Genomic DNA, 57671 nt, shown 5'->3' on the forward strand with positions numbered 1-57671 from the left:
GCCCAATATAATATTTAAAAGTAATTTCACTCTGAATTATGTATACAATGTACATATTTATAAAATAAAAAAAGCCGAACACACTTGTTCGGCTTTTGTCGGGGTGGCAGGATTCGAACCTGCGGCCTCCTGCTCCCAAAGCAGGCGCGATAACCGAGCTACGCTACACCCCGTAAGCGGGTGCAAAGATAGCATTATTTTTTGCTTTAGCAAAACTATTACTGAAATTAAGAACTAAAATTATTTAGTTGGAAAATCAATATAAAAATCTAAATAAAAATATTTTTTCAAAGCAGAATGAATGCACAACTTCCCCTAGCCCACATTGCAACTCAAGTCCCGAACAATCGGGATTGTAGTGCACTGCTGAAATAGCTCCCATAAAATGAAATTCGTTTTCAAAACAGGAATGGTCAAATAGCGACTAATCAAGCATTAACAAATGTTAACAAAATAGATTTTTAGAAACCATAAATAATTGTATTTTTACGGTTCAAAATTTAGAAAAATAAATGGGCAAAATCATCGCGATTGCTAATCAAAAAGGAGGGGTTGGCAAAACTACTACGTCAGTTAATCTTGCTGCTTCATTGGGTGTTTTAGAAAAAAAAGTGCTACTTATTGATGCTGATCCTCAGGCTAATGCGTCCTCAGGATTGGGTATTGACGTGGAATCCGTAGAAATAGGTACGTATCAAATTTTAGAACACAGTCACACACCAAAAGAGGCCATCATAAAATGTTCTGCTATAAACGTGGATGTGATTCCATCGCATATTGATCTTGTTGCTATTGAAATTGAATTAGTCGATAAGGAGAATAGAGAATATATGCTTAAACTAGCATTAGAAAGTATCAAAGACGATTACGACTATATTATCATAGATTGTGCGCCATCATTGGGATTACTTACCTTAAATGCGTTGACGGCCGCTGACTCCGTAATTATTCCTATTCAGTGTGAATATTTTGCATTAGAAGGACTAGGGAAATTACTGAATACCATAAAAAGTATCCAAAAAATTCACAATCCGGATTTAGATATCGAAGGATTATTATTGACCATGTTTGACTCCCGTTTGCGTTTGTCAAACCAAGTGGTTGAAGAGGTTCAGAAACATTTTAACGACATGGTTTTTGACACTATTATTCAAAGAAATGTCAAATTGAGTGAAGCACCCAGTTTTGGCGAAAGCATTATAAACTACGATGCAACAAGCAAAGGAGCTACCAATTACCTGCATCTAGCTCAAGAAGTTATAAAGAAAAACAGCAAATAGTTTTATGGCAAAAGCACTAAAAAAACAAGCCCTGGGAAGAGGATTATCTGCGTTATTGAAAGATCCGGAAAACGATATAAAATCCGTAAATGATAAAAATGCCGATAAAGTTGTAGGAAACATTATTGAGCTTGATATTGAAGCTATTGAAATAAATCCGTTCCAGCCCAGAAGCAATTTCAATGAGGAATCATTGCGGGAATTAGCAACTTCTATCAAGGAATTAGGTGTTATTCAACCAATCACTGTTAGAAAACTAGATTTCAATAAATACCAATTGATTTCAGGAGAACGCCGTCTTCGTGCCTCTACCCTTGTGGGATTGACTACTGTTCCTGCGTACATTCGGATTGCAAATGACAACGAATCGCTGGTGATGGCCTTAGTCGAAAATATTCAGCGCCACGATTTAGATCCTATTGAGATTGCCTTATCCTACCAACGTTTGATCGATGAGATTCAACTGACTCAGGAACAAATGAGTGAGCGAGTAGGGAAAAAACGCTCTACTATTGCTAATTATTTGAGGCTTTTGAAACTGGATCCGATAATCCAAACCGGAATTCGAGATGGTTTTATCAGTATGGGTCACGGTCGTGCGATAATCAATATTGAAGACCAGGATATTCAAACTGATATTTATCAAAAAATTGTCAGTCAAAATCTATCGGTTCGTGATACGGAAGCTTTGGTAAAAAACTATCAGGAAAGTTTAAAACCTAAAGTCGCCGGAAAACCAAAAACTGCCTCCTTTGAAATTGCAGATACTCAAAAGAGCGCTTTTACAAATTATTTTGGAACTAAAGTCGATGTGAAAGTAGCCGGAAATGGTAAAGGAAAAATCACAATTCCATTTCACTCTGAAGAAGACTTCAAAAGAATCATTAAACTAATAAACGAATAGTGCATAAAATCATTTTCATAAGTCTGCTTCTTTTCACTTTAGGAAATCACACTGTTTTTTCCCAAACGGGAACTGAGGCGGTTTTGGTGGCAAAAGACACTTTGAAATCAAATGACATTGATCCGTTGACCCCAGCAAAAGCTGCTTTTTTCTCTGCAATTTTACCGGGATTAGGCCAGGCTTACAATAAAAAATACTGGAAAATACCGCTGGTTTATGGCGCCATAGGAACCAGTCTTTACTTTTACATCGACAGTAATAAAAAATACCACCAATACAGAGACGCCTATAAAAGTCGCCTAGAAGGCTACACCACTGACGATTTAGCATTCTTAGACAACAATCGATTAATTGCTGGCCAAAAATTTTACCAGCGAAATCGTGATTTGTCCGCTTTGATAACAATTGCCTTTTACGCCCTGAATATTCTTGATGCGAATGTAGATGCAGCTTTATTACAATTTAATGTTGATGAAAACTTATCCGTAAGACCCGTTCTTTATCCAGATAATGTAACATTTAAGACGAATGTAGGACTAACATTTAATTATCAGTTTTAGACACAAAACCGGAAAGCTTAAATACAAAAAAAAGAACCGCTGCTTATGTTATTAGGTACTAAAATAGGAAAGAAATATTTTTTTATCCTCACTACCGTTTTACTGCTGCTCACCTTAGTGAATTATTCAGAAATTAAAGCGTTTGATTCGATCCGAATGAATGATTTCTTTTCTGGTTTTATCGCCGGTCTTTTAATAGGATTACTACTAATAGGAATTGTACACTATTCAAAAAATAATAAAAAATGAAAATTGCGCTTTTAGGATACGGAAAAATGGGTCAGGTAATTGAACGGATTGCACTGGAAAGAGGGCATGAAATCGTTTTGAAAAAAGAAGAAAAGAACACTTTTGATGGACTTTCAGCAGCTGATGTGGCTATTGATTTCAGTGTTCCAACTGCTGCAGTGAGCAATATTTCCAGTTGTTTCCAGGCCAATGTGCCCGTTATTTCAGGAACCACAGGATGGCTGGAACAGTATGAGGAGATGGTGGCACTTTGCAATCAAAAAAAAGGCGCTTTTATTTCCAGTTCTAACTTTAGTTTAGGAGTAAATATTTTCTTTGAACTCAATGAATATCTGGCTAAAATCATGTCGAAATTTGACACGTACAAAGTAGCGATTGAAGAAATTCATCATACCCAAAAACTGGATGCACCTAGCGGAACTGCTATTTCATTGGCCAACGGAATACTTGCAAATAGTTCTTACACCAACTGGACCTTAGAAAAACCGGAAGCAAATCACTTGAGCCCAAACGAACTGGAAAAACAAATTCCTATAAAAGCCAAAAGAATTGGTACAATACCTGGCACGCATACCGTTAATTACAATTCTGCTGTGGATGCAATCGAAATGAAGCACACCGCGCACAATCGTGAAGGATTTGCGCTTGGGGCAGTCATTGCCGCTGAATGGATTGTAGGAAAGCAAGGCGTTTTCACAATGAAAGATGTATTAGAATTAAAATAAAATTATTCACCTGTTTGAGTACATTTCTAGCGAAACAATCTTAAATCTCAAACTTAAAACAAAAAACTATGTCAGTATATCAATGGTTTGTATTTTTTCTGCTAGTCCAGATTGTTCACTTTTTAGGAACTTGGAAACTATATGAGAGCGCCGGCAGAAAACGTTGGGAAGCCGCTATTCCCGTTTACAATGCAATTGTTTTAATGAAAATAATAGGACGTCCCACTTGGTGGACTGTATTGCTATTTATTCCAATCATCAATCTCATTGTATTTCCGGTAATCTGGGTAGAAACGCTACGCAGTTTTGGAAAACGATCCGGATTAGACACTTTTCTGGGAATAATTACTTTTGGATTATATATATACTACATTAATTATACCCAAAAATTAAACTATAATGCTGACAGAAGCCTTAGTCCTGAAAACAAAACGGCAGACACTATTAGCTCCTTACTTTTTGCTGTAATTGTAGCCACAGTTGTTCATACCTATTTCATTCAACCGTATACCATCCCTACCTCCTCCTTAGAAAAATCCTTATTAGTCGGTGATTTTCTATTTGTAAGTAAAATGAATTATGGTGCGAGAGTTCCCATGACCACAGTAGCATTCCCAATGGTACACGACTCTATTCCTTTGACAAAAAGTAAATCATACCTCATCTGGCCACAATTGCCGTACATGAGACTGCCCGGCATTCAGAATATTGATCGTACGGATATTGTTGTGTTCAACTGGCCGGTAGATACTGTTTATAGATTTTTTGATACTTCAAAAAGACGTGCCTACAAGCCCGTTGATAAGAAATCGAATTATGTAAAAAGATGTCTGGGAATCCCTGGAGACAGCTTGTCCATAAAGGATGGCATGATTTATATTGATGGCAAACTCTTGCAAATGCCCGAAAGAGCTAAACCACAGTTCTCTTATAAAGTAGCTCTGGACGGAAAAACACCTATCGATTTTGAATCAATATTTAAGGATTTAGATGTGACGGATCCTGCTGGATTTATAGATCAAACAAAAAGAGACACCCTTTTTCTGAGTGCCTTGACTGAAGCAGGTGCAGAACGATTAAAAAACACACCAGGTATCACGGCTGTAATCAGACAGATAGCAAAGGATGCGGACAACACAATCTTCCCGCATATCAATAAATGGAATCGTGATAATTTTGGCCCGATTTACATTCCGGAAAAAGGAAAAACGGTTGCGTTAACCACTGAAACGCTGCCTTTCTACAAAGCAATCATTACTGATTATGAAATGAATGAGGATGGTAAAAAAAATGATCTAAAGGTTACAGGAAACGAAATCAGATTAAACGGTGCCGTTGTAAAAACATACACCTTCAAACAAAATTATTACTGGATGATGGGAGATAACCGTCATAACTCTGAAGACAGTCGTTATTGGGGATTTGTACCCGAAAATCACATTGTAGGGAAACCTATATTTATATGGCTCAGTATCGATCCTAATGGCAAAGGATTAGAAAAAGTACGCTGGGACAGGGTTTTTACAACGGTTAGCGGTGAAGGACAACCGCAGTCGTATTTTAAATTATTCCTGTTAGGACTCGTTATTTTCTTCGTAGGAGAATATTTTTGGAAAAAAAGAAAAGAGGCGAAAAATTAGTCCAAAGTTCAAACGTCCAAAGTCATCAAGTTAGGATCTAATCTAACTTTATGACTTTGGACTTTATAACTTTAAAAACTTTAGACAAATATGAATATTCTCATACACCCAACTTACTTCCCCTCGATTAGCAATTTTGCTGCCATGGTACAATCGGAGAGCATCACCTTTGAGGTTGCCGATAATTTTCAGAAACAAACCAATCGCAACCGCGCTTATATTTATAGTCCCAATGGGATTCAGCTGTTGAATATTCCCGTGAAGCATTCAAAAGAAAGTCATCAAAAAACTAAAGACATCAAAATCGAAACCGACTTTGACTGGCAAAAACAGCATTTCAAATCATTGGAAGCCGCCTACAGAAGTTCTCCTTTTTTTGAATATTTTGAAGATGACATTCGTCCCATTTTTGAAAAAAAACAACTATTTTTATTGGATTTAAATTTTGAAATTGTAGTCCTTCTATCCAAATGTTTCCGAATAAAACTGGATTATACTACAACCACGGAGTACTTTCACGAGGTTGATACCGAGATAATTACCGACTTAAGAGCTTTGGTCAACGGAAAAAAAGACGTTTCGATATTTGAAAACTACACACAGGTTTTTGATGATAAACATGGTTTTATCAACAATTTGAGTGTTCTGGATTTGCTGTTTAATGAAGGAAAATACGCGATGGACTATTTAAAAAAACAAGAATTGATTATCAAATAAAGCATTTCTCTACTTGCTACTCATAAGACAATCGTGCCATAATAGGAAAATGATCCGAGTTTATAAATCGAGGAAAGTTTTCAAATTTCTTTACTGACATTTTCTCATCGGCAAAAATATAATCAATTCTGGCCGGGTAATACCTGAATTTATACGTCTCTCCAAAACCGGTTCCGGCTTCTTCAAAACTGTCTTTCATGTTGCCCTTTATGTTACGGTACACGTAAGAAAACGCACTATTATTCATATCTCCGCAAATAATTGTAGGGTAAATACATTTCATTTTGTGTTCCTTAAAAATCTCTGCTTGCTGTTGCTGTTGTTTGAACGCTTTGCTGATTCTGATAAAAAGCATTTGCGATTTTTGTTGATTAATGACCTCAATATTTTCATCAATTTCATCTACATCGGGAGAAATTTTGATAGATTGTAAATGCATGTTATAGACTCTGATAATGTCCTTTCCTTTTTTTATATCAGCAAAAATCACATTATTACTGGAGTTAGGAAACGTTATTTTCCCTTGATTAAGGATTGGAAATTTTGAAAATATTGCTTGTCCTGTTTTAATTTTATCACCATTCATAAAAATATAACGATGTGGATATACCTTTAAATCAATATTACCCGAAGATGAAAATTCCTGAATACACACTATATCTGGATTCTTATCATTTATAAAGTTTAAAATATCTGAGGGCACATCATCTCTATCGATCCACTTAAAAACATTTAGCAAGCGCACATTGTAGCTCATTATAGTAAAATCTTTTTCTTCTTTAATTACTTCCGGTGCTGAAAACTTATAGAATTTATTTATAAAAGTAATGCCAATCAATAATACTAAACCCGATACAATCAACTGTTTTTTGAATTGTATGGCCCAATACATAAAAAACAAGCCGTTTAATATAAAAAAAAGAGGCATAAAAAGTGTCAAAACTGACAAAAAAGGAAACGATTTAGGGGCTAGAAAAGGCAAAACATAGGCAGTAAAAGTCACAAGGGTAAGGACTATGTTCAAAAAAAACATTCCTTTATTAAACCATGAAAGATTTTTCATTTTTTTCTATATTTTATATTTAAACAAAAATGTTAACCACTTTAAAAAGCTTATTTACCTACTTTAAACAAGAACTCTTTCTCTTCTTTAGTCAAACTATCGTAACCGGACTGGCTGATTTTATCTAAAATCTCATCAATCTGTTGCTGTGCTTTATCTTTTTCAATTATTTTTGAAGCCGTTTTTTCAACAGGTTTACGGTAATTTTTGTGTACTTTTTTGAACGGTGTAGTAGGTTTTTTACGAAACAAATTTGTAAAAAAATCTAAACTACGAGATACAATTGTACTTAAATCCGTTCCATTTTGAAGCAATTTAATAAAAATAAAACCAAAAAGAGCTCCGGAAAGGTGAGAAATATGTCCACCCATATTTTCGGAACGCAGCTGCATCAAATCAATAATAATAATTACAGCGGTTATATGCCATAATTTGACATTTCCAATAATCAAAAGCTGTACGCTCATCAACGGATAATAAGTTGTAACAGCTACTAAAATACCCATGATAGCAGCTGAAGCCCCTACCATTGGTGCATTGATATTTAAAACATAAAACACCAGAATATAACAAATCCCCGCAAAAATGGCACTCAGAAGATACAAGCCCAACAACTGTTTGGAGGTAAAAAACGTCATAAACAATCTGCCTGAAAAATTCAAAACAATCATATTAAAAACAATATGCATGATGCCGCTGTGAAAAAAAGCATACGAAAGCAACGACCATGGTTTCCAGAGCAAATCCAACGGATTAGACGACAAACTCACATATTGAACATGATCAATATGGACACTCAACACGGATAAAAGTGCAAAAAACAACCACGGAAGCACAAACAAAGCGACATTCCAAAAGAGTAGCTGAGTCACTATTCCTCCCATTTTGTATTGTAATTTCAGGTCGTCGATAATATTCATAAGTTAATTGGGATTTAAGAGCTGCTGTTTAGGTTATATACTACTTTAAAAGCTGTTAGACTTTTAATTCCAACGGTTCTTATTGAACTGATTTTTCTTCCAGTACCACGTAATAATAAAACCAAATAAGGCGCCACCAACGTGGGCAAAATGGGCAATTCCGCCACCACCAAAAATTGATTTTCCTGAAATACCCAGGTACAAATCGATTAACACTAAACCCGGAACAAAATACTTTGCTTTTATGGGTACAGGAATAAACATCAAAGACAACTCAGCATTAGGAAACATAAAGGCAAAGGCTACTATCGTTCCATAAATAGCGCCAGAGGCTCCCACTGCAGTACCTACATAGGCACTTGTGAAATTCTGAAAATCAGAAACCGCTAAGATCTCCTGCCATCTGGTATCAATCTTACCTTCGTTCAAAATTTGCAAAATTTCTTGTTTAGAAAAACCATTAGCCATTAGCGTATTCAATCCGTCTTGAAAATAGTAATAATTGACTCCGGTATGCAACAACGCTGCACCTAATCCGCAGGAAACATAGAAAAATAAGAATTTCTTACTTCCCCACATTTGCTCTAAAGCAGATCCAAAAGAATATAACGCAAACATATTGAAAAAAATATGCATAAAACCGCCATGCATAAACATGTGCGTCACCGGTTGCCACAATTGAAAACTTGGGTTTTCCGGAAAATACAATGCTAATATTTTATAGGCGGGCTCTTTTATAATCAGTGTCCCTACAAAAAACAATACATTGATAATAATTAATTGTTTTACGGTTTCAGTAACGTTTCTCATAATGCAAATTTTTTATCTAAATCTTCCACACGCATGGTGATGAAAGTGGGTTTATAGAATGGGGAAACATTTGGGTCTTTACAGGCAAAAAGTCCGTTGACCAAATTTTCCTGTTCTTTTTCTGTCAGGTGTGTTCCTGTTTTCACGGCTAAACTTTTGGCCATCGATTTGGCAATCGTATCGTTCTGGCTGAAACTGCTTTCTGGTATTCCGTCCTGCAAATCACTTAATAATTGTTCTAAAACCAGTGAAACTTCACTCTCCGTTACATTTACCGGTATTCCTGAAATAACAATATGATCGGTATTATTTTCTTCAAAAACAAATCCGGTATTCATTAATGATAATTGTAATTCCCCGATAAGCTCCATTTCGCTTGACGAATAAAATAGGTTCAAAGGAAATAATAACTGCTGACTTGAGGCTTGATTAACCGTCATATTGACCAAAAACTGTTCATACAAAACACGTTGGTGCGCCCGCTGCTGATCGACAATTACCATTCCGGATTTGATGGAGGAAACAATATATTTTTTATGTATTTGATACGTTTTATGAACAGAATGCTCCACTTCTTCGTCATTAAATAAAGACGAGGTAACTTCTTCATTTTCGAAAGTCAAATGCCCTATTTCATCCGTATCCTGTTTTAAGCCTACGTATAAACTTTCCCAATTAGCGGTTGGTTCTGGTTTTCTATAACTGGAAAATTGCTTACTGGGTTTTTCTTCAGAAAACGGATTGAAGTTGCCATCTACCTGAATCGTCGGTGTAGCACCTTCTAAATCTTTGTAATGATACGGCGTATCTAAATTTGAATCGCGATCAAAATCTAATACTGGAGCCACATTAAACTGGCCCAAACTATGCTTTATTGAAGATCGTAAAATAGCATATAAAGCATGTTCGTCATCAAACTTAATTTCCGTTTTAGTGGGATGAATATTGATATCAATAGTGTTGGGTGGCACTGACAAATATAAAAAATAACTGGGCTGCGCACCGTCTTTCAAGATTCCGTCATAGGCAGCCATAACCGCATGATGCAAATAACCGCTTTTTATAAAACGGTCATTGACAAAGAAAAATTGTTCTCCACGATTTTTTTTGGCAAATTCTGGTTTGCTTACAAATCCTTGAATTGTTACAATTTCAGTTTCTTCCTGAACCGGAACTAATTTTTCATTGGTTTTACCTGAAAAAATATTCACAATTCGTTGTCGTAAAGTTGATGGAGGCAAGTTGAACATTTCACTGCCGTTGTGATAAAATGTAAAATGTATTTTTGGATGAGCCAAAGCCACACGCTGAAACTCATCCACTACATGGCGGTATTCTACGGTGTCCGACTTTAAGAAATTCCGTCGTGCTGGAATATTAAAAAACAAGTTTTTCACGGCAAATGAAGTTCCTTTAGGCAAAACAGCTACCTCTTGAGATACGAATTTACTGCCTTCAACAATAATATGGGTTCCAAGTTCTTCCTGATCTTGTTTGGTTTTCATTTCCACATGGGCAATTGCCGCAATAGATGCTAATGCTTCGCCACGAAACCCTTTGGTATGCAGTGAAAATAAATCTTCGGCATGACGGATTTTGGAGGTAGCATGGCGCTCAAAACACAAACGCGCATCAGTAACACTCATCCCTAAACCATTGTCAATGACTTGAACCAATGCTTTTCCGGCATCTTTAATAATTAGTTTGATATCCGTTGCTCTGGCATCTACCGCGTTTTCGAGCAATTCTTTGACTACCGAAGCGGGTCTTTGAACGACTTCGCCAGCAGCAATTTGATTGGCAACATGATCCGGAAGTAATTGAATTATACTCGACATTAAAAAAATTAGGTTTAAAGTTTATCCCTTTGACTGTACTTCGACTTCGCTCAGTATAGACTTCTCCGGGCGACAATAGTTTATTATAAAACCAAGAAGCACAAATTTAATGAATTTCTACGGGGAATGGTAGCGTATTTAATCATAAATAAAACAAAAAACCTATACTATATATGCAATAGTATAGGTTAAAGAATTATAAATTTTTATTCTTATTCTTTTAATTCCAATGGCAAATTTTCAATTTGCAAAGCACCGGAAGACAGTAACTGTTGGTTATCGAACTGATGATTCAAAGAAGCCTGCTGGCGGATATAAGCCATTTTTATAGCAGCAATAGCTGCTTCAGTCCCTTTATTTCCATGAATTCCTCCGCTTCTATCAATTGATTGTTGCATGGTATTATCTGTCAAAACACAAAAGATAACAGGAACATCCGTTTGAACATTCAAATCTTTTATTCCCTGCGTAACGCCTTCACACACAAAATCAAAATGTTTGGTTTGTCCTTGGATGACGCACCCTATAACAATAACAGCATCCACATTTTGAGTTTGCAACATTTTTTTGGCTCCATAGACAAGTTCAAAACTCCCTGGAACATTCCACCGTATGATTTGTCCGGAAGGAACTTCATTTTCTAATAATGTCTTGAATGCCCCATCAAAAAGCCCTTCGGTGATGGTGTCATTCCATTCTGCAACTACAATTCCGAAACGAAATTTTTTCGCGTCTGGAACCATATTTTTGTCATACTCGGATAAATTTTTATTTTCGGTAGCCATCTTATTTAGTTTTCAGTCACAGTCGCAGTATGCAGTTTCTGGAAACTAAAAACTGTGACTATTAACTTTTATATTATTGTGCCAATCCTATTAAAACGTCAACAGAAGCAGCTTCTGGAGCTCCCTCATAATTTTCTTTGATGTCAGTAAAATATTTCAATGCCTCTTCTTTATTTCCTAGAGCCAAAGCTGTTTTTCCGGCCTTCAATAAGAAACGTGGTGTTGTAAAATCATTTTTATTAGATCCTGCCGCTTTTACATAATTCTCTAACGCTTCTTTTGGTTGATTTTTTTGAGAATAAGCATCTCCAATTGCTCCTTTTGCCAACGCACTTAAAACAATATCATCCGATTTAAATTTACCTAAATAATCAATCGCTTCAGTATATTTTCCGGTATTCAAATAGGCAATTCCCGCATAATAATTAGCTAAATTTCCAGCATCAGTTCCAGAATATTCATCTGCAATTTTCAAGAATCCAAATTTACCTTCTGAACCATTCAAAGACAGCTTATATAAGGAGTCACTTGCTACTCCATCAGTTGCTTTTTGAAAATTTTGTTGTGCCACGAACATTTCATTAGCGGCTTCCTCTTGTTGTGGCGCAGCAATAAATCTTTGGTAGGCTAAATATCCAATAGTAAATAGGGTAGCAGCGGCAACTAATCCAATAATAATTTTTTGGTTTTTAGCTACCCAATCCTCCGTTATTGTAGCGGTTTGATCTAATTTAGAAAATACTTCTGCTGTTGTACTGTCCTTATCATCAATTACTACTGCTTCAACGCCGTCTTTTGTTTCTTTTTCTTTTGGTGCTTTATATCCTCTTTTATTGTAAGTAGCCATTTAAATTTAATTTAGTGAGTCGCAAAAATAAAATTTTTATTCAAACCCACACAAAAAATATGCTTTTATATTTAAAAAAAATATCTTATCAGATTCTTTGTTTCCAAAGACAAAATAATTCTCATAGAAAAAACAGAAAAGACGGTTTTATCGATATTTTTCAATAATTTGCACCCACTTTGAAAAGTCTGTTCAAAAACAGCAAAGTTCTCAATACCAGCAAGCCTTACCCATGTATTTAAAAAAAATTTCACTGTTCAATTATAAGAATTTTTCTGAAGCTAATTTTGATTTTGACTCTAAAATAAATTGCTTTGTAGGTAAAAACGGTATTGGCAAAACAAATGTGCTCGATGCAATCTACCATTTATCGTACGGAAAAAGCTATTTTAATCCATTGGCGGTACAAAACATCAAACATGGAGCCGAATTTTTCGTTATAGATGCTGCATTTGAAAAAAACGAAAGAACGGAACAAATTGTCTGCAGCCTTAAAAAAGGACAGAAAAAAATATTGAAACGCAACGGCAAAGCCTACGACAAATTCTCAGATCATATTGGGTTTATTCCTTTAGTGATTATTTCTCCGGCCGATAGAGATTTGATTGTGGAAGGCAGCGAAACCCGACGGAAATTCATGGACAGTGTGATTTCGCAACTGGACTCCCACTATTTACAGCAACTTATTCAATACCAGAAAGTAATGAGTCAGCGCAATGCTTTGTTGAAATATTTTGCATTAAATCATGTTTTCGATACTGACACGCTCTCCATATATAATGAACAACTCAATGGTTTTGGAAACTATATTTTCGAAAAAAGAAAAGCATTTATAGAACAATTCATTCCTATTTTCAATACCCATCATCAAGCTATAACGGGTTCACAGGAAACCGTGCAACTCGTTTACGAAAGCCATTTATTCGAAAAAGACTTGTTGACCCTTTTACAGGAAAATATCAATAAAGACCGAGCGTTACATTATACGAGTATAGGAATCCATAAAGACGATTTAGCCTTTGAAATTGACCAACATCCAATAAAGAAATTTGGCTCGCAAGGCCAACAAAAATCGTATTTGATCGCTTTAAAATTAGCGCAATTTGAGTTTTTAAAAAAACAAAGCGGTGTAAAACCAATTCTGTTATTTGATGATATTTTTGACAAATTAGACGAAAGTCGCGTGGCCAAAATAATCGAAATGGTCAACAGCAATACTTTTGGTCAACTTTTCATTTCAGATACCCATCCGGAACGTACGGAAGTTATTCTAAAATTGACCCATCAGAGCTATAAAATTTTCAACTTATAACTTTTATTTAGTACTTTATAAGGCCTGAAAATTGAAAAAACACCTAATTTAGCGTATTCAATTATAAATCAAATTACAATGAAATTCAGTTCAATATTCGTATTAATCATATCTTTTGCTTTTTTATCTTGTAATGGACAAGCATCAAAAGAAAGTCAAACTATCGATGCAAAAGTTTTTAGCGAAAAAATTGCAGCAACACCAAATCCACAAATTCTGGATGTACGAACGCCTGCGGAATTTTCGTCAGATCATATCGACAAAGCCGTAAATGTAGATTGGCTCGGAGACAGCTTTGTTGCAGGCACCGAAAAACTAGACAAAACAAAACCTGTTTTCGTGTACTGCAAAAGCGGCGGAAGAAGTCAAAGTGCCGTTGAAAAACTGGAAGAACTTGGCTTTACAAATGTTTACCAATTACAAGGCGGAATATTAAAATGGGACGCTGCAGGACCGTCTAAACCAAGCAACAAAATCACTGGAATGACTTTGCAGGACTACAATAAATCAGTAGACTCTGATAAAAAAATATTGGTTAGTTTTTATGCAGAATGGTGTGCGCCATGCAAAAAAATGACGCCCTACATCACAAAAATGCAAACTGAACTAGCAGATAGCGTAACCATCATACGATTGGATGCCGACAAAAACAAAACCTTAATGACCGAAATGAAAATCAGTGAACTTCCTACTCTATTATTGTATGAAAAAGCAGCAGTAAAATGGAGAAAATCCGGTTTCATTAGCGAAGAAGAATTAAGAAAACAAATACAATAGTACAAGATGCTTTCAAAAGAAACACTACAATTTCTTGATGATTTAAAAGCCAATAATAATCGGGATTGGTTTCTGGAAAACAAAAAACGCTACGAAAGGTTCAAGAAAGACTACCAACAACTAGTTGGGGATTTACTGGACGCGATGAAACCTTTGGATCCATCGCTGGAAATGCTAGAAGTTAAAAATTGTACGTTCAGAATCAATCGCGACATTCGGTTTTCTAAGGACAAAACGCCTTACAAATCGCATTTGGGAATCTGGCTTTCGTCTGGTGCGAAAGGGCTGAATCGTTCCGGCTATTACATTCATCTGGAAAAAGGCGCGAGTTTTATTGCCGGCGGATTGTACTGCCCGGAATCCCATGACTTAAAAAAAATGCGCAAAGAAATAGCATTTTTTCATGAGGATCTGGAAGCTATTCTTGAGAAGAAAGATTTCAAAAAAGAATTTAACAACTTTGATCGTAATGAAAAAAACACCCTGAAAAACCCGCCACGAGGGTACGAAAAAGAACATCCGGCTATTGAATTATTAAAACTAAAAAGTTTTGAGTCTTCACAGAAAATTGATTTTTCGGCAGCTGCCAAAAAAGATTTTGTTGCCGTAATGAGTCAAAAACTGATTGTGCTAAAACCATTGAACGATTTCATCAATCGAGCCTTAACTTCCGAGTAATTCAAATGATATCGACAAAAAAGAGAAGGATACTTTTTTTGGGGGAATCCTACAGAGCCGATGCCATCACCTGGATGAATGGACTCAAGGAATTTGGTGATTTCGAAATTATAACATGGGAATTAAAAACGCCTAGCGATAGTTTTAAGAACCGAATACTACGGATTTTCGAATTTAAATTTGCTGTTTTAAAAATCAGAAAAATAATCCAACTGCAAAAACCGGATATGGTAATTGCGGAACGAACCACCAGTTATGGTTTTCTTGCTGCATTGTCCGGAGTAAAACCAGTTGCAATCGCACAACAAGGCGGAACAGATTTGTGGCCGGAAAAATCTATTTCACTTCCATTAAAAAAAATAATTCAGCATTACGCTTTCAAAAAAGCCGATTTAATTCACGCTTGGGGACCCGTGATGATTTCATCTATGCTGGAGGCTAAAGTTGACATGAGTAAAGTTTTGGTATTACCAAAGGGAATTGATTTGGTGCAATTTGGCAATCAAAAAACTGCCAATCCTGAAAAAATTTGCGCTATCGTCACCCGCTCTTTGATGCCTGAATACTGCCATGCTATTGTTTTAAAAGCGTTTGCTGTTTTAAATCAAAAAGGGATAGATTTCGTCCTTACCATTGTAGGAGACGGAACACAACTTTTTAAATTAAAAGAGTTAGCTAAAAAGTTAAACATTGAAAATAAAGTCAATTTTACCGGAAGAATTCTGAATACGGAATTGCCAAAGCTATTGCAAGAATCAAACATTTACATCAGTATGCCCGTAACGGAAGGCGTTTCGGCATCCTTATTTGAAGCAATGGCAACTAATTGTTATCCAATTGTAAGTGCTATTTCCGGAAATAAAAGCTGGATTAAACACCGCAAAAACGGGCAATTAGTCCCCGTAGATGATTACAATAAACTTGCCGAAGAATTAATTTGGGCATTTGAAAACGATAAATACCGAAACGAAGCTGTTTTTATGAATAGAAAAATTGTTGAAAAAAATGCTGATTATAGTATTAACATGAAGATTATTGCCCATAAATACCACGAATTAATCAACCAAAATCAATCCAATTAATTATGTGTGGAATTAATGGAATCTTGCATTTACAATCTCAGAAAAAAGTAAACGAACGCGTTCTTACTAATATGCGGGATTCTCTGAAACATCGCGGTCCGGATGACAAAGGATTATTTATAGCAAACAATATTGGTTTTGGACACCGAAGACTTTCAATCTTGGATGTTTCAGTAGCCGGACACCAGCCTTTCCTATCCGAAGACGGAAGATATGTGCTCATTTATAATGGCGAAATTTATAACTACAAAGAATTTTATCCAGAGTTAAAAAGTAATGGATTTGATATCAGAACGACCTCAGACACGGAGGTTTTGATGAAATTATTTCAATTGTACGGTTTAAAAATGCTCCACCGCCTAAATGGTATGTTTGCTTTTGCTGTTTGGGATACATTAGAAAAAAAGCTGACTCTTGTTCGAGACAGAATGGGCGTTAAACCGCTATATTATTCTTTTTACAACGAGAGCTTTTATTTTGCATCGGAACAAAAAGCACTTTTCACGGCTGGAGTTCCGCTTAAAATGGCGCAAGACGGACTGGAAGAATATGTTTTTAACCGATTTGTAGCTGGAGAAAACACGCTGTACCTACACGTAAAAAAGGTACTGCCTGGCAATAGCCTAATTATTGAAGAAGGCGGAAAAACCATTATGGAAAACTGGTGGAATCTAAAAAAGGAAATTCAAAACCAACCTGAAATAAAAAATCCAGTCGAATGGTTTCGGGAAACCTTTGATGATTCTGTTAAAATGCGCATGGTAAGCGACGTGCCTGTAGGTGTTTTATTGAGTGGTGGACTGGATTCCTCCTCTATTTTAGCCTCGTTACACCACCAGAAATACAACGGCATCCAGACCTTTAATATGGGTTTCAAAGAGAAAGAACACAATGAAGCACATCTGGCAAAAATGATGGCCGAGAAATTCGATTATGGATTTCAAACTATGCAATTAGAGGATGAAAATCTTTATAACCAGTTACTACGTTCCACTTATTTTCAGGATGAACCCATCATGCATTTAAGTGAACCGCACCTTTTAGCGGTATCTCAAATGGCAAAACCTTCCGTAAAAGTATTGCTTTCCGGCGAAGGTGCTGATGAGTTAATGGGTGGTTATGTACGCTACAAAACCCTACAATATCCCTCATTATTGAATTCTATTGCAGCCATTGGCAATCTAGATTTTTTTACAAAAAAACCACGCTACGAGAAGTTAATGCGTTATGCTCAAATTAGTAAAAAATCTGATTTGGTTATTTATAATGGCTCTACTATTTATCCAAATGATATTGCGGAAACTTTTGGAATCAATACCCCTCCTGAAAACGAATACCGAAAACAAATTTATAAAGAAGCAAAATCTTTGTATCCAGATAACTTACGGAGACAAGCCCTTTATTTTGACCAACACACCTATTTATGCTCACTTCTGGACAGGAACGATCGCTGTACAATGGGCGCATCCATTGAATGCAGGGAACCATTTTTGGACCCAAGATTAGTTGTCGGTCTCGGATCATTGGATGACAAGTGGCTCTTCTCAGGAAAAAAATGGAAATTCATTCTAAAAAAAGCAATGGAAGAACGTTTACCAAATGAAATTCAGAAATTCAGAAAAGTAGGTTTGAGTGCGCCTTGGGGCGATTATATCACAAAGAGTCCCGCCTTTAAAGACGAACTAGAGTCTTTCGCAAAAAGTGATCTGTTTCAAATCCCTTATTTTGAACATATTCACATCCAGAAACTGATAATGAATTTACAAAAAGGAGACACCAGAATGACGCCGTACATAATGCCGTTGTTTATGATGCATATCTGGATGAAAACGTATGCAACTAAATTTTAATCCTTACTTTTGGTGCAGGATTCAACAACACAAAACGCCCTTTCTTTTATGGAAATAGTACCTAATTTCTCTTTAAAAAAATACAACACATTTGGTATTGAAGCCAAAGCAAAACAGTTTGTCGCCATTCATTCTATACAGGATTTGATAACTATTTTACAAGAAAATAAAACGCAGCAAAAATTTATTTTGGGCGGAGGTAGCAACATGCTTTTGACAAAAGACATTGATGCCCTTGTGATTCATATCGATTTGAAAGGCAAAAAAATCCTTGAAGAAAACGAAGACTTTGTGTGGGTCAGAAGTCAGGCGGGCGAAAACTGGCATGAATTTGTGCTTTGGACCATCGATCAAAATTTTGGAGGATTAGAAAACATGTCGCTAATTCCCGGAAATGTAGGGACTACGCCGGTCCAAAACATTGGTGCTTACGGAACTGAAATCAAAGATACTTTTGTTTCCTGTGAAGCAATGACGGTAGCAAATCAGGAAATAAAAATTTTCACAAAGGACGAATGTCATTTTGGTTACCGGGAAAGTATTTTCAAAAACGAAATAAAAAACCAATACATCATTACATCAGTTGTTTTTAAATTGACTAAAAAGAACCATAAAATCAATACTTCTTACGGCGATATTTCGGCTGAATTAACCAAAAATAACATCAGCAATCCGACTTTAAAGGACGTCAGCAATGCTGTAATTACCATTCGACAAAGCAAATTACCCGATCCGGCAGCATTGGGAAACAGTGGCAGTTTCTTTAAAAATCCGATTCTGTTAAAATCCGATTTCGAAAAAATTTACAAGAAATTTCCTGAAATGAAATATTTTGATATTTCAGAAACTGAAGTAAAAGTTCCTGCTGGATGGCTGATAGAACAGGCCGGTTTCAAAGGAAAACGTTTTGGCGATGCCGGAATCCATAAAAATCAAGCGCTGGTTTTAGTGAATTATGGTCATGCAACCGGACAGGAAATTTTGAATGTTTCTAAAAATATTCAGGACACTATTTTTAAAATTTTTGGCATCCATATTGAGGCCGAAGTAAATGTGATTTAGGTGCTAGGCATTAGTCCAATAAATTTTAAAATCGTTTTACTAATCCCTATTCCTAATTCCCAAAAACCCAATCCTAAAATGTACACTCCAGAAATCTACAAAAACGAAAATCAGGAAGAAATCAAAAAATTTCTGCAAGAGAATAGTTTTGGTATTTTAATCAATCAAACCAATGGGAAATTGTGTACCACACATATTCCTTTGGAACTGGAAACCAACAAAGAAGGCAAGGAAATTTTATGTGGGCACATTTCTAAAGAAAACCCACAATGGAATGGTTTTATAGACAACGACGAAATTTTAGCTGTATTTTCCGGACCTCACAGTTATATTTCTTCTTCTTGGTACGATCATGAAAATGTTCCAACATGGAACTATATTGCGGTTCATGTGTACGGAAAAATAAAAATTATTGAAGGAGAAGCCATCATTGAATCCTTAAAAAAACTGGTCGATAAGTACGAACAGAATTCTGAAAACCCGATTCGTATAGCAGATTTATCTAAAAAAACCATGATGCAAACTCGCGGTATTGTCGCCTTTGAAATTGAAATAACTGAAATTCAAGCCACAAAAAAATTATCTCAAAACAGAGACGAAAAAAACCATCAAAACATCATTTCTGAGTTAGAAAAAACAAAAGATTTTCAGTCAATAGCAGTTGCAAATGAGATGAAGAAATGCCCACTATAAATTCTTTTAAAAATCATAATTTATAATTTACAATTCATAATTCTATTCATACCTTTGCACTCTGCCGTCCCGAAGCTTCGGGATCGGGGATTTAAACACTCATTAAACTCAGATGCTTATACTAATTCTTTACTTTTTTATTTTTATTATTGCGGTTCAAATTTTATATTATCTAGGTGTTTTTGGGAAATTTGCTTTCGCCAAAATCCAAAAAATAACACCAAAAAGAATCCCCATTTCAGTTATTGTTTGTGCCAAAAACGAAGAAGAAAATGCAGCAAATTTCATCCCTTTACTGGCGGAACAAAACTATCCTGATTTTGAAATTGTCTTGATTGACGATGCCTCAAGTGATGCTACTCTGGCTATTTTTGAAGGTTTTGAAAAACAATATCCAAATATTCGTTTGGTAAAAGTACAAAACAACGAAGCCTTTTGGGGAAACAAAAAATATGCGTTGACATTAGGAATAAAAGCCGCAAAAAAAGAGTATTTACTATTCACTGATGCGGATTGTTATCCCACTTCAAAGGACTGGATAACAGCCATGAGTTCTCAATTTACGATGCAAAAAACTATCGTGTTGGGGTATGGGAAATATGAAAAAATTGCCAATTCTTTCCTGAATAAAATAATTCGTTTTGAAACTTTGTTAACCGCGATTCAATATTTTTCCTGGGCAAAAACAGGACATCCGTACATGGGTGTAGGAAGAAATTTAGCGTATAAAAAAGAAGAGTTTTTCAATGTAAATGGTTTTATTGATCACATGCAAATTCGTTCCGGTGACGATGATTTATTTGTAAACCAGGCGGCAAATGCTAGAAATACCACTATTGCTTTCACGCCGGAAAGCATTACGCTTTCCAGACCAAAAAAAACTTACAAAGACTGGCTGATTCAAAAAAGACGACATGTGGCTACGGCAAATTATTACAAACCTTTTGATAAATTACAATTAGGTCTGTTTTACTGTTCGCAATTGTTATTCATTTTATTGCCCATTGTATTGCTGTCTTTTCAATTCCAATGGATATTAGTGCTTAGTTTAATTGCGCTTCGGTATCTTGTAACATGGATTGTCATCGGATTTTCGGCAGGCAAATTAAAAGAAAAAGATGTTGTATATTGGTATCCAATAATTGAATTGGTATTGCTATTTACTCAAATCAATGTTTTTATAACAAATACATTCTCAAAACCAGTCCATTGGAAATAAACGAACAGATAGAAAAAGCAAAACAAGGCGATCAAGTTGCCTTCACTTTTCTGTTGAATCATTACTGGAATGAAGTATATGGTTTTATGCTGAAACGCACCGAAAACGAAACCAATGCCGAAGATATCACCATTGAGACGTTCTCGAAAGCTTTTGATAAAATAGCCACTTACAATGCGGAATTCCAGTTCAACACCTGGCTTATTGCTATTGCAAAAAACGTTCACATCGATTTATTGCGGAAAAAAAAATCGAGTCTTTTTGTAGAAATTACCGATGAACACGACCAGCAAGCCTACAATATTGCCGACACTACTCCATCTGCGGAAGATGAATTGATAACGGAACAAAATCTTTCCCGATTACTGCAATTCATTAAAGAATTGAAACCCCATTATCAAGAGGTGATACAGTTGCGTTATTTTCAGGAAATGAGTTACCAGGAAATTGCTAACAAGATTGATGAGCCGCTAAGTAATGTCAAAATTAAGTTGCTTCGTGCCAAGAAATTATTGGCAGAAATCATTAAAAGTAGAAGGTAAATTTATCTTAAAGAATATAGCAAATCTATTTTTTGATTTTCAAATTTATTATCTAAACCAAAAGAATATAAAAGCCTCAAAATTATTATTGGAAATATCAAAAAGGGTAACTTACTTAAAAAGTTTATCTTGTTTTTTAAATTCAATATATGTCTATTATCAGACTCGTCACTATTCCAAAAAAAGTAAAATAAACTAACGGTCTTCCTATAATATCTCCTTCTTTATAATTACTTACATATCCTTGAGAATTTTCTACATCTTCACAACCATGAAAAACATATACTTCATTATTCCATAAAACTCTAACAAATTGAATAATTCCAAAAATGAAATAGAAAACAAATAGTAGATATAAAAAAGATTCCATTCATTTTGAAGCTTTTTTATACCTGATTTTTTTTACGAGTGTACCTTAATCTAATTGAGCTCTGATGGTAGTGGTATCCCTTGCCGCCATTTCGAGAAACATAGCAAAAAGCATGGATATACCGAAAATCAGAACGACTACTTCCTAAGAAAAGCGACTCTAGTACTGCCAAAGTATCCGTATCTCTTTATTCAAATAAACAACGAAACGAATCTACAAATAAACTCTATTCCTTATCTTTGTACTTTGAAAATTTAAATATGGAAATAGTTTTAGAAAATACTTTACCAACTGCAAAGCCAAAATGGTTGAAGGTAAAACTCCCAATAGGAAAAAAATACACTGAGCTTCGTGGCTTAGTGGACAAATATAGCTTAAATACAATTTGTGCCTCCGGAAGTTGCCCTAATATGGGTGAATGCTGGGGTGAAGGAACAGCAACTTTTATGATTCTGGGAAACACTTGTACGCGCTCTTGTGGTTTTTGCGGGGTAAAAACAGGAAGACCCGAAACCGTAGATTGGGATGAGCCCGAGAAGGTAGCGCGTTCTATCAAAATCATGAATATCAAACACGCCGTGATTACCAGCGTTGACAGAGATGACTTAAAAGATGGCGGCTCAATCATTTGGATAGAAACCGTAAAAGCCATTCGAAGAATGAACCCCAATATAACACTGGAAACGCTGATTCCTGATTTTCAAGGTATCGAAAGAAATATTGACCGTATCGTAGAAGCCAATCCTGAAGTAGTTTCGCATAACGTAGAAACGGTACGCCGATTAACCCGTGAAGTCCGCATTCAGGCAAAATACGACAGAAGTTTAGCCGTATTATGCTACTTGAAAGAAAAAGGAATTAAGAGAACAAAATCAGGTATTATGCTAGGTCTGGGCGAGCAGGAAGCCGAAGTTTTTCAAACCATGCGGGACTTGCGGGAAGCCAATGTGGATATTGTTACAATAGGTCAGTACTTGCAACCCAGCAAAAAACATTTGCCGGTAAAAGAATTCATAACACCCGATCAATTTGCAGTATACGAGAAATTTGGTTTAGAACTAGGGTTCCGTCATGTAGAAAGCGGACCATTAGTACGTTCCTCATATAAAGCACAAAAACATATTTTATAAATAGTTTATTCGTTTATTTGTTTAATCGGTTAACCAAATAAACGAATAAATGAATAAACGAATCCATTTGAAAACAAGAATTGCCATAAATGGTTTTGGAAGAATCGGCCGAAATTTATTCCGATTACTTTTAAACCATCCCTCAATAGAAGTTGTTGCCATAAATGATATTGCCGACAAGAAAACAATGGCCCATTTAGTGAAATATGATAGTATTCACGGGGTGTTACCCTTTACGGTCAGCGATGATGAAAAAGGAATTCTGGTAGACGGAAATCATTTTTTGTTTTTCCATGAAAAAACCATTTCCAATCTGGACTGGAAAAGTGTAGACATTGATTACGTAATCGAATCCACAGGTAAATACAAGACTTTTGAAGCGCTGAATGCCCATATCTTGGCTGGGGCCAAAAAAGTAATCCTTTCCGCACCATCAGAAGTAGACACTATCAAAACAGTCGTTTTAGGTGTCAATGACTGTATACTTGACGGAACGGAAACCATTATATCAAATGCCAGCTGTACTACCAATAATGCCGCTCCAATGATCAAAGTAATCAATGACCTTTGCGGTATAGAACAAGCCTACATTACTACGATTCACTCGTACACCACAGACCAGAGTCTGCACGACCAACCACATAAAGACTTGCGTCGCGCCAGAGGAGCAAGTCAATCTATTGTACCCACAACAACTGGCGCTGCAAAAGCGTTGACAAAAATATTTCCCGAGTTTGAAGGTAAAATTGGCGGTTGCGGCATCCGGGTACCTGTCCCTGACGGCTCCTTGACTGACATCACATTCAATGTAAAGCGCACAGTAACAATACAGGAAATAAATGCCGCCTTCAAAAATGCTGCACAAACTACTTTAAAAGGTATTTTAGATTATACCGAGGACCCAATTGTTTCAGTTGATGTCATTGGCAATAAAAATTCTTGTATATTCGACGCTCAACTCACTTCGGTTATTGATAAAATGGTAAAAGTAGTTGGATGGTATGATAATGAAATTGGTTATTCATCCAGAATAATTGACCTAATACTATTGACAGAAAATAACCACGAAAAAATTTAATTACAAATGAATTATTTTTTCGTGTTTATTATTGTTTTTTACTCCTCACTGTTTCCTCAATCTACAGAGAAAACGGACAGTATTTTATATTACACTAGTTAAGGAACTCCAGCATTCAAACTAACAATTAAAAGAGGCACTGCTACACCCTCAAAAAGCAATCCTTTATGCGACTCGAAATAAAAACATAGAAGATCAAGCACTTCAGAATTATAATCTGGGTAAAATTTATTTTGATTTAAAAGAGTATGATAACGCCATAGAAACGTTCTCTAAGAGCGCTACTTTATTTTCAAGTTTTAAACCCCTCTGAATGCCATCAACGGAATTACCCATTTGTTATTGGTAGAAAACCCAAATGAAATTTAATCAACAATGCGCTAAAATTTACACAAAACGGAGCCGTACACGTAATTACCAAACTGCACTCTTTGCAGAATGAAAATGCAACTTTATATTATGAAATTACTGATGCCGGAATTGGAATCCCCGAAGATAAACTGGCAAGTGTTTTTGACAATTTTTCCCAAAGTTCCATAGAAGTAAATCAAAAACATGGCGTCACGGGGCTAGGATTAACTATCGTGAAAAATTAATTAAAATACTGGGCGGCCAAATTAAACTAAAAAGTACTGTTAGGAGAAGGATCTACATTTTCATTCCTGCTGGACTTTAAAATAAGCGAACAACCACTACAAGAAGAAACCAAACCAAAAGCAAACTATGATTCAAAATTGTTGAATAAAAAATACTTTGGTAGAGGACAATAAAATCAACCAAATGATCACTAAAAAGATACTCATCTATAAAGGGAATCATTTGTGAATTAGTTGACAATAGAGAAGATGCCATTGATTTAGTTCGAAAAAGCAAATTTGACTTGGTTCTTATGGACGCTCATTTACCGGGTATCAACGGCACAATCGCTACAGAATTGATTAGAATATTTGATAAAACCACCCCCATCATAGCGTTTACGGCGATCACATTGCATGAAAACCGCAAAATGCTCTTGTCTTTTGGAATGAATGAAGTCATTACAAAACCGTTCGCCCCAGAGGAATTTTACATAACAATCGCTGAATACATCTAGTCATTAATAGTTTAAAATCAATTCTTTAATAAGACTCCTCACTTGCGGTTCAGCTTTTTTTGCTGCTTCCAATACTTCATCGTGTGAAATAGTGCCAATACTTTCTTCATTACCCATATCCGTAATTACAGAAATTCCAAAGGTCTCCAGATCCATGTGACGGGCCACAATTACTTCAGGAACGGTTGACATCCCAACACAATCTGCACCAAGAATCTTGACCATTCTATATTCAGCCAAAGTTTCAAAAGTAGGCCCTTGAAGCCCCAGATAAATTCCTTCATGAACCTCGATATGAAGTTGCTTAGCTAATTCAGTCGCTTTTGCAATCATTTTTCTCGAATACGGCTCACTCATATTTACAAAACGAGGTCCAAAACGTTCGTCATTTTTCCCACGTAAAGGGTGCTCCGGCGTCATATTGATGTGATCCGTAAGCATCACAATAGAGCCTACTTTATAAGCCGGATTCACACCGCCTGATGCATTTGAAACCACTAATTTCTCAATCCCTAAAAACTTCATCACTCGCACCGGAAAAGTCACTTCAGTCATCGAATAGCCTTCGTAAAAATGAAACCGTCCCTGCATGGCCACTACTTTCTTACCGCCTATTGTTCCAAAAACCAAGGCCCCTTTATGACCTGGTACCGTCGATACAGGGAAATTTAAAATTTCATTGTAGGGCAGTGTATATTCTACCTTCATTTCATCGGTAAAACTCCCTAATCCTGATCCTAAAATCACACCATATTCTGGCGTAAAATCAATTCTTTGCTTAATGTAACTAACGGTTTCCTGTACTTGTTCCCACATAATCTGTAATTGTTTTATCAAAATTTTCACTCCCGGAAATAAAAGTACTTTTTATAGGCAGATAAAAGAGTTGTCCGCTTGGTAAACTTCCTTTCAATCGCATATAATCTTTTTCGGTAGTGATAATCATGTTGTTTTGAGCTAACTTTTTAATTTCTAAAATGTCTTTATCGGTAAAATTATGATGATCCGGAAAAGACAAACAGACCTCATTAGTATCCTTAAAATAGGCGAAAAATGGTTCCGGTTTTGCAATTCCTGCCACTAGTACCTTAGCAGCATCTTGAATTTCATTCCCCTTTATCTTTAAATTTTCACCATAAATATAACCATCGTATGCTATAAAAGTAAAGTATAATTCTTGATTTTTACCAACTTTTAGCCTCTTTTTAATGTCATCCTGCTCCTCAAATGAAAGGTTATGAGGACATTTAGTCACCATAATCACATTCGCTCTTGCCGCTCCGCTTTTGCTTTCGCGTAAATTCCCGGTTGGCAACATACAATCATCCGAATATAAATCACCATAAGAAGTCAATAAAATATAAAAACCCGCTTTTACTTTTCGATGTTGAAAAGCGTCATCAAGCAAAATCACTTCTGGTTTTATGGATTGCGAAAGCAATTGCTCTATTCCATTTTTTCTGTCGGCATCAACCGCAACTTGAATCGATGGGAATTTTTGATAAAACTGAAAAGGTTCATCTCCCAAGGTTTCTGCATTCGAAGTGGCTTCTGCCAAAATAAAACCTTTCGATTGCCTTTTATAGCCTCTACTTAGTGTAGCAATTTTATATTTATCCGAAAGCAAGCGAATCAAATATTCAATTTGGGGCGTTTTTCCGGTTCCTCCAACACTAAGATTCCCAACAGCAATAATGGGCAATTCAAACGAGTATGATTTTAAAACCCCTTTATCGAAAAGAAAGTTTCGAATACACGTTACTAAACCATACAAAACGGCAAAAGGGAATAGTAATTTTCGAAGTAAATTCATTTTACGAAAGTAGAATAAATTATCTTTGATTTAAAAATCTAACACAGATTTCACAAATTTTCGCAAATTAAAAATAACTTTAAATCTGTGTATAAATATATATCTGTGTAAATCAGAGTCAAAAACATGAAAATCAAAGAAATAATAGACGTACTCGAAGAAATGGCGCCACTCGCATATGCTGAAGATTTTGACAATGTAGGACTATTGGTTGGCGATCAGGAAACGGAGGCTACAGGTATTTTAGTTTGCCATGATGCTTTAGAAAATATAATTGACGAAGCGATTGCAAAAAAATGCAATCTGGTGGTTTGTTTTCATCCCATCTTATTTTCTGGATTGAAAAAAATAACGGGTAAAAACTACGTGGAACGCGCTGTTATCAAAGCCATAAAAAATGACATAGCTATATATGCCGTTCACACTGCGCTAGACAATCATCAAGAAGGTGTAAATAAAATATTTAGTGATGCATTAGGATTAATACATACTAAAATCCTGATTCCAAAGCAAAACTTCATTCGGAAATTAGTAACCTACACGATTCCTAAAAATGCGGAAGAAGTACGAAATGCCCTCTTTGACGCAGGAGCGGGAACGATTGGGAATTATGCTAATTGCAGTTTTAATTCGAAAGGAATTGGAACCTATATGGGAAACGAGCACAGCAATCCGCAAGTTGGAGAACGATTTGAATTTGTACAAGGTGACGAAATCAAAATCGAAGTCACTTTCGAAAAACATTTAGAAAAAAAAATCCTGAAAGCCTTATTCAATAGCCACGCCTATGAGGAAGTGGCCTATGAAATTTATGAATTGCAAAACCAACACCAAAATATTGGCTTAGGCATGATAGGCGAATTAAAAAATCCCATGAATGAAAAAGAGTTTCTGCTTTTTGCAAAAGAAAAAATGGAGTGCGGCGGAATTCGGCATTCCGGTTTTACAGGTGCAACAATTAAAAAAGTAGCTGTGCTTGGCGGAGCGGGAAGTTTTGCCATAAAAAATGCAATTCAGGCCGGAGCAGACGCCTATTTGACTGCCGATTTGAAGTACCATCAATTTTATGAGGCCGAAAACAAGTTGCTTTTGGCCGATATAGGACATTTTGAAAGCGAACGTTATACAAAAAATTATATTGTTGAGTATCTTCGGAAAAAAATCCTTAATTTTGCAGTTATTTTATCAGAAGAAAATTCAAATCCAGTTAAGTACTTATAGAATATGGCGAATACGAAAGAATTAAGTGTTGAGGACAAGTTAAGAGCAATTTATGATTTACAACTTATTGACTCTAGAATTGACGAAATCAGAAACGTAAGAGGAGAACTTCCTTTAGAAGTAGACGATTTAGAAGATGAAGTTGCAGGTTTAAGCACCCGTTCAGAAAAACTGAAAGGAGAACTCGAAGTTGTTGAGGATCTAATCAAAGTAAAAAAGAATGCAATTGATGAGCACAAAGAGTCCATCAAAAAATATACTAAGCAACAAGAAACGGTTCGTAACAACCGAGAATTTAATTCGTTGACTAAAGAAATTGAATTTCAAGAATTAGAAATTCAGTTGTCTGAAAAACAAATTAAAGAAATGAAAGCTTCAATCGAACACAAGAAAGAAGTAATTTCTAGTTCTAAAGAAAGATTAGAAGCGAAGTCAAATCACTTAAAGCATAAAAAATCAGAGTTAGACGCCATTATGGCAGAAACAGCTAAAGAAGAAGCGTTCTTAACTGAGAAATCACAAGAATACCAAGCTTTAATAGAAGAACGATTGCTAAAAGCATACACTAGAATCCGAACAAGTGTTCGCAATGGTTTAGCTGTTGTTTCTATCGAAAGAGGAGCCTCTGCAGGATCTTTCTTCACGATACCCCCACAAACACAGGTAGAAATTGCTTCCAGAAAAAAAATCATTACTGATGAACACTCCGGAAGAATATTAGTCGACAGTGTATTGGCTGACGAAGAAAAAGAGAAAATGGAACAATTGTTTTCTAAATTCTAATTATAGTTAAGTCCCGATACCAATCGGGACTTTTTTTTATGAAAAAAATACTTTATTATCTGTTTACTAAAACTATTGGATTATACGTAAATTTATTAAGCTACGTATTTCTTGACAAGGCAACCCAACTTGCTTATTCTCTTTTTAGCGAACCCCGAGAAGGCAGGCTTACTGCTGCAAAACTTCCTAAAATACTACAAGAAACAGCTGCGGAAACTTTTCAGCATAACGGACACGACATTCAAACCTATACTTGGAAAGGAAATAATACTGTAATACTCCTCGTGCATGGATGGGAAAGCAATGCCTCACGCTGGAAAAAAATGGTACCCTATTTAAAAAAATCCGGTAGTACAATCATAGCAATCGACGCTCCTGCTCATGGCTTATCAAGTGGAAAGGAATTTAATATTCCCCAATATGCGAAATCTATTGATTTTATAGTTCAAAAATTTAAACCGCAATACCTAATTGGCCATTCCTTAGGAGGAAAAACCTGCTTGTATTATCAATCTGTTTATCAAAACAACACTATTGAGAAAATGGTGATTTTAGGATCGCCGAGTGATTTCAAAATTATTCTCGATAATTATATTGCAATGTTGAGTTTAAACTCTAAAATTTCAAAAGGACTTGAAGCACATTATCTACACCATTTTAAACTAAAACTTGAAAAATTCTCAGCCAAGCATTTTGCTACTAAAATAAAAACAAAAGGATTAATCGCTCATGACACTAATGATACAGTTGTTTTATTTGAAGAAGGAAAAAAAATAGCCAGCACCTGGAAAAATTCTATTTTTATTGAAACTAATGGGTTAGGGCATAGCATGCATGACGATGGGTTGTATAAAAAAGTCTCCCGCTTTTTATTTGAAACGGAGTAGAACAAACACCATCAGAATAGTATGATCGTTATGCCATTTCTGCTTTGTCCAAATGACAAAGATTATACAAAACTCCTATAACTATTTCCAAATTCATTACTTTTGTATCATGGAAGAAAATCTAAAACGACTCAATAAATTCATAGGAGAAACCGGGTATTGCTCCCGCCGCGAAGCTGACAAAATCATTGCAGAAGGTCGAGTAACCCTCAATGGAGTCGTACCGGAATTAGGCACTAAAGTTTCACCAAATGATGAAGTGCGTATTGACGGTAAACTAATCCGTGAGAAAAACGAAAAACCTATTTATCTTGCTTTCTACAAACCGGTAGGAATCGAATGCACTACAAATCTGGAGGTTCGCAATAATATTGTAGATTACATCAATTACCCCAAACGTATATTCCCTATAGGACGATTAGACAAAGCCAGTGAAGGATTGATTTTTATGACCAATGACGGCGATATCGTCAATAAAATACTACGTGCAAGAAACAATCACGAAAAAGAATATACCGTAACGGTCAACAAACTCATCACCGATCGTTTTATTGAAAAAATGGGAAATGGCATACCAATTTTAGACACCGTCACCCGAAAATGTAAGGTAGAAAAAATTAGTTCTACCATTTTTAAAATCGTGTTGACACAAGGTTTAAACCGTCAAATTCGTAGAATGTGTGAATACCTGGGGTATGAAGTTACGGCATTAAAACGCATCCGAATTATCAATATTTCGCTGGACATTCCTGTGGGTCGTTTCCGTGATTTGACTGATGCCGAAATCAAAGAATTAAACGAACTCATCGAACCTTCGATCAAAACCGAAGAAGCCAGTTTACCAAAAACAGAAGTGCCAAAAAGAAGAACGGAATTTATCAAAAGAGATGATCCTAGATTTAAAGGACGAGGCGATTATTAAACAAAAAAAATCCCATTCACATCTGAATGGGATTTTGCTTTTACTTACTAGTTACAAATTCATAATACAACGCTTTAGACAAAAAAGAATTGGATTGCATGCGACTAATTTCCTTCTCTCTTGTAAGTTCAATGTATTGACCTTTTAAATTATTTCGTAAAAAATAGGCTCTACGTATTTCATCATTAAAATTTAATCCGGATAAAAACATAGGCTCTACCCCTTTGTTTACTGAAATGTTATAATTTGTAATTAGATTCCCCCAATTCACAAAACTGCATAAAAGAATCGTTCCGTAAAAATACCAAACCATTTGACTGAAAAGATAGGCATTCGTTTTTTGATTTATAATTTTTAAAAAGGTAAAAATTAATCCAATAATTGCCAAAATCAGAAAAGCAAATACACCCACTCTTTTATAGGTAAAACCAAAATTAGAAATATATTCGGAGTTTTTGATGAGCGTACTAATAATTAAAATTCCATTTAGAAGAATCCAAATTTTAGCTAATCGTTTCAAATTATTTGCTTTTACATCAAAATTAAATCCTCCTTTAAAATAAAACAAGACCACACCTACCGCCATAACAATAGAAAAAATGACAGCATTTACTCTTTCGTGAGTAGCTGCGCTTAATGTGGATGTTTGAATTGTTTCAAAAAACTGCTCGTAGTTATAGGTCGCTATAAACACCAAAAGCATAACATTCAAAAGCACTAAGGTAATCTCGCCACTCTTTCTTTCGAAATCCAAATCAAGAAATGAAAATGAATTTAGATTTTGCATTTTGGCTTCATCCTTAAAATCATTGTCCAGTAAATCATTCTTTTTATAACAAACCTCCGGAATCCAATAATTCCATAAAGTGAATGAAATAAAAAAACCTAAAACGGTCAGTACAAATACTTGCCAAGGATCTATATCTAAATAATAATCAGTAAAGAAAGAGGAAAAATGATCGCTTCCAAAAGAATATACAATTAAGAATAACCCAAGAAATAGGACTGGAATAACAAAATAAGCAATCAGTTTTTTAGCAAAACCGTTGTTTATTTTTGGCTTAGGAAGATATTGGCTGAACATAAATATGCGCCCTAACGAAGCGATTCCGTTGACAAACACCAAAGGAAGAGCCTGTAACAATTTAAGTTTTGGCTCCTGAGTTTTGAATTGTAAAAAAATAATCGACAAAGCCATGGCAAAAAATGATGAAAGGTCTCCATACCAGGCAAATGCAAAGCAAGACATAACCGATGTCACTACTAAAAGCAAATGCATCCTGCTGGTGAATTTCTCTTGAAAAAAATAACATATTAAGACGGTTTGCACCATCCCGAAAATGGCCAAATTGAGACCCAAATCCTCGTTGTAAAAAAGCAGTGTAAAAACCAAACTACTGGTTAAAATAAAATATAATTTTTTCATAATAAAAATTTAAAGTACTTTGTAATTCAAAGTAAAAAGTTAAAAAAACGAGTTATTCGGATTTGATTAATTTTTCAAGACTATTCAAGTGCGAAACAAAAGCAACTCTACCCCTATTGGTAACGCGATATGAGGTTTTTGGTTTTTTACCGAAAAATTCTTTTTTTATCTCTATGTATCCTGATTTTTCCAATGCCGAAGAATGACTCGCTAAATTTCCATCTGTGCTATTCAATAACGATTTCATTTCTGTAAAATCAATCCAGTCGTTTACCATCAGAACAGACATAATACCTAATCTGACTCGACTTTCGAAGCTTTTATTTAATGTGTCAATGATTCCCATTTCTATTTATATTTTTTGAACATAACTAATCCGTATAGAACATGCAAAATTCCAAATCCTATTGCCCAAAAAACAAGTCCAAATCCAAGATAAAAAAGGGAAATACATCCTAAAATAATCTCACATATACCCAAGTATCTTATATCCGAAAAAGTATATTTTCCAGCATTAACAAGTGCTAAACCATAAAATAATAAAGTAACAGGAGCAATTAAAGCAAATAATTGATGGTATAAAAGCGCTGTACAAAATACGCCTCCAACTAATAAAGGAATCGCTAGATTTAGTACCATCTTCTTTGTAGTAGCAGTCCAAACCGGCAAATCAAACTTTTTACTTTTTCTCAAAGTAAAAAACATACCGGATCCCAATGCTAAGATCAAAATCACCAAAGCAATGAAAACTAATTCGGTTATTAAATCATAGCTATACATCTTTTGACTACCATCAAAATATTCAATACCATTATTTTTAAACAATTGATACGCATAAAATGATCCCGCTAATGCAAATAACCCGGCAAATACTCCTGACAAGCCACTTAATGAAATAAATCTGGAAGAGCGCTCCATCATGGAACGAATATGCGATAAATCTTCTTGATGTTTTTGGCTCATAAATAAAGTACTTTGGAATACAAAGTTAATTATTATTTTAGATTTTAAAATATAAACCGATTTAATTTTAATACAATTTACAGAATAGATATTTATTAAATGGAAATGTCTTCTATTTAAAGGAAAAGATTAGCGTCAAAAATTTCGTTTTCTACAAATCTATTTTGAGCCCGCATCCCAACCTCTTTTAATCGAACCAATAGTAGAATCCCAGTCGTAGATTGTTTCGGTAATAAAAAAGGTAGCAAATCCTAAGAAAAATATTTTTATATCTCTATTTGTAATTTTCATTTTTATTGTATTTAATAATTTTTCTCAATATATAAACTATTCTATCAAAGACATAGAAGAAATAAGATTATAAATATTAATGACGTTATTTTTTTATAATTTCCATTCAACATCAACTCTTCAAAATACAAAAGGAGGTTATCAAAATTAACTTTTAATAATCTCCTTTTGTATAAGTACATTATCTATTTTACTTTTTTAGAGACTGTTCCGCCTTTGGCACTGGAAACGTTTACCGTTGCTCCTGAAGGATTTCCTTTAACGATCCATCTTACTTTTACATTACCCATCCCTTCAATAATAGGTACTGCAATGGTCTCTGGACTGAATTTTTGTTCTGTAAATAAATTCAAATCTTCGTTTTGAACTGTCATACCCGCTACAACGGTACTACCCGCTAAACTGATATAATTAGGACGCTCTATCTTGTTTTTTACATCATGTCGCGAATGGGTTGGAATGATCCTTGTATTCATAATTGTGGCAGTCACTGCAACTAAATCCCCTGAAAGCTTTTCAGTTTCAATACCTACAATTTCTAATTTTGGAGTCTGATACGCATGGTACAATGAAAACGCCATGTTTCTGTGTGCATCTTCCTGGATCATGAACCCCGGATGATTCCGAATGTAATTCTTTTTTGGACCTCCTATTTCAATATCGCCAAACTGCGGATGATTAAACTCCTTCCATTCTACATAGCCATCACCAAACAACAGGTATTTATCAAATTCATTAAATTCATCATTATCCCATCGTCCAGCGGTATTTTTTTGGTTAAATAACTTATAGGAAGTCATCAATTCATTACTAAAAGTAAATATCCCTCGAGTCAAAGACAAAAAATCAATTTCTCCACCATAAACAGTGTACAAGTCTTTGTGAATTACAAAATAATTATAACCCGGAATCATTTTTTCTCCTAACTTTCCAATATTATCGTACACTTCAATATCTTGTGGAGCAAATAACGCATCGTCTTCTGCAGCGCCAGGACCTCTTAAAAACATTCCGCCGTAATTATGGTAGCTTTGTGCTCCGGCGATATTGGGATGATTGATAATAAAGGCTTTTATAGCACGGGTTTCAGGAAGTGTACCTGGATAAAACAATGCCCCATTTTGAACATAATTAGGTTGCCAATTCCATCCCCAATCTCGGTTTGGATCATACGTCCCAATCAAATCCTCATTTACTAAACCATCTTTATCGTTATCTAAACCTTCATACCCTAACATTTCATAGTCTCCTATTTCATCTCCTTTGACCTGATACATGCGAGTAGGATATTTAGGATCTGTTTTCCATCGTCCTGTTTTTGATTTTCTGCGCATCATCACGATATTCCCGTCGTTATCTAAATCATCAAGCGTATCTTCATTCACCAGACCATCACCATCATTATCAAAAGGACGCATTCCTGAACGAGAGGTATTAGAGTTGTTCGGTTTGTAAATAAAATTTTCCCGCCCGTCAGGACTGATAGTCATTACAATATAAAACACCTTTTCTTTTAATAAAGTATTTATGAATTTAATAGTTTGAAAACTCTCCGCTAAATACCATGCCGTATACATGGCAACCTCAACACCTTGCATTTCATTTGCGTGAATTCCGCCATCGATATAAAAACCAGGCTTGTTTTCAACTTTATCGGAATCGAAATCAGAGATCGTTAATACCCAAAGATCTCTTCCTTCATAGGATTTCCCTACGGATTCCATTTTAACTAAATTTGGATAGGCCTTCACCAAATCTCTTCCTAGCTGAGTCACCTGTGCATAATCATGGTACTGATCCCAAGTCATTTTTACTTTGGGATTAGCAGGGGAACCAATGGCACGGATGCCATTTAAATCTTGTGGAGCAATACCATTTTTTTGAGCATTAGTAACCCAAAAAACAAAACTGAACAAGCTGAATAGTATGTATTTTTTCATTTTTTTACTTTTTATCGGTGAGGATTCAATATCCTTTTTTATTTTTTTGAAGTCAACTTATTATTTCAAATCAGCAATTACCTCTTTAAATCCTGCAGTGGCACAACCTGTAGTGATCGTCACTTTTCCTGTACCTGAAATCAGCCATGAATATTCCTCTGATTCATCCGCTTGCATACTATTACGGATAAAATATTTCCTGCCAGAAACCATGATTTGATTTTTTTGGAGTAGAATTTCTGTTTTCATTTTAGAAACAAATCGGATTTTATCTCCTATTTCAGTATAAGTAGGCAGCAACCCTTTATTGGCCACTTTTATAGTGACGCGGTATAAGTTCTCCTTTATCTTTTCTACTTCGGGAACATTTGTTTCAATTTTTGGCATGGCTGCCAAAAGTTCTTCCACAAAAAGCACATGTTTATTCGCTGTTTCTTCTAAAAATTTCACAGGTGGATTGTTCAGAGCATAAGGGATAAAACCTCCTACTTCTACTTTTTGATTTGGAAAATCAGGATGTTTAATAACTGACCAGTCAACAAAAACATTTTTTATATTTTGGCTATCAGCCCATTTTAAAAAAGAGACTTCTGAATTCAATTCCTCTTTATCTTTTTCTGCTGGCTTTTCTAATTTAGAATACAGCGAATCTTTTTTAGCCTCTACTTTAGGAACCCACCAGCCTGGTGTTGAAAAACTGAATCTCCCTGCATGGAAATAAGCGGTTTGCGCAAAATTTCCTTTGGTCATCGGCATTTTAGGGCCGCCTTTGATTGTCGCTTTTTGGGTATATAATTTAGAAACCTGCTCTGCTGCTTTACTATCTTTTTCTAACCATCCTTTAATAATTCTAGAACTAGCTAACTTACTATCATACTTTGGAGTCTCAGATAAATTATTGTGCATCCCAAAAGTAAGTACACCATAAATATTCTGATTCAAATATAAAAAATCAAGAAGTGCCCTGGTTTCTGGCTCAGAAGCTACATAAACTCCTGCCCCTTTTTCGAAAGCAGGATAGTCAAAAGTAAAATTTTTGTCGATATTGACTCCTTCTGAAAAATCTTCATTAAACATTCCGTCTTTATCGGTATCAATTCCCTCTGAAATTAAAACATACTTGCCAACCTGATTTTTTGTTGGATCTGCTTTTATTAAAACACGGGAATCCTCTGGGCTTTCAATGAAACTTCCTGTTACATCTTCAATCCGAAGTTGCGTAATTAAACCATCTTTATTTAAATCTTCAAAAGGGTCTTCGCCTATTTTACCGTCTCTGTCATCATCTGTTTTGTTATCGTTACCGCGCTTTTCCATTTTTACAGCACCAAAAGCAGCATCTATGGCATCCGGATTTACAGCAGGAACAAAATAAATCGTTTTTTCTTTTAAAATCGCAGCTAACTTCTCGTTTTTCAATACGTTATCAATCATTTTTAAGGTGATCTGTGTACCAGCACGGTATTTTCCGTCAAGCCCGGCTGTGATAAGCAAAGCTGGTTTTGGAGTGGTTGATTCGGAAATTGTTACTACCCATATTTCTCTGCCTCCACTACTTTTACCAATTGATTTTACAGTGCAATATTTACTTTTGGCGTCAAGCTCTTTTAGACTTTTAGTAAGGTTTTCATAGTTCAAGTAGTCCTTTTGAGCGTGAGTGATACCAAAACAAAGTACGAATAAAAACAGTAATTTTTTTCTCATTAGATAGTAATTTATTTGAGAAATAAATGTAGTTTATAAATTTGGCCTATCCTAAATTATGCGAAAAATATTTCATAAAGCCATCATTAACAAGGCGCTTTAACTCTAAAAAAGACCATTATTTGGTGTATACAGCTATTATTTAACCCTAAACATAGTATTATACTTTTATTTCAAAATCATTATTTTGGAAAATTAAAACTTTTTGATACACTATTAAAGTAAATCCATAGTCTCAGGAATAGTGAAATTTAAAGTTGAAATCTATTTCTATCAAAACCATCTTTTTCTTTTGAACAAAAACACACCAAAAGCAGATAATAAAACAGATACAGAAATGACAATCCAGATTCCATAACGATTGTCTTGTAAATCATTAGGCACATTCATTCCGTACAAACTGGCAATCAATGTTGGAATCATCAGAATAATCGAAATCGAAGTCATCTGCTTCATAATCGTATTCATGTTATTAGAAATCACAGAAGCGTACGCATCCATAGTTCCCGTTAAGATGTCGCTATAAATATTAGTGGTTTCCTGTGCCTGACGCAATTCAATTTCAACATCCTCCAGTAAATCTAAATCAAAATATTCTTTTTGGGACTTTATATTCTTGATTCGATGCAATAGGATATCATTCCCTTTCAAGGAAGTCATAAAGAATACCAAACATTTTTCTATTTGAAGCAACGCTTGTAATTCTTCATTTTTAATTGACTTTTCTAAATTGTCCTCGGCTAATCTTATTTTTTGATTGACTTGCTTTAAATATTTCAAAAACCAAACACTGGAAGAAAGCAATAATTTGAGCACTAAATCGAAGTTGTCTTTAATGTTTATATTCTTACGTTTGGTATAGGTTACAAAATCAGTAAGCATTTCCGTTTTATGAAAACTGATGGTAATACAAACTTCTCCTTTAAAAACAACTCCAACAGGAATCGTATGAAAAGGCAACTTCACATCATTACTCTTCACAGGAATTCGCATGATAATCAAAGTCCAACCATTTTCAATTTCTATCCTTGGTCTTTCGTCAATATCTTCAATGTCGTTATAAAATGCTTCAGGAATTTGTAATTCGTCGAGTAAATATTTTTTTTCGGCTTTGGTAGGACATTCAATATTTATCCAGCAGTTTGGAGTCCATTCAGCGGTGGCAATTAATCCGTTATTGTTTTTGTAAAAAGCTCTCATTTCAAAAATTCTATAGGTTTATGTACAGCCTCTTGAAAATCGTTCAAGCGCTATATTAGTTCAACATTTCCGAATAATAATCGTCCATTTTAAAGGTCTTTTTTTAAGTGGTACAAAAGTATTCTTTAAATTCTATTTCCGCATCAATTATCAGAATTTTATACATTTTTAAACTAAAAAAAGCCTTAAACTGGTGTCTAAGGCTTTCAATCAAAACTATTTTCTCTTTATTTATTTCTTTTCATTTCCCGTGCCAAAAGCGTATTTTTCAATAACATTGCAATGGTCATAGGTCCTACTCCACCCGGAACCGGAGTAATAAACGATGCTTTTTTACTTACATTTTCAAAATCAACATCACCGGTAATCACATATCCTTTTGGATGTGAACTATCTTCCACTCTGGTAATACCCACATCAATAACCACAACACCTTCTTTCACCATATCTGCTTTTAGGTAATTAGGAACTCCTAAAGCCGTAATAATGATATCGGCATTTTTAGTGTATTCTTCTATATTTTTGGTTCTGCTGTGCGTAAGAGTTACAGTTGAATCCCCTGGATAACCTTTGCGACTCATCAAAATACTCATTGGTCGACCCACAATATGGCTTCGTCCAATAACAACAGTATGTTTGCCCGCTGTTTCTACTTTGTAACGTTCTAACAATTCCATTATTCCATAAGGCGTTGCAGGCAAAAACGTTTCCATTTCTAAAGCCATTTTTCCAAAATTGGTTGGATGAAATCCATCCACATCTTTATCAGGATCAATAGCCATCAGAATTTTCTGCTCGTCGATGTGTTTGGGCAAAGGCAATTGAACAATGAAACCGTCTAATTCATCATCTTCATTTAGTTCTTTGATTTTTGCCAATAATTCAACTTCCGAGATGTCTTCCGCTAAAGAAACCAATGTAGATTCGAATCCTATTTGTTGACATGATCTTACTTTGCTGCCAACATAAGTCAAACTTGCGCCGTTTGATCCAACAAGAACCGCTGCTAAATGAGGCACTTTCTGCCCGTCAGCTTTCATTTTCTGCACTTGAATAGCAATCTCGCTTTTTATATCTTCCGCAGTTTTTTTTCCGTCTAGTAATTGCATTTTTATTTAGTTTAATGTATTAAAGCCGAAAGTCTTAAAGTCATTACAACTTTAAGACTTTCGGCTTTTGACTCATTTTATCTCATTCCTGGCATTCCACCTTTCATACCACCCATCATTTTCATAAGGTTTTTACCTCCTGGCCCTTGCATCATTTTCATCATCTTGCTCATTTGTTCGAACTGTTTCATCAATTGATTCACCTGTTCGATTTTGGTACCGGAGCCTTTAGCAATTCGGGCTTTTCTTTTCACGTCAATTAGAGCCGGCTTGCTCCTTTCAACTGGAGTCATCGAGTGAATAATAGCTTCAATATGTTTGAAAGCATCGTCTTCTATTTCCACATCTTTCATGGCTTTTGAAGCACCTGGTATCATTCCAACCAAATCTTTCATATTACCCATTTTCTTTACTTGTTGAATTTGAGAAAGGAAATCATCAAAACCGAATTCATTTTTGGCAATTTTCTTTTGGATTTTTCGTGCTTCTTCTTCATCAAATTGCTCTTGGGCTCTTTCGACCAAAGACACAACATCTCCCATTCCCAAAATTCTTTCGGCCATACGAATTGGATAGAACACATCAATGGCATCCATCTTTTCCCCTGTACCTACGAATTTGATTGGTTTATTAACAACTGATTTGATCGAAATTGCTGCTCCACCACGCGTATCTCCATCTAATTTAGTCAAAATAACCCCATCAAAATTTAATCTTTCGTTGAAGGTTTTTGCTGTATTCACAGCATCTTGTCCGGTCATTGCATCCACTACAAACAAGGTTTCTTGTGGCTCGATGGCTTTATGAACACGTTCTATTTCGTTCATCATTTCCTCATCGACAGCTAAACGACCAGCAGTATCGACAATCACGACATTGAATCCATTTGCTTTTGCATGTTTGATTGCGTTTTGAGCAATTTCAACCGGATTTTTATTTTCTGGCTCGGAATATACCTCCACTCCTATCGAATCTCCAACTACATATAATTGTTGAATTGCCGCTGGACGGTAAATATCACAGGCCACCAAAAGTGGTTTTTTGTTCTTTTTTGTAAGAAGATAATTCGCTAATTTCCCCGAGAAAGTAGTTTTCCCCGAACCTTGCAAACCAGCCATCAAAATAACCGTTGGATTCCCGGAAAGATTGATTCCGGCAACATCACCACCCATTAATTCTGTCAATTCATCTTTTACTAACTTTACTAGTAATTGTCCAGGTTGAAGCGTTGTCAATACATCCTGTCCAATTGCTTTTTCTTTTACTTTGGTGGTAAAATCTTTGGCGATTTTAAAGTTGACATCCGCATCAAGCAAGGCTCTTCGAACTTCTTTCAACGTTTCGGCTACATTTACTTCCGTGATTTTTCCGTGACCTTTAAGTATATGAAAGGCTTTATCTAGTTTATCGCTTAAATTATCGAACATACTTTTTTTTCTCTTTAATTAAGGCGCAAATTTAAGCATTTGATTTTGAAGTTTAAATAGTATTATAAATAAAAAGAGGCTATCTTCTTCAGATAGCCTCTTTTATTATACGATCAATTAACTTTAGATTAATCGTTGTCGTCTAAATCTGTTTCATTTTCTAGTAAATTTTTTATGAAGTCGCCAATATCGTTGTGACTATCTTCATTACCAGTACTAATTTCGATAACTCCGTCTCCATCGGTATCTAATAATAGGCCTTGGTCTGCCAAAGTTGTTAATTTATTCATTAAAGCATCAAGATGTATTTTAATGTTTAAAGACAAATCATTACTGTTGATAGTGAAATCTTTGTTTTGGTCTTCAAAATCCAATTCAAGTTCGGCATCCTCATCGCTCCAGATAATAAATGGTTTCCCATTTATGGTTCCTTTAATCAAATAAGTCTTACCATTCATTTCATCAAGTAAAGTAGATTTTTCGAATTTAAATTCGATTTCCTCATATCTCGCATTCGGAACATTTACAGAAGTAATAAATGGACTTAACGTTAGGTTTGGATCAAGCAAGTCTAATAAAAATGGCCCATTAAGTTTAACGTCATCATATTTAGGATCCATACTGTACATCGCATCTTCCATGTCGGTTTCAAATTCGATATTCCCAATATTAATTTTAAAATCAGTAAAAACTACTGTAGAGGCAGCAGTACGAGAATTTAGAGAAGTCTTAGCTGTTGTAGACACCGCGGAGGCTTTCAAGGTTACATTCCCTCCTGAAGCGGGATCATTTGTACAAGAACTTATTACAAGTGCAAGTAAAGCTAAGATTGAAATTTTTTTCATAATCGTATTTTTAAATTATTAAGTAATTATTAACGCAAAAAATATGCCATTATTACATTCTTTCTGGCACACTAATACCCAATAGTTTAAAGGAAGCCGCTATAGTATCTGCTACTTTTTTAGATAATTGAACTCGGAAAATTTTCTTTTCGAAATCTTCTTCGCCAAGAATAGGGACCGCCTGATAGAATGAGTTGTATTCCCGAACTATATCATAGGTGAAATTTGCAAGCAAAGCCGGACTGTGATGCTGTGCTGCATTTTGTATCACTTCAGGAAACAACGCTAACTGTTTCACCAATTCTTTCTCTTTTTCATGAAGTATTGCAACTTTTGATTTATTCGAAAAGTCAAAATTCGCTTTACGAATAATAGATTGAATTCTGGCATACGTATATTGAATAAACGGACCGGTATTTCCGGCAAAATCTACCGATTCTTCGGGATTAAATAGGATTCGCTTTTTAGGATCTACTTTCAAAATATAATATTTCAAAGCACCCAAACCAATCGTGTTGTATAATTTTGCTTTTTCATCAGCAGAATAGGAATCCAATTTTCCTAAATCTTCTGCGATTTTTTGCGCCGTATCTATCATTTCCTGCATTAAATCATCGGCATCAACAACCGTTCCTTCACGGCTTTTCATCTTTCCAGAAGGCAAATCTACCATTCCGTATGATAAATGAAATTGGTTTTTAGACCAATCAAAACCTAATTTTTTCAAGATAAGAAACAACACTTTAAAGTGATAATCCTGCTCATTTCCTACGGTATAAACCATTCCGCCTACATCTGGATAATCTTTCACACGCTGGATTGCCGTACCAATATCTTGCGTCATATAAACTGCAGTACCGTCAGAACGCAATACAATTTTACGGTCTAAACCTTCGTCCGTTAAATCAATCCACACGGAACCATCCGGATCTTTTTCGAAAACGCCTCTGTCTAAACCAATCTGAACAACATCTTTTCCTAATAAATAGGTATTACTTTCGTAATAATATTTATCGAAATCGACTCCAAGGTTTTTATACGAAATAGCAAAACCGTCATAAACCCATTGGTTCATAGTTTTCCAAAGCGTGATTACCTGTTCATCTCCTGCTTCCCATTTTAGTAACATTTCTTGCGCTTCCAAAATAATTGGTGCTTGTTTCTTTGCTTCTTCTTCTGTTTTACCTGCGCTTATTAATTGCGCTATTTCTTCTTTGTACTTTTTATCAAAAGCAACATAATAATTACCAACTAATTTATCTCCTTTTAATCCTGTTGATTCTGGAGTTTCTCCGTTTCCGAATTTTTGCCAAGCCAACATCGATTTACAAATATGGATTCCTCTATCATTAATGATTTGGGTTTTGTACACTTTTTTACCAGAAGCTTTAATAATCTCTGCCACCGAATATCCTAAAAGATTGTTGCGTACGTGACCTAAATGCAATGGCTTATTGGTGTTTGGTGAAGAATATTCCACCATTACGGCTTTGTCTTCAGTCCCGACGCTTCGGGATGGAGTAACGAAACCAAAGCGTAAATCGTCTTTTATTTCATTAAAGAAATCCAAATAATAGTCATCAGAAATAACAATATTTAAAAATCCTGAAACAACATTAAATCGACTCACTTCTACCATGTTTTCGACCAAATAAGTTCCTATTTTATTCCCTAGCTCTACAGGATTACTTTTGACTACTTTCAACAATGGGAAAATAACCACAGTGATATCTCCTTCAAATTCTTTGCGTGTAGTTTGAAATTCTACTTTGTCAATAGCAATGCCAAATATGGCTTGAACCGCTTTTTCGATCGAAGGCGTAAGAATTTGTGATAATGTCATTTTATGTGTTTATTTTAAGGTTACAAATATAGTATTTAATTAGAAAAATCATTTAGAAAATCGATATGGAAACTCATAATAGCATTACTAAAGATTCTATTCTTCAGAGAAGAATTTTTAGTAAATTATAGGATTAAAATTACAAATATGTTTAAAAATACTATTGCATCGTATTAATTTACTTTTTATCGGTTTTTTGTATATTTGAAATATGCAATTAATTAATAATATGAAAAAAATTCAACTCCTGTTTTTATTATTATTTAATGCCGTTTGTTTTTCACAATCGGTAACAATCAATACATCTACTTACACGGCGGATCAATTGATTAATGATATCTTAATCAATTCACCTTGTGTATCCGGAACCAATGTCACTTATAAATCCGGTTCGTTTTATGGCTCAACAAATGGTATTGGTTACTTTGAAAACAGCAATGCAAATTTCCCGTTCGCAAATGGTGTCGTTTTGAGTACCGGAGATGTTAATAAAATTATCAGTCCCAATACTACTATTTTAAGTGATGGTAATTCAGCTTGGCTGGGCGATACTGATTTGGAAAGAAATTTACTTTCTCAATCAGGAATAACTATTAATTCTATAAATGCGAGTTACATTGAATTTGATTTTCAACCAAAAACACCTAATTTTAATTTCTCCTTTGTTTTTGCTTCAGAAGAGTACGGAACCTCCCAATGTAACTTCTCTGATGCATTTGCATTTCTTTTAAAAGATGTAACGGCTGGAAGTTCAAATATAAATTTAGCCGTAATTCCAAATACAACTGTTCCGGTTTCTGTGGAGACAATAAGAGATGATGCCTATAATCAGAATTGTCCTTCTGCCAATCCTAACTATTTTGGAGCTTTTAACGGCAGTGGATTTGGTCCTGCAATAAATTTTAATGGACAAACTGTTTCAATGTTAGCTTCAGCGACCGGTTTAGATATCAACCATATTTATCGCATCAAATTAGTTATTGCCGATGGAGGAAATAATACAGGTTATGATTCTGCCATTTTTTTAGAAGCAAATAGCTTTAACATCGGACAAGATGTATTAGGATTTGATTACACAGTGGCGAACAATACTGCTATTTGTCCTGGAAATACTTTACCAACATTATCTGCAATGGGTTTAAGTCCCGGAACCACTTTTGTATGGAAAAAACAAGGAATAGCATTTTCTCCGGCACAAACAGGAGAAACATTAGACCTCAACACAATTACTCCACTGGTTAGTTCCGGAATTCATACCTACAGTGTCACGTATAAAGAACCTGAATGCATCGCGGTTACCGATGAAATCATTATAGAAATTTATCCTAAGATTGGTGTATTAAATACCGTTCCTAACATTTACGCCTGTGATACCGGAGCTTCATCCTCTGATTTTGATTTAAATAAAAACAGCATAATCATTCTAGCCGGCGTTAACCAATCGTCCGGAACAGCTGGTGTTTTAGATGATTTGCCCGCAGACACTATTATTTCCTATCACCTAACTAATGGAGATGCCATTGGGAATACTGGCACAGTACCAATCCTTCAGACGATTGCGAGTATTGAAAGTGGCAAGCAAATTTTTGTCAGAATTGAAAACCCAAATACATTATGCTATGAAATCAGGTCTTTCCAATTGCTTATTGTTCCGCCACCACAAATTGCAAATACCCCGGCAGCTGCAACATTATGCTCCAGAAATTTATCTGAAAGTCCTTTAAAAGCTAATTTCAATTTGACGTCACAAATTGCATCGATCATAGGTTCTCAAAATACCTCGGACAAGATACTTACTTTTCACTCCTCATTAGTAGGAGCTAATAACAATGCAAACATCATAACTCTAAATTCGAGCAACCAATTGTTATCGCCAAGTGCAACGTTGTGGGTGCGTTTACAAAATATTACAAATCCTAATTGTTATGTTGTTACTAGTTTTCAATTATTAGTATCTCCATTACCTAAAGTCGATGTATTAAACGATGTGTTTGTTTGTACGTCTTATACCTTACCTGTATTGCTAAATGCCGGAGCACAATATTGGACTGGAACTAATGGAACTGGAACACAACTTTTTGCCGGAAACGTGATATCTACAACGACAACTAATTTATATGTTTTCAATCAATCCGGAGTGTGTACCAACCAAGATTCTTTTAATATTACTATTGCAAATTTAAGTACTATCACACCCGCTTCTGAAACCTATTGTACAAAATATAAGCTTCCGCCTTTGTCCTATGGTAAATATTTCACTCAAAGCGGAGGCAGTAGCGCCCCAGGAAACACACAATTAGCTGCTGGATCCACAATAAATACTCCGGGAATAAACAGGATATATGTATGGTTTGAGGACACTACGGTTACCCCGTCTTGTACACAAGAAAACCCTTTTGATATCACAATAATACCCTTTACTGCATTGCCGAATTATGTAAATCAATTTGCATGTACATCCTATATCCTGCCGGCGGATCTCAATGGTGGCGTCTACTATACAGGCAGTAGCAAGAGCGGATCTCTTTTGTCTGCAGGAACAGTAATAAATACAACTACTCAAATCTACGTCTATAAAGAAACAGCTACGTCTCCAAAAAATTGTGCTGATGAAAAAATCTTTAAAGTTTTTATTAATCTATCAAGCATCACGCCTCCAACAGATGTAAATTCCTGTTCTGCCTACAAACTGCCTGCATTAACAGTAGGAGAATATCGAACTGCTCCTGCGGGTGGTGGAACAGTTATTCCTGCCGGAACATTCATTAATGCCACTACAACACTTTGGTTTTATGTCACAGGTCAAACGTGTACCGATAATTTAGATTTTACCATTACGGTAAATATTACTCCTTTACCAGTATTAGCAGATACAGATCCGCATTGCGACGTCTATTATTTACCTGCAGTAGCACATTCAGGAAATTATTTCACGGGAACTTTAGGAACCGGTGCGCTTCGGCCAGTGGGCTATCCTGTAACGACAACGCAAATCATGTATTTTTATGACAAAGCTACTTCCGGACCCTGTTATGTGCAAGAAGAATTCTTAATTACCATTAATAAATCGCCTGCAATTGATGCAAAACCGGTTGAAGTTATTCGATGTGGCCAAAATTATATTTTAGATAATTTGATAAACGGAGAATATTACGAATTTGCAGGCGGACCATCGCCCACAAATCCTGTTTTACCTCCCGGTACCATTTTGAAAACCTCAAAAACAATCTATGTTTATGCTCCTGCTACCGTCACTAACAGCTGTGTATCGGAATACAGCATATATATTTTAGTCACTTTTGTAAATGACATAGCAGATCAATATGCCTGCAATAGTTTTAATTTACCAACCATAGTAGGGATTGGAAGTTATTACACCGCTTCAAATGGTCCCTATGGAACTGGAGTGCAATTACTGCCTCCTTATTCCCCAATAACTACCACAGCAACGCTTTTTGTATATGTAGAAAACAACAATAGAGTTACCTGCATTGATGAAGACCCTTTTATTGTCACCATTTATAACACTCCAATTATAACACCTATTACTCCTGTCACCAGATGTGAATCTTTTGAACTTCCTTCGTATACAGCTCCTGTAACACGATATTTCACTAATCCAGGTGGTCCAGGAAGCAACAACACTGAAAAATTCCCACGGGATTTCATCACTGTTTCAACCACTATTTATGGCTATGCCCAATCAGGAACATCAGGAACAGTGATTTGTCCTGCCGAAAAACCGATGGTAATTACTATCACCAAAAAACCAAAACCAGTCCTTATCGTTCCTACCATTTGTATCGATATTGATACCGGAATCACTACCGATGCCTTGATTGAAAGTGGATTTACTGCACCACAATATTCCTTTGAATGGAAAAGTGAAGATGGAACTTTAGTAGGTACAGCTGAGAATTTGTCAACAAATGAACCTGGAAACTATACGCTCACTGTTACGAACTTATCCATTTTTGGCTGTACTGCTGACAGCGTCCCTTTTACGGTTATTGAATCTTCAAAACCAGCCTCTGTAACTTATACAACCAGCGGGTGGTTCACGGACAACCAAACCATAACTGTTATTGCCGTCCCATTTGTAGGTGATGGAAGCAATTTCTTATATTCATTAGATGGAGGTTCCCCTCAAGAGCGTAATGTATTCACCAATGTGAGTTCCGGAATTCATGAAATAACGGTCAGCGATGCCAATTGCGGAACTTTCACCATTCCAGTAACAGTGAAACTTATCAACAGCCCTAAATTCTTTACTCCAAACGGAGATGGATTTAACGATACCTGGAACATCACCGGAATACCAAATCAAGAAAATTTAAAATTATATATTTTCGATCGTTATGGAAAACTATTGAAAGAACTATTGCCTAACGGTTCCGGTTGGGATGGAACTTTCAATGGATATGCACTCCCAGCGGATGATTACTGGTTTTCAATTTCCTATACTGAGGACTCTGTTTTAAAAGAATATAAATCCCATTTTTCTTTGAAACGATAAAAACTTCTCTATTATTTTATAAGGTTTTTATTAATATAAAACTTTTTTTTTGTCATTTAAATAAAAAAAGCAAAATGCTTGTAACAAACTAGCCTTTCCTTAGTCTACTCTAAATCAAAAGAAACCTCATTTTAATAGTTTGTTACAAAAAGAAAAACCCGGAGTATGCCAACTCCGGGTTTTTTGATTTATAAAGTTTTACAGGGATTCTAAATTTGCTTTTAGGGCTTGGATCTCCAACTGATTTGCTAGTTCCCCTGCATCAATAATTGCGGAAGAATGATAGAAAATAGCTTTTGTTTTTTGTTTTAATGCGGTAATATTAACAGAACGCAAACCGCCGCCCGGCATAATTATAATTCGGTCAGTTGCTTTTCTAACTAAGGCTGCCAAAACATCGATACCGTCAACTACATTTGTTTCTTGTCCAGAGGTCAAAATGGTTTTAAAACCACATCCGATTAGCGATTCAAGTGCTTGAAATTTATTTTCTACACCATCAAAAGCACGATGAAACGTACAAGGCAATGGGTTTGCCAAAGCAACTAAATCCTTATTTTGTTGTTCACTGATACTACCGTCTTCGTTTAAAATTCCAAAAACAAAACCATCAACCTGAAGTTTTTTGAATGCCAAGATTTCTGATTTCATTTGTGCCACTTCAGAATCAGAATAAACGAAATTCCCACCACGAGGCCGAATCATAACATTCAAGTCGATGGTGATTTTATCGCGAACAATTTTAGTAAGTTCTAAATCTGGCGTTGTTCCGCCCGCTGTTCTATTGACACACAATTCAACCCTGTCAGCACCACTATTTTCAGCAATTATAGCCGATTCTAAATTAAAACAGGCAATTTCCAGTTGTGCTTTTTTCATTTATTTCAAAAAATAATCGGCATCAATTAATCGGTTTCCAGATGTATCATGGACAGCATAGTTGAAACCGCCCTGAATGCAATACGAGCCATATTCTCCTTTTTTATTTAAGGCAATGAAACCAACTTGGATATCTTTTACATTTTTATTTCTTTTACGGGTCAAATTTACGATTCGGGCAACCGCTTCCTCACACGCTTTTTGTGGTGATTTTCCTTGGCGCATCAGCTCAACCACTAAGTGACAACCAGAAATCCGAATCACTTCTTCTCCATGTCCTGTGGCCGTGGCCGCACCAATTTCATTGTCTACATACAATCCAGCGCCAATAATCGGGGAATCACCCAAACGTCCGTGCATTTTAAAAGCCATTCCGCTAGTGGTGCATGCGCCAGAAAGATTACCGTCAGCATCCAATGCAATCATCCCAATGGTATCATGATTTTCAATATTGGCAATGGGTTTGTATTGGCTGGTTTTCAACCACTCTTTCCATTCTTTTTCAGATTCTTCCAACAATAAATTTTCTTTTACAAAACCTTGCGACAACGCAAACTGCAAAGCACCATCACCTACCAACATGACATGCGGTGTTTTTTCCATCACAGCGCGAGCCACCGCAATGGGATGTTTTATAAACTCCAAACATCCTACTGAGCCTATATTGGCGTTTTCATCCATGATACATGCATCAAGTGTGACGCGACCGTCTCGATCTGGTCTTCCGCCATAGCCTACGCTCCGTTCCGTAGGATCGGCTTCTGGAATTTTTACTCCGGCTTCGACAGCATCTAAAGCTCGTCCGTTATTTTTTAAAATTTCCCAAGCGGCTGCATTCGCTTGGATTCCAAAATTCCATGTCGAAAGCACAATAGGTTTACTTCCTTTTTTAGATGAAAAATCATTTTCTTCCTCTGGTTTCCCTTTGAATGAATGTAAAGCCATAGCTGCGGAAGCGAAAGCAGCTGTTTTTAAAAAATTTCTACGATTAGTCATTTTGATTGTATTACTATTGGTTGCATCAATTTTGAACTATAAATATAACGGTTCCTCTTTAAATAAAAAAAACCTGCACAATAATTTGCGCAGGCTTAGACTATTTATCAAAGAACAATTGGAATCGACATACGATTTATTGTACTACTATTTACCATTTAATAATGGCGCTTCCCCAAGTAAATCCACTTCCAAAAGCGGCTAATACAACCGTATCTCCTGATTTTATTTTGCCTTTTTCCCATGCTTCAGTCAAAGCGATTGGAATAGAAGCGGCGGTAGTATTACCGTATTTCTGAATATTATTATAGACCTGATCATCGGTCAAGTTGAATTTCTTTTGGATAAACTGTGAAATTCTCAAATTTGCCTGATGCGGAATCAACATATTAATATCCGAAACCTGCAAATTATTCGCTTGTAATCCTTCATTAATTACTTCGCTAAAACGAACCACTGCATTTTTAAATACAAATTGTCCGTTCATGTACGGGAAATAACTCTCATCATCCGGATCATTATCTGCCAAGATATCTGTTATCCAACGGCCTCCCATTCCGGGCGCTTTTACAATTAATTCTTCGGCGTGCTGCCCTTCAGAATGCAAGTGTGTGGATAAAATTCCTTTGGTCAAATCCTCTTCTCTGCTCAAAACAGCCGCTCCTGCACCATCTCCAAAAATTACTGAAACCCCTCTTCCGCGCGAGGTCATATCCAATCCGGTAGAATGAACTTCTGATCCAATTACCAATACGTTTTTATACATGCCAGTCTTGATATATTGATCTGCCACTGATAAAGCATAAACAAATCCAGAACATTGATTTCTTACATCTAATGCGCCTACGGTTCTTAACCCTAAATCCCGTTGCACTAAAACGCCTGGACCAGGGAAATAATAATCAGGGCTTAATGTGGCAAAAACCACAAAATCGATGTCTTCCTTAGCAACACCAGAACGCTCAATAGCAATCTTGGCAGCTTTCACTCCCATAGAAGTCGTCGTGTCTTCTCCTTTTATAATATGTCTTCGCTCCTGAATTCCAGTTCTTTCCTGAATCCATTCATCATTAGTGTCTATAATTTTGGACAAATCGTCATTAGTCACTACGTTTTCGGGAACATAATAACCCAATCCTGCTATTTTTGAATGATACATATATTATTGTTATTTTATTAAAATACGAGTACAAATTTAAAACATACTTGAAAATATGAGCACACAAATTACTACTTTTTTAGCAATTTACAACTTTTATGCTTTTTTGCGCAATTTCTTGTTATACTTACAAATACAATCTGTTGAAGTGCTTAAAAATAATACTATTGTGACCTCATCCGGATCTGACTCAAACGTTAAAAAAAAGTTTTTGTTTCCAAATGTAACAAGATTCATTTATTTTAGACCAATTATTGACACTGCCAATGCTAATTTAAAATCATTCAAATTATGAAGTTAAAAATTCCATTTTTTTTATTTCTTGGACTGAGCTTAACCACTTTTGCACAAGAAAACTTAACCTATCAAAAACCATCTCAGTCCATATTGGATTTAGCGGATTATGAAAGAGCACCTTCAGTATCGATGGATACTAAAAAAGAATACATGTTGCTTACGTACAGAAATACGTATAAATCACTGGACGATTTAAACCAAGAAGAACTGCGTTTGGGTGGATTACGGATTAATCCAATTACAAATATTTCCAGTACTGTTACATACGTGAACAACCTGAAATTACGAAAAATAAAAGACAAAAATGAAGTACAGGTTACAGGTTTGCCAACGAATCCTCGTATCAGTACTATCGGTTGGTCTCCAAATGATACAAAAATCTCGTTTTCGCACACCACAGCTTCCGGAGTAGAACTTTGGGTTATCGATGTTGCTTCGGCGAAAGCCACCAAATTAACGGAAGCAACAGTGAATGCTAATATTGGAAGTCCGTTCAGCTGGATGAATGACAACGAAACTATTTTGGTAAAAATGTTACCAAAAAACAGAGCAGCTCTTTTGGATGCCAAAAAAGATTTGCCAACCGGTCCGATAATTTCAAACGCCGATGGTGTAAAATCGCAGAACAGAACTTATCCGGATATGTTGAAAAACAAGAATGATGAAATCAATTTTGAGAACATCATGACTTCTGAATTGTACAAAGTAAACCTGAACGGAACAGCAACTTTATTCAAAAATGCAGCTATGTATGCGGGAGAAAGTTTTTCCCCTGACGGCAATTATCTAATGCTGACTACGATTCAAAAACCCTTTTCATACATTGTCCCGTTGAGTCGTTTTCCTTCAAAATCAGTAATCTATGACAAAGCTGGAAACGAAGTAAAAGTAGTCAATGAAGTGCCGCTGACGGAGATTATTCCTAAAGGATTTATGGCCGTTCGAAAAGGAAAAAGAAACATGAGCTGGAGAACCGACAAACCCGCAACATTAGCTTATGCTGAAGCTTTAGACGGTGGAGATCCTGCAAACAAAGTGGAATTCAGAGATGAAGTTTTTCTTTGGAACGCACCTTTTAATCTTTCCGCTACTTCATTGGTAAAAACACCACAACGCTACGACCGAATAATTTGGGGAAATGATACCCTGGCTATAATTACAGATGAATGGTATGATACCCGTAATACCAAAACGTATGTAATAAATCCCTCGAATCCAAGTCAGACTCCAAAAGTAATTTTCGACAGAAATTCACAGGATGTATATTCTGATCCTGGAAATTTTGAAACCAGAAAAAACCAATACAACAGGTATGTTTTGGCTATCGAAAATGACAATGCATATCTTATTGGTAATGGATTTACTAAAAACGGGCAATTCCCGTTTATAAGTGAATTTAATCTGAAAACGTTGCAAGCAAAACGGTTGTATACTTCGACTTACACCGATAAAAAAGAAGACGTTTTGGAGATTGAAGACTTCAAAAAAGGAACGGTTTTAGTCCAAATCCAGTCTAAAAATGAATACCCTAATTATTACCTTAGAAATATTAAACAAAAAAACAAACTAACACCAATTACCGCATTCAAAAATCCTTTTGAAAGTATCAAAAACGTGAGTAAAGAAGTGATTAAATACAAGCGTAAAGATGGTGTTGAATTATCCGGAACGTTATATTTACCTGTTGGTTATGACAAAATCAAAAAAGAGAAAATGCCATTGTTGATTTGGGCTTATCCAGCTGAATATAAAGACAAAAATTCAGCAGGACAAAGCACACAAAACCCGAACGAATTTACATTTCCTAGTTATGGATCGTTCGTATATTGGGTAACCAAAGGCTATGTAGTTCTTGATGACGCAGCTTTCCCCATAATTGGCGAAGGAACAACGGAGCCCAATGATAATTTCATGACGCAATTAGTTGACAATGCTGAAGCGGCCATCAATGCCGTGGATGCTTTAGGATACATCAACAGAAAAAAAGTAGCTGTGGGCGGTCATTCCTATGGTGCTTTTATGACCGCTAATTTACTAACGCATTCTAATCTTTTTGCGTGTGGAATCGCTCGAAGTGGTGCTTACAACAGAACGCTAACACCTTTTGGTTTCCAGACCGAACAACGCAACTACTGGGAAACTCCTGAAGTGTATAACACGATGTCCCCATTTATGAATGCGGATAAAATGAAAACGCCCATGCTTTTGGTACACGGTGAAGCAGATAATAATCCGGGTACTTTCACTTTGCAAACCGAACGTTATTTTCAAGCTTTGAAAGGGTTGGGTGCTCCGGCAAGAATGGTAATTCTGCCAAAAGAAGCACACGGCTATGTAGCCAAAGAAAATATTTTGCATTTGCTTTGGGAACAAGACCAGTTTTTAGAAAAGTATTTAAAGAATTAATTCTAAAAAGGGTTCAGTGATCAGTTATTGAGTGATCAGTAAGTTGTACAAAAAAATTAACATAGCACAAAACCCCAAATTCACTTTGATTTTGGGGTTTTTGTTTATTACTACTTTTATAAAAGTTGAAAACGACTTCTACTTTCGATAGTTATCAGAACTGAAAATCACTGAATACTGAGCACTGTTTACTGAATACTAATCATCAGGATAACATCAAATATACTTCCTGATTTAATGCTAATTCCGAATCATGTTCAAAAAAAATCGCTCTTCTTTCAAAAGCTGCTTTGACTAAATAATGACTTCCTTTAAAATAACATTGTTTTACGACTACTTTCATAATGGCGTTGTCCACCACTTTTAATTGATGCGGATACAATAAAAGCGGCTGATCTGCTTCATCCACAAGTTCAATTAATTGAGATAATTTTAATTCATTTACTTCCCCAAAAAGCGAAGCTATATATTTATTAGCTGGGTTTTGATACAGTGTTTTTGAGTTTCCTTTTACTACCACTTTTCCGTTTTGAACCACAATAGTTTCATCAGAGAAAGACAATGCATCGGTGCTGTCATGTGTGGCAATAATACAGGTAATCTCTTTGTCTTTTAAATACCTAAATAAATTGCGACGCAACGAATTTTTCCGAAAAGAATCAATTTGACTGAACGGTTCATCGAGCAAAATAATTTCGGGTTCTAATGCTAAAACTCTTGCCAAGGCTACTCGCTGCTGCTGTCCGCCGCTTAGGAACTTTGCTTTTACTTTTGCGAAAGCAGTCATTTCGACCATTTCTAACAGCTCTTGGACTCGAGCTTGCTTTTGTTCCGGATGCATATTTGACAAGAACTTGCCCACATTTTCTTCAACGGTTATGTACGGCATCAAATCGAAATCTTGTGCTAAATATTTAATATAATCTTCTCCCGGTATCAGATTGTATTTGGGACCCAAAATAGGTTTGTCATTATAAGTAATTGTTCCGTTATCCAAATCATATAATCCGTATATGAGTTTTAGCAACGTACTTTTACCGCAACCGCTTTCGCCAATAATAGCGGCGTTTTCCCCTTTTGCAATGGCAAAACTAACCTCTTCTATTACGGGCTTTTCAATGTAAGTAAAGGATATGTTTTTTATCTCGAGCATCATCTGTAATTAAGACTGCAAATTTACAATGTTTTATTGCAATTTGGACACAAAAAAAGGCTGCTTCTTGACGAAACAGCCTTTGTTTTTTGGTATTTTATACTTAATTTTTTCCTTCGGATTCAGCATCTTTAATCATTTTATCGTTTGCAGTAATCGCAAATTCAACACGACGGTTTTGACTTCTGCCATCAACTGTTTCGTTGGAGGCAATTGGATCTGCAATTCCTAAACCAGTCACTTGAAATCTACTGGAAGAAACCCCTTTGCTAGTTAAATAATTTCTAACTGATGCCGCTCTTTCTCCTGAAAGTTTCAAATTGTAATCCGCTGGACCTGTGCTGTCAGTATATCCGTAAATCGTAATATCAGTATCCGGATATTCTGAAAAAACAGGAACTAATTTATCTAAATTTGCTTTAGCACTGGCCGTCAATGAAGATTTATTAGTATCAAAACGCACTGCATTTTCATTCAAAACCAGTTTAATACCTTCTCCTACACGAACGACTTCAGCTCCAGGAAGTACCGCATCTATTTCTCTTGCTTGTTTGTCCATTTTGTTACCAATAACTCCACCGGCAACTCCACCAACAACTCCACCAAGTACAGCTCCCATTGCTCCATTACCGCCTTTTCCAAGATTGTTTCCAAGAACACCTCCCAGAACGGCTCCGGCAACAGCACCTATTCCAGCTCCTCTTTGGGTTTTATTGGTGTTTTTGATTGCTTCACAACTGGTAAACATTGAACCTATAATCATTATTGTTGCCATTGCAACTATTGAAATCTTTTTCATATCGCTATTTTTATTAATTAATTAACTTTTTGGAACTGATACACGACATCCGTCATTTTTCCTCCTACATCGATTTTATCGATCAATTGAAAAGAAGTTTCCGTTTGGTTTGCAAGGCGTAAAATATAACCGTCTCTCACTTTTCGCGCTTTTTCACCTGCATCAAGAATTTTAAGGATAAACTGACCGTCATTGTTAACAAACCATGTAATTGGTGAACTAAACGAAACACAATTTGCTTTGGTCAAAGCCATATTCCCTTTGTTATTATTCGAAATAAACTTCCACGTACTTCCAATAAAGCATTCGGAATCCGCAAGTTGAAACGTATTCACTTTAATATATTGTGAACCTGGATAGGTTACTGCGCTAATCACCCAGTCTCCTTTCATCATAACCTGAGCTTTTCTATCGGTGTTTGTACTCGTTACCGATGTTGACTTACATGCAAACATTAAAACCGCTAATGTGCATAATAAAATGATTTTTTTCATCGTTTGAAATTTATCTAATTAATATTTTAACAAAGATACAAAGCAATAAAAACAAAATAGTTTCAAAATTAAATTATTTTATATCATAATTAACGCCTGCGCCAATTTGTCACTTCAACAATAATTGGTATTCTATTTGAAAGGATTTTATCCATAAAAATAAACTTAAAAATTCAAAATATGACAACAGGTAAAATTAATGTTTCGGTAGAAAACATCTTTCCCTTAATCAAGAAATTCTTATACAGCGATCACGAAATTTTCTTGCGTGAATTGATTTCGAACGGGACAGATGCAACTTTAAAACTGAAGCATTTAACCAGTATTGGCGAAGCCAAAGTAGAATATGGCAACCCAATTATCGAGGTAAAAATCGACAAGGAAGGCAAAAAACTGCACATCATCGATCAAGGTCTGGGAATGACAGCTGATGAAGTGGAAAAATACATCAATCAAGTTGCGTTTTCTGGAGCTGAAGAATTTTTGGATAAATACAAAGATTCTGCTAAAGATTCTGGAATTATTGGCCATTTTGGTCTAGGTTTCTATTCTGCTTTTATGGTTGCTGAAAAAGTGGAAATCATCACTAAATCTTTCAAAGACGAGCCAGCTGCGCACTGGACTTGTGATGGTAGCCCGGAATTTACTTTAGAACCTGCTGACAAAACTACTCGTGGAACAGAAATTATCTTGCATATAGCCGAAGATTCTTTGGAATTTTTAGAAGATTCAAAAATCAATCAGTTACTGAACAAATACAATAAGTTCATGCCTATTCCAATTAAATTTGGAACCAAAACAGAGAAAATAGAGCAAAAAAAGGGTGAAGAAGTTGCTGCAGAAGATATCGATAAAACTTTTACTGAAGTAGAAGTTGACAACATCATCAACAACCCAAACCCGGCTTGGACGAAACAACCAACGGAGTTATCAGATGCTGATTACAAGGATTTCTACAGAGAAGTATATCCAATGCAATTTGAAGAACCGTTATTCCACATCCATTTAAATGTAGATTATCCGTTTAATTTAACCGGTATTTTGTATTTCCCAAAATTAGGTTCGGATTTACAAATTCAGAAAGATAAAATCCAGTTGTACCAAAATCAAGTGTACGTAACGGATAATGTAGAAGGAATTGTGCCTGAATTTTTGACTATGTTAAAAGGGGTTATCGATTCACCGGACATTCCGTTGAACGTTTCTCGTTCTGGATTGCAAGCAGATGCTGCGGTGAAGAAAATCTCTAATTACATTACGCGTAAAGTTGCCGATAAATTGAAATCGTTGTTCACTGAAAACCGCGCGGATTTTGAACAAAAATGGAATGACATCAAAATTGTTTTAGAATACGGAATGCTTTCCGAAGATAAA

At 35.6% G+C, this 57671-nt stretch carries 52 protein-coding genes and 1 tRNA gene (1 of these 53 cut by a window edge); 27 read left to right on the plus strand and 26 right to left on the minus strand.

The window, feature by feature from the left end:
• Positions 1-98 precede the first annotated feature (98 nt).
• Positions 99-173 (minus strand) — tRNA-Pro (locus EKL99_RS04190).
• A gap of 339 nt (positions 174-512) precedes the next feature.
• Between EKL99_RS04190 and EKL99_RS04195 the strand changes: the two genes are divergently transcribed.
• The 6 genes from EKL99_RS04195 to EKL99_RS04220 all read left to right on the plus strand — a co-directional run bounded on the left by EKL99_RS04195 (position 513) and on the right by EKL99_RS04220 (position 6075).
• Complete coding sequence (locus EKL99_RS04195; protein ID WP_126453649.1) at positions 513-1280, plus strand: ParA family protein; 768 nt, start codon at positions 513-515, stop codon at positions 1278-1280.
• Between the two features lie 4 nt (positions 1281-1284).
• On the plus strand, positions 1285-2184 hold the full coding sequence (locus EKL99_RS04200) for a ParB/RepB/Spo0J family partition protein (RefSeq protein WP_126461434.1): 900 nt from the start codon (positions 1285-1287) through the stop codon (positions 2182-2184).
• On the plus strand, positions 2184-2744 hold the full coding sequence (locus EKL99_RS04205; RefSeq protein ID WP_126461437.1) for a DUF5683 domain-containing protein: 561 nt from the start codon (positions 2184-2186) through the stop codon (positions 2742-2744). Before EKL99_RS04200 ends, EKL99_RS04205 begins: the two co-directional genes overlap by 1 nt.
• Before the next feature lie 245 nt (positions 2745-2989).
• Positions 2990-3718: a 4-hydroxy-tetrahydrodipicolinate reductase gene (dapB, locus tag EKL99_RS04210; RefSeq protein WP_126453644.1), complete on the plus strand. Its 729-nt coding sequence runs from the start codon at positions 2990-2992 to the stop codon at positions 3716-3718.
• A gap of 68 nt (positions 3719-3786) precedes the next feature.
• The gene (lepB, locus tag EKL99_RS04215) at positions 3787-5358 is read left to right on the plus strand and encodes a signal peptidase I (protein WP_126516515.1); all 1572 of its coding nucleotides are present in this window, start codon (positions 3787-3789) and stop codon (positions 5356-5358) included.
• Between the two features lie 90 nt (positions 5359-5448).
• Positions 5449-6075, plus strand: a complete 627-nt coding sequence (locus EKL99_RS04220) for a WbqC family protein (RefSeq protein WP_126576451.1) — start codon at positions 5449-5451, stop codon at positions 6073-6075.
• Between the two features lie 16 nt (positions 6076-6091).
• On the opposite strand, the gene EKL99_RS04225 is transcribed toward EKL99_RS04220, so the two are convergent.
• The 6 genes from EKL99_RS04225 to EKL99_RS04250 all read right to left on the minus strand — a co-directional run bounded on the left by EKL99_RS04225 (position 6092) and on the right by EKL99_RS04250 (position 12338).
• On the minus strand, positions 6092-7138 hold the full coding sequence (locus EKL99_RS04225; protein WP_126461469.1) for an endonuclease/exonuclease/phosphatase family protein: 1047 nt from the start codon (positions 7136-7138) through the stop codon (positions 6092-6094).
• Positions 7139-7188: 50 nt separating this feature from the next.
• Positions 7189-8058 (minus strand): rhomboid family intramembrane serine protease, encoded by an 870-nt coding sequence (locus EKL99_RS04230; RefSeq protein WP_126555041.1) that lies wholly within the window; start codon positions 8056-8058, stop codon positions 7189-7191.
• Between the two features lie 63 nt (positions 8059-8121).
• Positions 8122-8868: a rhomboid family intramembrane serine protease gene (locus tag EKL99_RS04235; RefSeq protein ID WP_126461475.1), complete on the minus strand. Its 747-nt coding sequence runs from the start codon at positions 8866-8868 to the stop codon at positions 8122-8124.
• Entirely contained in the window at positions 8865-10706 is a 1842-nt protein-coding gene (gene mutL / locus EKL99_RS04240; protein ID WP_126461478.1) for a DNA mismatch repair endonuclease MutL, read from the minus strand. Before mutL ends, EKL99_RS04235 begins: the two co-directional genes overlap by 4 nt.
• Before the next feature lie 212 nt (positions 10707-10918).
• Positions 10919-11491 (minus strand): 6,7-dimethyl-8-ribityllumazine synthase, encoded by a 573-nt coding sequence (ribH, locus tag EKL99_RS04245; protein ID WP_126453629.1) that lies wholly within the window; start codon positions 11489-11491, stop codon positions 10919-10921.
• Positions 11492-11564: 73 nt separating this feature from the next.
• Positions 11565-12338, minus strand: coding sequence for a tol-pal system YbgF family protein (locus EKL99_RS04250; protein WP_126555043.1), 774 nt, complete (start codon positions 12336-12338; stop codon positions 11565-11567).
• Between the two features lie 232 nt (positions 12339-12570).
• Here EKL99_RS04250 and EKL99_RS04255 point away from each other — a divergent pair, with 232 nt between their 5' ends.
• The 14 genes from EKL99_RS04255 to EKL99_RS04320 all read left to right on the plus strand — a co-directional run bounded on the left by EKL99_RS04255 (position 12571) and on the right by EKL99_RS04320 (position 25224).
• On the plus strand, positions 12571-13650 hold the full coding sequence (locus tag EKL99_RS04255) for a DNA replication/repair protein RecF (RefSeq protein ID WP_126576452.1): 1080 nt from the start codon (positions 12571-12573) through the stop codon (positions 13648-13650).
• Positions 13651-13728: 78 nt separating this feature from the next.
• Complete coding sequence (locus EKL99_RS04260) at positions 13729-14427, plus strand: thioredoxin domain-containing protein (RefSeq protein ID WP_126576453.1); 699 nt, start codon at positions 13729-13731, stop codon at positions 14425-14427.
• Between the two features lie 6 nt (positions 14428-14433).
• A complete protein-coding gene (locus tag EKL99_RS04265) occupies positions 14434-15105 on the plus strand; it encodes a DUF2461 domain-containing protein (RefSeq protein WP_126555047.1) in 672 nt (223 codons plus the stop codon).
• Positions 15106-15110: 5 nt separating this feature from the next.
• Positions 15111-16187: a glycosyltransferase family 4 protein gene (locus tag EKL99_RS04270; RefSeq protein ID WP_126576454.1), complete on the plus strand. Its 1077-nt coding sequence runs from the start codon at positions 15111-15113 to the stop codon at positions 16185-16187.
• Positions 16188-16189: 2 nt separating this feature from the next.
• Entirely contained in the window at positions 16190-18037 is a 1848-nt protein-coding gene (gene asnB / locus EKL99_RS04275; RefSeq protein WP_126576455.1) for an asparagine synthase (glutamine-hydrolyzing), read from the plus strand.
• Between the two features lie 48 nt (positions 18038-18085).
• Positions 18086-19099, plus strand: a complete 1014-nt coding sequence (gene murB, locus EKL99_RS04280; protein WP_126576456.1) for a UDP-N-acetylmuramate dehydrogenase — start codon at positions 18086-18088, stop codon at positions 19097-19099.
• A 78-nt stretch (positions 19100-19177) separates the two neighbouring features.
• Positions 19178-19792 (plus strand): FMN-binding negative transcriptional regulator, encoded by a 615-nt coding sequence (locus tag EKL99_RS04285; RefSeq protein ID WP_126576457.1) that lies wholly within the window; start codon positions 19178-19180, stop codon positions 19790-19792.
• Between the two features lie 112 nt (positions 19793-19904).
• The gene (locus tag EKL99_RS04290; RefSeq protein WP_126576458.1) at positions 19905-21011 is read left to right on the plus strand and encodes a glycosyltransferase; all 1107 of its coding nucleotides are present in this window, start codon (positions 19905-19907) and stop codon (positions 21009-21011) included.
• Entirely contained in the window at positions 21002-21553 is a 552-nt protein-coding gene (locus tag EKL99_RS04295; protein WP_126461508.1) for an RNA polymerase sigma factor, read from the plus strand. The genes EKL99_RS04290 and EKL99_RS04295 overlap by 10 nt, the downstream gene beginning before the upstream one ends.
• Before the next feature lie 630 nt (positions 21554-22183).
• Positions 22184-23053, plus strand: a complete 870-nt coding sequence (gene lipA / locus EKL99_RS04300) for a lipoyl synthase (protein ID WP_126555059.1) — start codon at positions 22184-22186, stop codon at positions 23051-23053.
• 67 nt (positions 23054-23120) lie between these two features.
• Positions 23121-24131 carry a type I glyceraldehyde-3-phosphate dehydrogenase gene (gene gap, locus EKL99_RS04305; protein ID WP_126461511.1) on the plus strand — a complete coding sequence of 337 codons (1011 nt, stop codon included), beginning with the start codon at positions 23121-23123 and terminating at the stop codon, positions 24129-24131.
• A 217-nt stretch (positions 24132-24348) separates the two neighbouring features.
• Positions 24349-24444, plus strand: a complete 96-nt coding sequence (locus tag EKL99_RS14870) for a tetratricopeptide repeat protein (protein WP_255416340.1) — start codon at positions 24349-24351, stop codon at positions 24442-24444.
• 109 nt (positions 24445-24553) lie between these two features.
• A complete protein-coding gene (locus EKL99_RS04315) occupies positions 24554-24727 on the plus strand; it encodes an ATP-binding protein (protein WP_231507380.1) in 174 nt (57 codons plus the stop codon).
• Positions 24728-24981: 254 nt separating this feature from the next.
• Positions 24982-25224, plus strand: coding sequence for a response regulator (locus EKL99_RS04320; RefSeq protein ID WP_231507381.1), 243 nt, complete (start codon positions 24982-24984; stop codon positions 25222-25224).
• Positions 25225-25227: 3 nt separating this feature from the next.
• Here EKL99_RS04320 and EKL99_RS04325 read toward each other — a convergent pair whose 3' ends face one another.
• Together EKL99_RS04325 and lpxK are read right to left on the minus strand one after the other, a co-directional pair.
• Positions 25228-26040 carry a purine-nucleoside phosphorylase gene (locus tag EKL99_RS04325; protein ID WP_126563854.1) on the minus strand — a complete coding sequence of 271 codons (813 nt, stop codon included), beginning with the start codon at positions 26038-26040 and terminating at the stop codon, positions 25228-25230.
• The gene (lpxK, locus tag EKL99_RS04330; RefSeq protein WP_126576461.1) at positions 26012-27037 is read right to left on the minus strand and encodes a tetraacyldisaccharide 4'-kinase; all 1026 of its coding nucleotides are present in this window, start codon (positions 27035-27037) and stop codon (positions 26012-26014) included. The genes EKL99_RS04325 and lpxK overlap by 29 nt, the downstream gene beginning before the upstream one ends.
• Before the next feature lie 126 nt (positions 27038-27163).
• Here lpxK and EKL99_RS04335 point away from each other — a divergent pair, with 126 nt between their 5' ends.
• The 4 genes from EKL99_RS04335 to rluF all read left to right on the plus strand — a co-directional run bounded on the left by EKL99_RS04335 (position 27164) and on the right by rluF (position 30850).
• Positions 27164-28258, plus strand: a complete 1095-nt coding sequence (locus EKL99_RS04335; RefSeq protein WP_126461523.1) for a Nif3-like dinuclear metal center hexameric protein — start codon at positions 27164-27166, stop codon at positions 28256-28258.
• 3 nt (positions 28259-28261) lie between these two features.
• Entirely contained in the window at positions 28262-29041 is a 780-nt protein-coding gene (locus EKL99_RS04340) for a zinc ribbon domain-containing protein (protein WP_126453591.1), read from the plus strand.
• A 38-nt stretch (positions 29042-29079) separates the two neighbouring features.
• The gene (locus EKL99_RS04345; protein ID WP_126461526.1) at positions 29080-29928 is read left to right on the plus strand and encodes an alpha/beta fold hydrolase; all 849 of its coding nucleotides are present in this window, start codon (positions 29080-29082) and stop codon (positions 29926-29928) included.
• Positions 29929-30037: 109 nt separating this feature from the next.
• Positions 30038-30850 carry a 23S rRNA pseudouridine(2604) synthase RluF gene (gene rluF, locus EKL99_RS04350; RefSeq protein WP_126562297.1) on the plus strand — a complete coding sequence of 271 codons (813 nt, stop codon included), beginning with the start codon at positions 30038-30040 and terminating at the stop codon, positions 30848-30850.
• A 40-nt stretch (positions 30851-30890) separates the two neighbouring features.
• On the opposite strand, the gene EKL99_RS04355 is transcribed toward rluF, so the two are convergent.
• From EKL99_RS04355 to argS, 11 genes are all read right to left on the minus strand, one after another.
• The gene (locus tag EKL99_RS04355; protein ID WP_126576462.1) at positions 30891-32276 is read right to left on the minus strand and encodes a DUF4173 domain-containing protein; all 1386 of its coding nucleotides are present in this window, start codon (positions 32274-32276) and stop codon (positions 30891-30893) included.
• Between the two features lie 52 nt (positions 32277-32328).
• Positions 32329-32622 carry a transcriptional regulator gene (locus EKL99_RS04360; RefSeq protein ID WP_126576463.1) on the minus strand — a complete coding sequence of 98 codons (294 nt, stop codon included), beginning with the start codon at positions 32620-32622 and terminating at the stop codon, positions 32329-32331.
• Between the two features lie 2 nt (positions 32623-32624).
• Positions 32625-33239, minus strand: coding sequence for a hypothetical protein (locus EKL99_RS04365; protein ID WP_126576464.1), 615 nt, complete (start codon positions 33237-33239; stop codon positions 32625-32627).
• A 159-nt stretch (positions 33240-33398) separates the two neighbouring features.
• On the minus strand, positions 33399-33530 hold the full coding sequence (locus EKL99_RS14760) for a hypothetical protein (RefSeq protein WP_255416280.1): 132 nt from the start codon (positions 33528-33530) through the stop codon (positions 33399-33401).
• 185 nt (positions 33531-33715) lie between these two features.
• On the minus strand, positions 33716-35470 hold the full coding sequence (locus tag EKL99_RS04370; protein ID WP_126576465.1) for a M14 family metallopeptidase: 1755 nt from the start codon (positions 35468-35470) through the stop codon (positions 33716-33718).
• Between the two features lie 60 nt (positions 35471-35530).
• Positions 35531-37174 carry a M14 family metallopeptidase gene (locus EKL99_RS04375; RefSeq protein WP_126568756.1) on the minus strand — a complete coding sequence of 548 codons (1644 nt, stop codon included), beginning with the start codon at positions 37172-37174 and terminating at the stop codon, positions 35531-35533.
• Between the two features lie 273 nt (positions 37175-37447).
• On the minus strand, positions 37448-38374 hold the full coding sequence (locus EKL99_RS04380; RefSeq protein ID WP_126461538.1) for a magnesium transporter CorA family protein: 927 nt from the start codon (positions 38372-38374) through the stop codon (positions 37448-37450).
• A 227-nt stretch (positions 38375-38601) separates the two neighbouring features.
• Positions 38602-39483, minus strand: coding sequence for a bifunctional 5,10-methylenetetrahydrofolate dehydrogenase/5,10-methenyltetrahydrofolate cyclohydrolase (locus tag EKL99_RS04385; RefSeq protein WP_126461541.1), 882 nt, complete (start codon positions 39481-39483; stop codon positions 38602-38604).
• A gap of 77 nt (positions 39484-39560) precedes the next feature.
• Positions 39561-40910 (minus strand): signal recognition particle protein, encoded by a 1350-nt coding sequence (ffh, locus tag EKL99_RS04390; protein ID WP_126461544.1) that lies wholly within the window; start codon positions 40908-40910, stop codon positions 39561-39563.
• A 128-nt stretch (positions 40911-41038) separates the two neighbouring features.
• Positions 41039-41755 carry a hypothetical protein gene (locus EKL99_RS04395; RefSeq protein WP_231507371.1) on the minus strand — a complete coding sequence of 239 codons (717 nt, stop codon included), beginning with the start codon at positions 41753-41755 and terminating at the stop codon, positions 41039-41041.
• A 52-nt stretch (positions 41756-41807) separates the two neighbouring features.
• The gene (gene argS, locus EKL99_RS04400) at positions 41808-43598 is read right to left on the minus strand and encodes an arginine--tRNA ligase (RefSeq protein WP_126461547.1); all 1791 of its coding nucleotides are present in this window, start codon (positions 43596-43598) and stop codon (positions 41808-41810) included.
• A 229-nt stretch (positions 43599-43827) separates the two neighbouring features.
• Between argS and EKL99_RS04405 the strand changes: the two genes are divergently transcribed.
• On the plus strand, positions 43828-48114 hold the full coding sequence (locus EKL99_RS04405) for a T9SS type B sorting domain-containing protein (protein WP_197037209.1): 4287 nt from the start codon (positions 43828-43830) through the stop codon (positions 48112-48114).
• A 198-nt stretch (positions 48115-48312) separates the two neighbouring features.
• Here EKL99_RS04405 and EKL99_RS04410 read toward each other — a convergent pair whose 3' ends face one another.
• The 3 genes from EKL99_RS04410 to EKL99_RS04420 all read right to left on the minus strand — a co-directional run bounded on the left by EKL99_RS04410 (position 48313) and on the right by EKL99_RS04420 (position 51148).
• The gene (locus tag EKL99_RS04410; RefSeq protein ID WP_126576467.1) at positions 48313-48993 is read right to left on the minus strand and encodes a copper homeostasis protein CutC; all 681 of its coding nucleotides are present in this window, start codon (positions 48991-48993) and stop codon (positions 48313-48315) included.
• Entirely contained in the window at positions 48994-49989 is a 996-nt protein-coding gene (locus tag EKL99_RS04415) for an isoaspartyl peptidase/L-asparaginase family protein (protein WP_126562284.1), read from the minus strand. It lies immediately after the preceding gene.
• A gap of 151 nt (positions 49990-50140) precedes the next feature.
• Positions 50141-51148 carry a 3-oxoacyl-ACP synthase III family protein gene (locus tag EKL99_RS04420; RefSeq protein WP_126453562.1) on the minus strand — a complete coding sequence of 336 codons (1008 nt, stop codon included), beginning with the start codon at positions 51146-51148 and terminating at the stop codon, positions 50141-50143.
• A 291-nt stretch (positions 51149-51439) separates the two neighbouring features.
• Here EKL99_RS04420 and EKL99_RS04425 point away from each other — a divergent pair, with 291 nt between their 5' ends.
• Complete coding sequence (locus tag EKL99_RS04425) at positions 51440-53851, plus strand: prolyl oligopeptidase family serine peptidase (RefSeq protein WP_126576468.1); 2412 nt, start codon at positions 51440-51442, stop codon at positions 53849-53851.
• Positions 53852-54056: 205 nt separating this feature from the next.
• Here the strand turns inward: EKL99_RS04425 and EKL99_RS04430 are convergent, their stop codons facing one another.
• The 3 genes from EKL99_RS04430 to EKL99_RS04440 all read right to left on the minus strand — a co-directional run bounded on the left by EKL99_RS04430 (position 54057) and on the right by EKL99_RS04440 (position 56297).
• Complete coding sequence (locus tag EKL99_RS04430) at positions 54057-55004, minus strand: ABC transporter ATP-binding protein (protein WP_126461605.1); 948 nt, start codon at positions 55002-55004, stop codon at positions 54057-54059.
• 103 nt (positions 55005-55107) lie between these two features.
• Complete coding sequence (locus EKL99_RS04435) at positions 55108-55803, minus strand: OmpA family protein (protein ID WP_126461562.1); 696 nt, start codon at positions 55801-55803, stop codon at positions 55108-55110.
• Between the two features lie 17 nt (positions 55804-55820).
• The gene (locus EKL99_RS04440; RefSeq protein WP_126576469.1) at positions 55821-56297 is read right to left on the minus strand and encodes a lipocalin family protein; all 477 of its coding nucleotides are present in this window, start codon (positions 56295-56297) and stop codon (positions 55821-55823) included.
• A 180-nt stretch (positions 56298-56477) separates the two neighbouring features.
• Here EKL99_RS04440 and htpG point away from each other — a divergent pair, with 180 nt between their 5' ends.
• Positions 56478-57671 carry the 5' portion of a molecular chaperone HtpG gene (htpG, locus tag EKL99_RS04445; RefSeq protein WP_126576470.1) on the plus strand. It continues 708 nt past the right edge of the window, so the window shows 1194 of its 1902 coding nt (coding positions 1-1194); the start codon lies at positions 56478-56480; its stop codon lies off the right edge, out of view.

The organism is Flavobacterium sp. ZB4P23 (genome assembly GCF_003970375.1).
GTDB lineage: Bacteria > Bacteroidota > Bacteroidia > Flavobacteriales > Flavobacteriaceae > Flavobacterium.

Excerpts from the sequence above, each read along its gene's own strand:
- EKL99_RS04220 (WP_126576451.1), top strand. The coding sequence starts at position 5,449 with ATGAATATTCTCATACACCCAACTTACTTCCCCTCGATTAGCAATTTT.
- EKL99_RS04425 (WP_126576468.1), top strand. The coding sequence starts at position 51,440 with ATGAAGTTAAAAATTCCATTTTTTTTATTTCTTGGACTGAGCTTAACC.
- EKL99_RS04340 (WP_126453591.1), top strand. The coding sequence starts at position 28,262 with ATGGCGAATACGAAAGAATTAAGTGTTGAGGACAAGTTAAGAGCAATT.
- EKL99_RS04365 (WP_126576464.1), bottom strand. The coding sequence starts at position 33,239 with ATGAGCCAAAAACATCAAGAAGATTTATCGCATATTCGTTCCATGATG.
- EKL99_RS04420 (WP_126453562.1), bottom strand. The coding sequence starts at position 51,148 with ATGTATCATTCAAAAATAGCAGGATTGGGTTATTATGTTCCCGAAAAC.
- EKL99_RS14760 (WP_255416280.1), bottom strand. The coding sequence starts at position 33,530 with ATGAAAATTACAAATAGAGATATAAAAATATTTTTCTTAGGATTTGCT.
- ribH (WP_126453629.1), bottom strand. The coding sequence starts at position 11,491 with ATGGCTACCGAAAATAAAAATTTATCCGAGTATGACAAAAATATGGTT.
- EKL99_RS04435 (WP_126461562.1), bottom strand. The coding sequence starts at position 55,803 with ATGAAAAAGATTTCAATAGTTGCAATGGCAACAATAATGATTATAGGT.
- EKL99_RS04325 (WP_126563854.1), bottom strand. The coding sequence starts at position 26,040 with ATGTGGGAACAAGTACAGGAAACCGTTAGTTACATTAAGCAAAGAATT.
- EKL99_RS04345 (WP_126461526.1), top strand. The coding sequence starts at position 29,080 with ATGAAAAAAATACTTTATTATCTGTTTACTAAAACTATTGGATTATAC.
- EKL99_RS04285 (WP_126576457.1), top strand. The coding sequence starts at position 19,178 with ATGTACACTCCAGAAATCTACAAAAACGAAAATCAGGAAGAAATCAAA.
- lipA (WP_126555059.1), top strand. The coding sequence starts at position 22,184 with ATGGAAATAGTTTTAGAAAATACTTTACCAACTGCAAAGCCAAAATGG.
- EKL99_RS04385 (WP_126461541.1), bottom strand. The coding sequence starts at position 39,483 with ATGCAATTACTAGACGGAAAAAAAACTGCGGAAGATATAAAAAGCGAG.
- EKL99_RS04200 (WP_126461434.1), top strand. The coding sequence starts at position 1,285 with ATGGCAAAAGCACTAAAAAAACAAGCCCTGGGAAGAGGATTATCTGCG.
- argS (WP_126461547.1), bottom strand. The coding sequence starts at position 43,598 with ATGACATTATCACAAATTCTTACGCCTTCGATCGAAAAAGCGGTTCAA.
- mutL (WP_126461478.1), bottom strand. The coding sequence starts at position 10,706 with ATGTCGAGTATAATTCAATTACTTCCGGATCATGTTGCCAATCAAATT.
- EKL99_RS04370 (WP_126576465.1), bottom strand. The coding sequence starts at position 35,470 with ATGAAAAAATACATACTATTCAGCTTGTTCAGTTTTGTTTTTTGGGTT.
- EKL99_RS04410 (WP_126576467.1), bottom strand. The coding sequence starts at position 48,993 with ATGAAAAAAGCACAACTGGAAATTGCCTGTTTTAATTTAGAATCGGCT.
- EKL99_RS04235 (WP_126461475.1), bottom strand. The coding sequence starts at position 8,868 with ATGAGAAACGTTACTGAAACCGTAAAACAATTAATTATTATCAATGTA.
- EKL99_RS04360 (WP_126576463.1), bottom strand. The coding sequence starts at position 32,622 with ATGGGAATCATTGACACATTAAATAAAAGCTTCGAAAGTCGAGTCAGA.
- lpxK (WP_126576461.1), bottom strand. The coding sequence starts at position 27,037 with ATGAATTTACTTCGAAAATTACTATTCCCTTTTGCCGTTTTGTATGGT.
- rluF (WP_126562297.1), top strand. The coding sequence starts at position 30,038 with ATGGAAGAAAATCTAAAACGACTCAATAAATTCATAGGAGAAACCGGG.
- EKL99_RS04260 (WP_126576453.1), top strand. The coding sequence starts at position 13,729 with ATGAAATTCAGTTCAATATTCGTATTAATCATATCTTTTGCTTTTTTA.
- dapB (WP_126453644.1), top strand. The coding sequence starts at position 2,990 with ATGAAAATTGCGCTTTTAGGATACGGAAAAATGGGTCAGGTAATTGAA.
- EKL99_RS04255 (WP_126576452.1), top strand. The coding sequence starts at position 12,571 with ATGTATTTAAAAAAAATTTCACTGTTCAATTATAAGAATTTTTCTGAA.
- asnB (WP_126576455.1), top strand. The coding sequence starts at position 16,190 with ATGTGTGGAATTAATGGAATCTTGCATTTACAATCTCAGAAAAAAGTA.
- lepB (WP_126516515.1), top strand. The coding sequence starts at position 3,787 with ATGTCAGTATATCAATGGTTTGTATTTTTTCTGCTAGTCCAGATTGTT.
- EKL99_RS04335 (WP_126461523.1), top strand. The coding sequence starts at position 27,164 with ATGAAAATCAAAGAAATAATAGACGTACTCGAAGAAATGGCGCCACTC.
- EKL99_RS04440 (WP_126576469.1), bottom strand. The coding sequence starts at position 56,297 with ATGAAAAAAATCATTTTATTATGCACATTAGCGGTTTTAATGTTTGCA.
- murB (WP_126576456.1), top strand. The coding sequence starts at position 18,086 with ATGGAAATAGTACCTAATTTCTCTTTAAAAAAATACAACACATTTGGT.
- EKL99_RS04290 (WP_126576458.1), top strand. The coding sequence starts at position 19,905 with ATGCTTATACTAATTCTTTACTTTTTTATTTTTATTATTGCGGTTCAA.
- EKL99_RS04270 (WP_126576454.1), top strand. The coding sequence starts at position 15,111 with ATGATATCGACAAAAAAGAGAAGGATACTTTTTTTGGGGGAATCCTAC.
- EKL99_RS04380 (WP_126461538.1), bottom strand. The coding sequence starts at position 38,374 with ATGAGAGCTTTTTACAAAAACAATAACGGATTAATTGCCACCGCTGAA.
- EKL99_RS04265 (WP_126555047.1), top strand. The coding sequence starts at position 14,434 with ATGCTTTCAAAAGAAACACTACAATTTCTTGATGATTTAAAAGCCAAT.
- EKL99_RS04225 (WP_126461469.1), bottom strand. The coding sequence starts at position 7,138 with ATGAAAAATCTTTCATGGTTTAATAAAGGAATGTTTTTTTTGAACATA.
- EKL99_RS04375 (WP_126568756.1), bottom strand. The coding sequence starts at position 37,174 with ATGAGAAAAAAATTACTGTTTTTATTCGTACTTTGTTTTGGTATCACT.
- EKL99_RS04395 (WP_231507371.1), bottom strand. The coding sequence starts at position 41,755 with ATGAAAAAAATTTCAATCTTAGCTTTACTTGCACTTGTAATAAGTTCT.
- EKL99_RS04195 (WP_126453649.1), top strand. The coding sequence starts at position 513 with ATGGGCAAAATCATCGCGATTGCTAATCAAAAAGGAGGGGTTGGCAAA.
- EKL99_RS04405 (WP_197037209.1), top strand. The coding sequence starts at position 43,828 with ATGAAAAAAATTCAACTCCTGTTTTTATTATTATTTAATGCCGTTTGT.
- EKL99_RS04355 (WP_126576462.1), bottom strand. The coding sequence starts at position 32,276 with ATGAAAAAATTATATTTTATTTTAACCAGTAGTTTGGTTTTTACACTG.
- EKL99_RS04250 (WP_126555043.1), bottom strand. The coding sequence starts at position 12,338 with ATGGCTACTTACAATAAAAGAGGATATAAAGCACCAAAAGAAAAAGAA.
- ffh (WP_126461544.1), bottom strand. The coding sequence starts at position 40,910 with ATGTTCGATAATTTAAGCGATAAACTAGATAAAGCCTTTCATATACTT.
- EKL99_RS04415 (WP_126562284.1), bottom strand. The coding sequence starts at position 49,989 with ATGACTAATCGTAGAAATTTTTTAAAAACAGCTGCTTTCGCTTCCGCA.
- EKL99_RS04230 (WP_126555041.1), bottom strand. The coding sequence starts at position 8,058 with ATGAATATTATCGACGACCTGAAATTACAATACAAAATGGGAGGAATA.
- EKL99_RS04430 (WP_126461605.1), bottom strand. The coding sequence starts at position 55,004 with ATGCTCGAGATAAAAAACATATCCTTTACTTACATTGAAAAGCCCGTA.